This is a genomic window from Erythrobacter donghaensis, from assembly GCF_002155425.1.
Classification (GTDB): domain Bacteria; phylum Pseudomonadota; class Alphaproteobacteria; order Sphingomonadales; family Sphingomonadaceae; genus Erythrobacter; species Erythrobacter donghaensis.
Genome location: NZ_MUYG01000009.1, coordinates 334295 through 391066 on the forward strand (window position 1 = coordinate 334295; position 56772 = coordinate 391066).

A 56772-nucleotide genomic window follows, 5' to 3' on the forward strand; every position below is an offset into this window, starting at 1 on the left:
GTGGGTCGATGAATTGCGCGGCAGGCCTTCCAATTGCATCGCAAGATCGACGAGGCGTTTCACCTCCTTGTTGTCGTCATACTCGCGCTTGAAATCCGCCGCGCCGTTCAATGAGCGCGGCAGCGTCCACGGATCGGTCGGGTGGTTCGGCACCATCTTGCAGAGCCGGTCCACCTGCCCGTAGCTCATCTGCAGAATGCGCCCGCAATCGCGCAGCACCGCGCGGGCCTTGAGCTTGCCGAAGGTGATGATCTGCGCGACGTGGTCGCTGCCGTATTTCTGCTGCACGTAGCGGATCACCTCGCCGCGGCGCGTTTCGCAGAAGTCGATATCGAAGTCGGGCATCGACACGCGTTCGGGATTGAGGAAGCGTTCGAACAGGAGCCCCAGCTTGATCGGGTCGAGATCGGTGATTGTCAGCGCCCAGGCCACCGCCGAGCCCGCGCCCGAACCGCGCCCCGGCCCCACCGGGATGCCATTGTCCTTGGCCCACTTGATAAAGTCGGCCACGATCAGGAAGTAGCCGGGGAAACCCATCTTCACGATCACGTCGATCTCGAATTCGAGGCGGTCGAAATAGACCTTCCGTTCGTCCTCGTTGAGATCGGGGTAGGCCGCGAGCCGCGCCTCGAGCCCTGCGCGCGAATCCTCCGCCAGCATGCGCGCCTCGCCCGCAAGGTCGCCTGCCAAGCTGGGCAGGATCGGCTTGCGATAGGGCGGCGCAAAGGCGCAGCGCTGCGCGATGACGAGGGTGTTGGCGGTCGCCTCGGGGAGGTCGGCGAAGGCCTCCTCCATCATGCTCGCGGACTTGACGAAAGCCTGCGGGTTGGAGCGCGGGCGATCATCCGCGTCGATCTGGGTCGAATTGGCGATGCACAGCATGGCGTCATGCGCCTTGTGCATGTGGGGTTCTGCGAAGTTGGCAGGGTTGGTCGCCACCAGCGGCCAATCGCGGGCATAGGCGAGGTCGATCAGTGCGTCCTCGGCACGCTCGCAGACGGGATCGCCGTTGCGGGCAAGCTCGACATAGAGCCGCCCGGGAAAAAGTGCGGCGAGGCTGTCGGCCAGCCGCTCCGCCGCGTCGTGCTGGCCTTCCGCCAGCAGCCGCGTCAGCCCGCCCTCGCCCGCGCCGGTCAGCGCGATCAGCCCCTCGGTGTGGCCTTCCAGATCGGCGAGCGTGACGTGTGGATCACGCTCCAGCGGCCGGTCGAGGTGCGCGCGGCTGACGAGGTGGCACAGGTTGTCGTAACCCGCGTCATCCTGCGCAAACAGCGCGAGGTAATCGACCACCGTGCGCGTCTCGTCCCGCGCCACGCCGAGCAGCGCACCGATGATCGGCTGCACGCCCTCGCCCTTGCAGGCACCGGCGAAGGCCATGATGCCGTAAAGCCCGTTGCGGTCGCAGATCGCGATCGCGGGATAGCCGCGCTCCTTCGCCAGCTTGGCGATGTCCTTCGGATCGATCGCCCCTTCGAGCATCGAATAGGACGACAGCACGCGCAGCGGAACGAAGGGAGCGAAAGCCATGGCGCCCAATGTAGGATTTTGCGCCGATTCCGGAAGCGCCCCCGCGCGCTAATTCTCCACAGGCGCGGGATAAGTCAGAGCAGCTTCTCGATGTCCTTCGCGATGCTCTCGGGCTTGTCGGTCGGGGCGTAGCGCTTCACCACCCTGCCGTGCCGGTCGATCAGGAACTTGGTGAAGTTCCACTTAACCGCCGTGGTGCCCATCAGGCCCTTCTTTTCAGACTTCATCCAGTCGTAGAGCGGAGAGGCGTCTGGGCCGTTCACGTCGATCTTCGCCATCAGCGGGAAGGTGACGCCGAAATTGACCTTGCAGAACTGGTCGATCTCCTCGGCATTGCCCGGTTCCTGCGCGCCGAACTGGTTGCAGGGGAAGCCCAGCACCTCAAAGCCCTTGTCCTTGTAGGATTGGTAGAGCTTTTCCAGCCCGTCATACTGCGGGGTGAAGCCGCACTTGCTGGCGGTGTTGACCACCAGCAGCACGGTGCCGAGCTTGTCCTTGAGGTCAAGCGGCTGTCCCTTGTTGGTGGTGACGGTGAAATCGGCAATCGTGGTCATGCGGTCTCTGCCCAGCTGATCGTGTCAATCTCCGCCTTGTGCGGGGAAACCGGGGCTGCTGGCAAGCGCCATCGCTTCAGCGGCGGTGTAAACGCGGTCACCGGCCTTACGGATGACATAGTTGCCGCGCTCGGCCTCGGGCATACTCGCGATGTGCCGGATCATTTCGGCAAAGCTGCCGCGCATCAGCGTCGCAGCGCCCGCGTCGGCGGTGACGATCGACGCGCGGTCGTCCCACGCCTGCTCGCCCGAGCGCAGGGTGTCGCCGTTGAAGGTGCTCGGATGGTCGGTCATGGGAAATCTCCTTTCCCCTACCAAGCCGGAAAGCCGGGCTAAGGTTCCGTCGCCCTAGACCAGAACGCCTTCCTTCAGCCGCACCACGCGGTCCATCCGCGCGGCGAGCCGCTCGTTATGGGTCGCGATCAGCGCTGCGCTGCCCTCACCCCGCACCAGCGCGAGGAATTGTTCGAGCACGGCGTCGGCGGTCTTCTCGTCGAGATTGCCGGTCGGCTCGTCGGCCAGCACCAGCGTCGGCCGGTTGGCGAGCGCGCGGGCCACGGCGACACGCTGCTGCTCCCCGCCCGAAAGCTGGCTCGGCCGGTGCGAGAGCCGGTGGCCGAGGCCGAGGCTGGTCAGCAGGCTGTCGGCCCGCGCCACCGCATCGGCGCGCGGAGTGCCCAGGATCATCTGCGGCATCACCACATTCTCGCGCGCGTCGAAATCGGGCAGCAGGTGGTGGAACTGGTAGACGAACCCCAGATGCTCGCGCCGCAGCGCGGTGCGCCCGTCGCCCGAAAGCTGCTCGGCGCGGCTCCCGCCGATCGTGATCGAGCCCTCGAACCCGCCTTCCAGCAGGCCGACGGCTTGCAGCATGGTCGACTTGCCCGATCCCGAGGGGCCGAGCAGCGCGACAATCTCACCCGGCTGGATGTCAAGATCGACCCCGCGCAGCACCTCGATGCGCGTGTCCCCCTGTTCGAATGTGCGGCGCAGTCCCTTGAGGCTGACGATGGGTGTGGTCTCACTCATAACGCAGCACCTGCACCGGATCGGTATTGGCCGCCTTGAAGGCGGGGTAAAGCGTGGCGAGGAAGCTCATGCCCAGCGCCAGCAGCACGATTCCCAGCACCTCCCATGGATCGGTGCGCGACGGCAGGGTCGACAGGAAGCGCACTTCCGGGTCCCAGATCTGCTGCCCGGTGACGAAGGCGATGAAGCTGACGATCGGCTCCCGGAAGAAAAGGATCACCGCGCCCAGCATCAGCCCCGTCACCGTGCCGATCGCGCCGACGGTGCTGCCGGTGGTGACGAAGATCTTCAGCATCGAGCGCCGCGTCGCGCCCATCGTGCGCATGATCGCGATGTCGCGGGTCTTGGCGCGCACCAGCATGACGAGGCTGGAGAGGATGTTGAACGAGGCAACCAGCACCATGAAGCTGAGCGCGAAGAACATCGCCACGCGTTCGACCTGCAGGGCCTCGAACAGCGCCGAGTTCATCGCCTTCCAGTCGGCGATAATCGCCTTGCCGGTGAGGCGGGCGGCGAGCGGGGAGAGGATTTCGCCGACCTTGTCGGGATCGGTGACGGTCACTTCGATCTGCGCAACGGAATCGCCCATCAGCAGCAGAGTCTGCGCCTCCTTCAGCGGGAGCATCACGAACTTCTCGTCGAAGGTATAGATGCCCACCTCGAAGATCGCGCCGACTTCATAGCCGACCTGGCGGATCGAGGTGCCGAAGGGCGTGGTGCGCCCCTGCGGATTGATGATGGTGATCGTGTCGCCGACCCGGATGCCGAGGTTCTGCGCCAGCCGGCTGCCGATTGCGACCTTGCCCGATCCGCCCGACACGCTGCGGATGTCGCCCATCAGCACCTTGTCGCCAAGTTCCGTCAGGTCCGCATCGGTCTGCCCGCGCAGGAAGATCGCCTCGACGCGCCCGCCGAAGCTGGTGAGCAAGGGCCGCTCGATCATCGGCGAGGCGGAGGTGACGCCCGGCGTCGCCTCGATCTCAGCCATCAGGCGCTGCCAGTCGCTGATCTTGCCGTCGTAGCCCTGCACCACCGCATGGCCGTTCAGCCCGGTGATCTTGTCGAGCAATTCGCCGCGAAAGCCGTTCATGACGCTCATCACGACGACCAGCAGCGCAACCGACAGCGCGACCACGCCGACCGAGATTCCGGCCACAAGCGCAATGAAAGCCTCCCCCCGGCCGGGCCAGAGGTAACGCTTCGCGATCATCCATTCGAAGGGAGAGAGCATGGGTGGTGTCAGGTGCCCGTTATTGGCTGAACGCTGCCTGTAGAGGCCTCGGCGGCTGGCGGCAATGGCGTGTTGCGCCGTGGCCGCGCCGGGGAGGCTGTCACACGCCAGTCAGCAAAAAGGCAGGGCGGCGGGGTGTGCTTTGACTTGTAATTGATCCGTCACATCGCCATTGGAGCGGTGCGCCGCGGCGGCCGGGTCCGCGGATAGCTCTGGTGATGCCGATGACGCCCCTCAATGTGACTCACCCCTTCTGCGATGCCGATGGCGACAAGCTGCGCGAGGAGTGCGGGATTTTCGGTGCCATCCGCGCCAATGATGCCGCCGCGACCACCGCGCTCGGCCTCCATGCGCTGCAGCACCGCGGGCAGGAAGCCGCCGGGATCGTCAGCTATGACGGCAAGGAATTCTACGCCAGCCGCGGGCTTGGCCATGTGGCCGAGAATTTCTCCTCTTCCGAAGCCATCGCCGCCCTGCCCGGCCATATGGCAGCAGGCCATGTGCGCTATTCCACCACCGGCGGATCGGGGCTCCGCAACGTCCAGCCGCTTTATGCCGAGCTTGCCAGCGGCGGCTTTGCGGTGGCGCATAACGGCAATATCTCCAACGCCATGAGCCTGCGCACCGATCTGGTGAACAAGGGTTCGATCTTCCAGTCGACCTCGGACACCGAGGTGATCATCCACCTCGTCGCCACCAGCCGCTATCCCACTATTGCCGACCGGCTGGTGGACGCGTTGCGACTGGTCGAGGGCGCCTATGCGCTGATCGTGATGACGCCCGAGGGCATGATCGCGTGCCGCGACCCGCTCGGCATCCGGCCGCTGGTGATGGGGCGGATGGGGGATTCGATCCTGTTCGCCTCCGAAACCGTCGCCTTCGACGTGGTCGGGGCCGAGGTGATCCGCGAAGTCGAACCGGGAGAGCTGGTGCTGGTCGACTTCGCCGGAGAGATCCGTTCGGTCCGCCCCTTCGGCAGCCCGGCGGCGCGGCCCTGCATCTTCGAGCATGTTTATTTCAGCCGTCCGGACTCGGTTTTCGCCGGGCGCTCGGTCTACGAAGCGCGCAAGGCGATCGGCATGGAGCTGGCGCAGGAAGCCCCGTGCGAGGCCGATCTGGTTGTGCCGGTGCCCGACAGCGGCGTGCCTGCGGCGATCGGCTTTGCGATGCAATCGGGCCTGCCCTTCGAACTCGGCATCATCCGCTCGCACTATGTCGGGCGCACCTTCATCCAGCCGTCCGACGGCGCGCGCCATTCGAGCGTGAAGCGCAAGCACAACGCCAACCGCGCGCTGGTCGAAGGCAAGCGCATCGTGCTGATCGACGATTCGATCGTGCGCGGCACGACCAGCCTTAAAATCGTCGAGATGATGCGCGAGGCGGGTGCCAAGGAAGTCCATTTCCGCGTCGCCAGCCCGCCCACCGCGCATTCCTGCTTCTACGGGGTCGACACGCCCGAACGCTCCAAGCTGCTCGCCGCGCGGATGGAGCTGGAGCCGATGCGCGAATTCATCAAGGCCGACAGCCTCGCCTTCATCTCGATCGACGGGCTCTACCGCGCCGTGGGCAAGGAAAAGCGCGACAAGGCCTGCCCGCAGTTCTGCGACGCCTGCTTCACCGGCGACTACCCCACCAGCCTCACCGACCTTGCCATCGCCGAGGCCAAGAACGCCGAACTTCCCTTTGCCGATCCGAAAGCTGCCTGATCCCATGACCGATACGACGAAGCCGCTTTCCGGCAAGACCGCGCTTGTCACCGGCGCGAGCCGCGGGATCGGCGCTGCCACCGCGATCGCACTGGCGGGCGCGGGCGCGCACGTCATCCTCGTCGCACGCAAGGTGAAGGCGCTGGAGGCGGTGGAGGACACGATCCATGGCCTCGGCGGCACGTCGACCATCGCCCCTGTCGACCTGACCGAGCCCGATGCCGTCACCCGGCTCGCCGCCGCGATCGGCGGACGCTGGCCGACGCTCGACATCATGGTGCTGGCCGCGGCCTATCTGCCCGAGCTGACCCCGGCTTCGCAGATGGAGCCCAAGCAGTTCAATCAGGCGCTGCTGACCAACGTGGTCGCCACCCAGGCGCTGCTCGCCGGGTTCGATCCGCTGCTGCGCCGTGCCGAGGCGGGGCGGATCATCGGCCTGACCAGCAGCGTCGGCAGCAACCCCCGGCCCTATTGGGGTGGCTACAGCGCCACCAAGGCCGCCTTCGAGAACCTGCTCGCCACCTATGCCGCCGAGGTCGAGCGCCTCAGCCCCCTGCGCGTGGCGATCGTCGATCCCGGCGCGACCCGCACCGAAATGCGCGCCCGCGCCTATCCGGGCGAGAACCCCGAAACGGTCAAGCCCCCCGAAGTCGTAGCCGAGCGGCTGGTGGCGCTGCTGGCCGAAGGGTTCGAAACCCTCCACCGTGAACGGATCGACTGACGCGGGAACATCCCTACCCGCGCATTAACCATTTGCTGCAAGCCTCCCTTAACGAAATGAGTCGCATTTCGCGGGGTGGACCAAACCACCGCGAGACCGCAGCACAGGGTTAACCAACATGCCGTCAGGTTCAGACATCTATCGTGCCGCAGCGCAGGAAGATCGCTGCGGCCCGCGCACGCGTCTGACAATCCCCGCCACCTTGCGCGCCTCCGGCGGGCGGGCGTTCCAGAGCGTGGTGCACGATCTTTCGATCTCGGGCTTTTCCGCCGCATCGATCAACCGGATGCACGAAGGCCAGATGTGCTGGCTGACGCTGCCGGGGCTCGAGTCGCTGCAGGCCGAAGTCGTGTGGTGGGACAATTGCATCGTCGGCTGCGCGTTCAGCGAGCTGCTTAGCCCGATCGTGCACGACAACATCCTGCAGCGTTACAGCAACCTCGGCGCCTATCGCCCGTGATCCGGCGGCGGCGGGGTGCCGCCGTGCGCCTCAGCGGACCTCGGCTGCGACCTTGCGGCTGAGGTCGAGGATTTCGCCCCGCGTCGCCCCGCCGCTCGCCTGCATCCAGTTGCCGAAATAGGCGAACACCACCCGCTTGTCGGGGAACAGGGTGATCCCTTGCCCGAAGATCCCCTGCGCGCCAAAGGTGCCCTGCGGATAGGTCCACCACTGGTAGCCGTAGCCAAAACCGCTGTCGCCGAAATCGACCTGACTGTCGGTCGCTTCGGCGAACCAGCCCTCGGGCACCGCGCCCTTCCCGCCTTCAAGCACGAACTGCCCCATGCGCGCATAGTCGCCGAGCGTGATCGACAGGCAGCACCCGCCGATATTGCCGCCGCGCGGATCGACCATCCAGAACAGGCCGCCTGCGAACCCAGCCGGGTCGATGATCTTGGTCTTGGCATATTCCGCCAACGGCTGTCCGACCGCATTTTCGACCAGCACGCCGATCAGATTGGTCTCCCCGGTCTTGTAGACCCACTTCGTCCCCGGCTCGGCCTCCCGCGGGAGCGCCTTCATCTGGGCGACCATGGCATCGGGGCCATATTCGGAGACGAACCGCGCCATCTGCGCGACATCGGAATTGGGGTCGGTGTAGTTCTCGTCCCACTTGACCCCGCTCGTCATGGTGGCGAGCTGGCGCACGGTGACGCCTTCGTAGGCGCTGCCGGCAAGGCCAGGGATATACTGCGTCACCGGATCATCGAGGCTGGTGATGAATCCATCCTTGACCGCCGCGCCGAGCAGGGTCGAGGTGAAGCTCTTGGCGACCGAGAAGCTGGTCCAGCGATCCTGCGGGCCCATGCCGAGGCCATAGGCTTCATAGGCGACCTTGCCGTCGACCAGCACCATAATCCCGGCCGTGCCGGTTGCGGCCATCGCCGCCTGCAATTCGGCCTGCAATTCGGCGCTGAGCGGCGCGCCCTTCTCGAGCGGGCGCGGCCTTGCGGCAGCGGGGACTTCGTGGCCGGCAAACCACTGCTCCATTGCGCGGAAGCGCTCGCTGCGCTGTTCATCGCTCCAGAACAGCACCTGCAGATCGGACGGATCGCGCGCGGGCGGCTGAACGAGGCGCGCGGCAGGCGTCGCCGGGCCTTGGGTCGCGGCCTCGGCGGCCGGTTGCGCTGCGGCTTGCGGCTCCGCGCTGGCAGGCGCTCCGGACAGCAGCGCCGCCAGCACCAGCCCCGAAACCGCGCCTCTGATATTGCCGAGGTTCATGGCCATTGTCTCACCCTCTCCCGATCCTGTGTGAGGGGCTTAGGCGGGCACGGGGGCAATCGGCAAGCCCTGTCAGCCGTCCTTCATTTCCTTGAGCGCCGCCAGCGCCCGCTCGCGCGCGGCCTTGTGAGCGATGATCTTGCGCGGATAGCCCGAAGGCCTGCGCCCGAATTCCTCCGGGTCGTGGACGTAAGGCTCCTCCAGCCCCTTCAGCTCGGGCAGATAGGTGCGGAGATAGCGCGCCGCGTCGAACTTCTCCGACTGAGTCAGCGGGGCCATGATCCGGCTGAACATGTTGCTGTCCACCCCGGTGCCCGCGGTCCATTGCCAGTTGGTGGCGTTGGAGGCGTAGTCGGCGTCGCACAGCGTGTCCCAGAACCACTTCTCCCCCTCGCGCCAGTCGATCAGCAGGTGCTTGATGAGGAAGCTCGCGGTGATCATCCGCACGCGGTTGTGCATCCACCCGGTCTGCCACAGCTGGCGCATCCCGGCATCGACGATCGGATAGCCGGTGCGGCCTTGCTGCCAGGCCTTGAGATCGCTGGCGGCTTTCTCGTCGGTATTGGGATCGCGCCAGCCGAACCGGTCGAAATCCTCGCGGTAGTTCTGCGTGGCATAGCCGGGGAATTGCAGGATGGCGTTCTGCGAATAGTCGCGCCAGATCAGCTCGCCCTCGAAAGTGCGCCAGCCATCCGATCGCTTGTGCTTGAAGCGGTGCCAGATCTGGATCGGCGAAATCTCGCCGAAGTGGAGGTGCGGGGAAAGGCGCGAGACCTTGTCGACGCTGGGGAAATTTCGCTTGTCGTCATAGTCGTCGAGATCGGCTTCCCATGCTTCGAGGCGCTCGTGCGCCGCGTCTTCGCCCACCTGCCAGAAGTCGCGCATTCCGCCCGCCCAGTCGGGCTTGGTGGGGAGGAGGTTCCAGTCGGCCAGGTCGTCGCTCGCGGGCCAGCTGTCCGGCGAGGACAGCGTCTCGGGTGCAGGCAGTTCGTCGCGCGGGGGGAAGACGGCGCGCATCGCGCGGGAGAAGGGCGTGTAGATTTTGTAGGGATCGCCGCTGCCCGTGGTGACGCTGCCCGGCCGCATCAGGAAATTGCCGTCGTAGAGTTGCAGATCGTGGCTTTCGGCGAGCTTCTTCTGCGCTTTCCGCCACCAAGGCTCGTAATGGCGGTTGGCATGGATGGCGGTCGCGCCGGTCTGCTTGGCGACCTTGGCCAGTTCCTCAACCGCATCTCCGCGGCGCAGGATCAGCTTCGCGTGCCTTTGGGCGAGGCTGTTCGACAGGTTTTCGAGCGAATGATGCAGCCACCAGCGCGAGGCCCCGCCATAGGCGTGGTGCTTCGGGCTCTCGTCATCGAGCACATAGACGCACACCACCGGCCCGGCCTTGGCGGCATGGTAGAGCGCGGGATTGTCGGCGAGGCGCAGGTCGCGGCGGAGCCATACGATTTGGGTTTGGGGCATCGGTTACTCTGGTTTCTGGTTTCCTCACCCAACGCCGTCATGCTGAACTAGTTTCAGCCGCTACCCTCATTTCCAATCCCGTCATGCTGAACTCGTTTCAGCATCCATGGTGCCCCCCGAGCGGACATTGGCGGAGGAAGAATGGATCCTGAAACGAGTTCAGGATGACGAACTAGGGAAGTTCCTCACACCGCACATCCGGCAGCGCCACCGAGAACCGGTCCCGCGAGAGCGGATCGTAGGAACGGGCGTCGTAGAGGATCACCGAGCCGTCGTCGGCGCGGGTTGCAAAGGGCGCGCGCGACCAGAACAGGAAGGCGCCAAGCCGACTGTTATCCCCTGAGGCTTCGGTAAATGGGCGCACCTTGCACTGCACAGCCTTGGAATTGGCATAGCCATAGCCAAACGCGGCTCCATCCCAGTCGCTCGAAATCCAGCGCCCGTCCCCAAGCTCCGCAATCTGCTCGCGCCGCCAGAATTCGAACGGCACGGGTGCCGCGATGTGGGCGAGCGGATAGGGTTCGGTCCTTGTGCCGCGCGTTTCATAGTTGAGCCAGGTAATCGCCCCGTTCACCCCGATATAGGCCAGCATCGCCGCCACGCCCAGCCGCCCCGCGCGCGACCAATCAGCCCCCGTCTTCTCCCGCCGCCGCGACACCCAGATCGCCGCGATCAACATCGCCCACAACCACGGGTCGATGATGAACAGCGTATCGCCGTAGAACCATTCCGAGGAGAACGGCTCCAGCAGCCGGATGCCGTAGACGTTGAGCCAGTCGAAGAACGGGTGGCTGAGGCAGCCGATGAAGGCCATCGCATAGAGCCAGCCGAAGCGCATCGGCAGCCGTCCCTCGGGCCGGGTGCCGCGCTTGGTCTGCCAGCGGTCGAAGGTCCACAAGATCCCCGCCAGCACCAGCGGGAGCAGCACCAGCGCGGGCGGGCCGTGGGTGATCCCGCGGCGGAACGCGAGATGCTCGGTGCCCTCGAGCCAGAATAAGCACGCCGCGTCCACGTCCGGCAGGTTCGCGCCGATGATCAGCGCGGGCATGGCGAGTCCGGTGGTCTTCTTCAGCCCCGCCTGCCCCAGCACCGCGCCGACGAGGCTATGTGTCAGATTGTCCATCGGAAGAATGGCTAGCGCGCCGCCGCCAATCTAGCGAGTGGAAATGCGCCGAAGCAGCGCCTATCGCACCGGCAAAGACACCGGAGAGAACCTCGATGACCGACACCCCTTACATCCGCCCCGACATGAAGGCCTTCCTCGACATGATGGCGCAGGTGAACGGGCCCAAGCTTGTCGACATGACGCTGGAGGAAGCACGCGCGTCCTATCAGGCGCTGCACAACCTCGCCGACCGTCCGGCGCGTGCACTGCCGGTGATCCGCGACCTTGCCTGCCCCGGCCCCAATGGCGAGATTCCGCTGCGCCTCTACGACGCCCGCGAGAGCCGCGAAGGGCCGACGCCGGTGATCGTCTTCTACCACGGCGGCGGCTTCGTGATCGGCGACCTCGACTCGCACCATGCGCTCTGCACCGAGATCGCCGCCCTGGCCGATCTGCCGCTGGTCGCGGTGCACTATGCACGCGCGCCCGAAGCCCCCTTCCCCGCCGCGATCCTCGATTGCGAGGCGACGACGCGCTGGGTGGCCGCTGGGCCCGAGGCGCTGGGCCTCACCCCCAGCGGAATCGTCACCACCGGCGATTCCGCGGGCGGCAACGCCACCGTGGTGGTCGGCCAGCTGCTCGCCGCCGATCCCGCGCACACGCCCGTGCTGTTGCAGGTGCCGATCTTCCCGCTGGTGGCCGACGCCAACGGCTCGGACAGCATGGCAGCCTTCAGCGAAGGCTTCGTCCTTACCGCGGAAAGCATGGGCTTCTTCGACACCGCCTACGCCGCCGACCGCGCCGATCCGCGCGGCTTCCCCATCCTCGGGCGGCACGACGACGCCCCGCCAACCATCGTCGTCACCGCCAGCCTCGATCCGATCCGCGATTCGGGCCGCGCCTATGCAAAGGCGCTGGTCGATGCCGGGCGCGATTGCCTGTTCATCGAAATGCGCGGGGTGACGCACAGCTTCACCAACTTGCGCGCAGCCGTGCCGAGCACGCAGGGCGATCTCGAACGCATTGTCGCCGCGATGCGCTTCATGCTGGAGAACCCGGCATGAGCTTCGACCACCTCCCCTATCGCCCCTGCGCGGGCTTCATGCTGGTGAACCGCGCAGGGCTGGTCTTCGTCGGCGAGCGGATCGACCCCTCCGCGCACGGCTACTGGCAGATGCCGCAAGGCGGAATCGACAAGGGCGAGGACGTGCGCGCCGCCGCGCTGCGCGAGCTCGAAGAAGAAATCGGCGTCGGCCCCGACAAGGTCGAGGTGATCGCCCCCGCCTCACGCCCGATCCGCTACGATCTGCCGCCCGAACTGGTCGGCAAGGTGTGGAAGGGCAAGTATCGCGGGCAGGAACAGCACTGGTTCCTGGGGCGCTTTCTGGGCGAGGACACCGACATCGACCTCGAAGCGCACGACCCGCCCGAATTCCACGCCTGGCGCTGGATCGCGCCGGAGGACCTGCCTGCGCTGATCATCCCGTTCAAACGGGCGGTTTACGAGGAAGTGCTGGCGGAATTCCGCAGCCTGATTTGAGGGCTTAATTCGCCGTGGCGGCGTCCGCGCTGCTCTCCACCGCCAATTTGGGCGAGGGGCCGCGCGCGATGCTTGATTGCAGCGCGACCGTTTCGGGGCATTCGTCACCGCACAGCGATTGCAGCTTGGCGAGGTTGCGCTTGGCTTTCTCAAGCGCGCCCTTTTCCACCAGCGCCGCGCCTTCGCCCGAGATCGCGGCGAAATTGCCCGGATCGCGCTCCAGCGCCTCACGGTAGTAACGGATCGCCTTGCCTTGCAGGCCCTGCTGGCGTGCGGCTTCGGCGAGGTCGATGAAGATCGGCGTATAGGCGGGATCGACCGCCAGCGCGGCTTCGAAGGCGTCGATCGCGGCTTGCGAGTCTCCCGCAGCCAGCGCCGCCTGCCCCTGCCCGATCAGCACCCCCGCGCGCGGATCGGGGTCGCCGATCTCCGCGCTCGAAATGCTCGCCGTCATGGCCAGACACAGGGACAGAGCGGCGGCAGGGGGCGCGAAACGCATCAGAAGCTCCTTCAGTGCATGGGACCGGGAACCGGAAAAGGTGTCCATAACATGCGAGGCTATCACGGTGAACGCAAGCAGGCGATGAAAAAACCATCCGTGCCGTCGTGGAGCGGATCGAGACGGATTCCCGCCCCGCGCGGGCGGCCGAGCGGGAGCGTCAGCGGCTCGCTGTGCCAGCCGGGATGGCGAGCGAGGAAGGCGGTGATACGGTCCGGCCCCTCGGCATCGAGCACCGAGCAGGTGACAAAGGCAATGCTGCCGCCAGGGCGGGTCAATTGCGCGGCGAGATCGAGCACGTGGTCCTGAAGAAGGTTCAGCCGCCCAAGCTCGACTCTATCGAGCCGCCAGCGCCCCTCGGGACTGCGCCGCCATGTCCCGCTGCCCGAGCACGGCGCATCGACCAGCACGTGATCGGCCTCGCCCGCCCAGGGGGCAAGCGCTCGCATTTCCTGACCCGGATCGAGCAGCACGGTGTGATCCACCGCCGCCCCCGCGCGCGCCGCGCGCGGCGCGAGGTTGCCGAGGCGGCGCTTGTCGGTGTCTGCAGCAACGAGGCTCGCGGCATTTCCGAGCCTTGCCGCGAGCGCGAGGGTCTTGCCCCCGCCGCCTGCGCACAGGTCGATCACCGTGTCGCCGGGGCCGACGGGCAGCGCCTCGACGATCAGCTGGCTGCCGCAATCCTGCACCTCGATCTGCCCGTCCGCATAGGCCTCCCACTGCTCGACCGGCGTGCCCGAGGCAAAGCGCAGCCCCTGCGCCGAAGGCAGCGGCTCGCCCGGTTCGGGCAGCGCGATGGTGCTGCGGTCGGCCTTCAGCGCATTGACCCGGATATCAAGCGGCGCGCGGCCCAGCAGCGCGGCAATCTCGCGCCCGCCGAGGTCCGAAGCGCGCAAGCTTGCGGCGAGCCACTTGGGGGCAAGGCCGGTGTTGGCGGGTTCTTCGCCCGCGCCGATCGGGGCGGGGCCGTGGGGGGAGCCGTCGAACAGCGCTCTCACCGCCTCGTCCTGCCCCGCCACCGCCAGCATCGCCGCGCGGCCACTGGCGGGCACGGGGCCGCACAGGCGGATCGCGCGATAGACGAGATCGCGCACCGCGCGCCGGTCTTTCGATCCGGCATAACGGCGCGCGCGGAAATAGTCGGCGATGATCCGGTCCGCAGGCGCACCTTTGGCGCGGGCGGAGGTGATAACGGTATCGAGCAGCTCGATCGCCGCCTGTATTCTAGCGGCGGGGGTCATGGTGTGTCCTCAGCGTGTGGGATAATTCGGCGCCTCGCGGGTGATCGCGACGTCGTGGACGTGGCTTTCCGAAAGACCCGCATTGGTGATGCGCACGAATTGCGCGCGGCTCTGGAGATCGGTGATCGTGCGCGAGCCGGTATAGCCCATCGCCGCCTTGATCCCGCCGACCAGCTGGTGGACGACGTCCGCCGCCGGGCCCTTGAACGGCACCTGCCCTTCGATCCCCTCGGGCACCAGCTTTATCGCGGAAACGTCCTGCTGGAAATAGCGGTCGGCCGAGCCCCGCGCCATCGCGCCGACCGAGCCCATGCCGCGGTAGGCCTTATAGGAGCGCCCCTGATAGAGGAACACCTCGCCCGGGCTTTCAGTGGTGCCCGCCAGCATCGAGCCGATCATGACGCTCGACGCGCCTGCCGCCAGCGCCTTGGCGGCATCGCCCGAGGTGCGCAGGCCGCCATCGGCGATCACCGGCACGCCCGACTTGGCGGCCTCGGCAGCGCTTTCCATGATCGCGGTCAGCTGCGGCACGCCCACGCCTGCAACGACGCGGGTGGTGCAGATCGAGCCCGGCCCGATCCCGACCTTCACGGCGTCCGCCCCCGCATCGACCAGCGCGCGGGTCGCCTCGGCAGTGGCGACATTGCCGGCGATCACCTGCACCCGGTTGGAGAGCTTCTTCACCCGCTCGACCGCACGGGCGACTTCGATATTGTGGCCGTGCGCGGTGTCGATCACGATCACGTCAACCTCGGCATCGACCAGCGCCTCGGTGCGTGCGAAGCCGGCATCGCCCACCGTGGTCGCCGCCGCCGCGCGCAGGCGGCCAGTGCTGTCCTTGGTGGCGTGGGGGTAGTTCACGGCCTTTTCGATATCCTTCACCGTGATGAGGCCGATGCAGCGGAAGGCATCGTCGACCACCAACAGCTTCTCGATCCGGCGGGCGTGCAGGAGCCGGCGCGCCTCTTCCTGCCCGGTGCCGAGCGGCACGGTGGCAAGGTTTTCGGTGGTCATCAGTTCGCGCACGGGCTGCATCGGGTTCTCGGCGAAGCGCACGTCTCGGTTGGTGAGGATGCCGACCAGCTTGCCGCCCGAGTCCACCACGGGAATCCCGCTGATCCGGTTAGCCTGCATCAGCGCCTGCGCCTCTCCGAGGGTCGCGTCGGGGTGGATCGTGATCGGATTGACCACCATCCCGCTTTCATAGCGCTTCACGGCGCGCACCGCGGCGCATTGCGCGTCGATATCGAGATTGCGGTGCAGAACGCCTATCCCGCCCAGCTGCGCCATCGCGATCGCCATGTCAGCCTCGGTCACGGTGTCCATCGCCGAGGACAACACGGGAATGTTGAGCGCGATCTCGCGCGTCAGGCGGGTCGAGGTATCGGCCATGCTCGGCAAGACGCTCGATTCCGCCGGGCGGAGCAGAACGTCATCGAAGGTAAGACCGAGCGGGATATCCATGTGCGCCACTTTCTGATGGTCGAGAGAGGGTTCTCCTCCAGCGGGAGAATCGTGGCGGCCCATGTAACCGCACAAGCGCCAAAGCGCTAGGGCTGCGCGGCGGCGGGCGCGGGAAAGCGCGCAGGGTCGGCCACCACGCGGATCACGTCCTCGTGCAGCAGCAGATCCTCGATCGCCCCGCCAAGCTCGACGGCCGAGGTCTCGTCCGAGGGGCGGTGATAGCGCGAGGCGATGAAGGGATCGAGCACCGCGCGGCTGCCATAGGTGCTCGACAGCAGCACGGTCGGCACCCCGGCCTGGATCAGCGCCCAGCCATCCTGACGCTGGAGATAGCTGTCGGCAAGGCTCTGATCGCCCACCCCCCGGCCCTGCTGCACGATCGCCTCGCCGAGCACCGCATCGAGCGCCGGGTTGCGCCCTGCGCCGATGATCCCGAGCGGACTGCCTGCGGGCGCCACCGCCATCATGTCGAAATTGAACGCTGCCACGATGCTCTCGAGCGGCAGCGGCGGCGCTTTGACGAAGGCGCGGGTGCCGAGCAGCCCGTCCTCCTCGGCGCTGACGGCGAGAACATAGATGTCGCGCGCCAGCGGCGGCCCGGCCTTCAGCCGCCGGGCGAGTTCCAGCATCATCGCCACCCCGCTAGCGTTGTCCGCCGCGCCGTTGCAGATCCGGTCGCCTGCATAGGGTGCGCCGCATTCGCCCAGATGGTCCCAATGCGCCAGCAGCAGCACGGCGCCCGATCCGGGCTCGCTGCCGGGGATCTTGCCAATCACGTTCTGGGTGGGGTATTCGCGCCTGTCGGCGGTCGCCTCGATGGTCATGGCGAGATTGAGTTCGAGCGGGGCGAAATCGGGTTTACCTGCCTCGGCCTTGTACCGCTGCCAGCGCCGCGCGCCCACCACCTTCGCCACTGCGGCATCGGTCATATAGGCCGAAAGCGTGTCGAGCTGCTCGCTGGCAAGCGCCACGCGCGCGCGGCCTTCGCGGCGGCGAACCTCGGCCAGCGCTTCGGCGTCGGGCACGACGGTGACGACTGCGGTCGCGCGCTGACGGAACAGCGCCTCGCGCCGCGCCGCATCCTGCCCCGGATCGGCCAGCATCAGCGCCGCCGCACCCGCCAGCGCATCGCCCAGCACCGAGCCATCCCCCAGCCCGACGAACACCACCGGAACCCCCGTCCCCGGCCCGCCCGCCGCCAGCGCGCGGCGGCGCGGCGTGAAGACGGCGGCCTCGGTATCGGACAAGGTCACGGCCTTGCGCCCCTGCCCCAGCGTCAGCTTGCCGGTCAGCGGTTCGACCTGCACCAGATCGACCGGCATCAGCCAGTAGGAGCCCGGATCATTGGTGCCCGAAACCAGCCCGACCTCGCCAAACCGCTTTTCGAGATAATCCTGCGTCGCCCGCCCGCCCGGCGTGCCCGGCTTGCGCCCGGCGAATTCGTCGCTGGCGAGCACGGCGATGTCGGCGCGCAGCCGCTCGGCAATGTCGCTCTGCGCTAGGCCGGGCGCGGCAACGGGCGGGGCCTTGGCACAGGCTGCAAGCGCGAGGCTCGCCAGCGCCAGTGCCAGCAGGCGGATGCGCGCCCGCATCATTCGGCCGTCCAGCCCCCGTCGAGCGCATAGTTCGCGCCGGTGATATTGCGCGCCGCATCCCCGCATAGGAACACTGCGAGTGCGGCGACATCCTCAGGCGTGACGAAGCTCTTGGTCGGCTGCTTGGCGAGCAGGATGTCGTTCATCACCTCTTCGCGCGTCATCCCGCGCGCGGCCATGGTGTCGGGAATCTGGTTTTCGACCAGCGGCGTCCAGACATAGCCGGGCGAAATGCAGTTGGCGGTGATGCCGCAGGTGGCGAGTTCAAGCGCGATGGTCTTGGTAAAGCCCGCAAGGCCATGCTTGGCCGCGACATAGGCGCTCTTGAAGGGCGAGGCGACCAGCGAATGGGCGCTGGCCGTGTTGATGATCCGCCCCCATCCCTTCGCCTTCATCCCCGGCACGGCGGCCCGCGTGGTGTGGAACGCCGCCGAAAGGTTGAGCGCCATAATAGCGTCCCACTTTTCCGGCGGGAAATCCTCGACCGGGGCGACGTGCTGCATCCCGGCATTGTTGACGAGAATGTCGATGGGGCCAATCGCGTCCATCATCGCGGCGATGGCGGACGCGTCCATCAGATCGGCGCCGTGATGGGCCGCGCCCAGTTCCGCGCACAGCTTCGCGATCTCGCCTGCGTCGCCAAAGCCATTGAGAACCACCTCGGCGCCTTCGGCCGCCAGCGCGCGCGCCACGGCGAGGCCAATCCCCGAGGTCGATCCGGTGACAAGGGCACGCTTGTCCTTGAGCATTCGGAACATCTCCTGCACGTTCGGATTACAGGTCTTCGCTTTTGCCGCAGGACGTGCGCCTGTCCAGCAAATTGCTGAGCCCGTGGGGGAAGGAAAGGATTACGCCGATGCGGTTGGGGCCATTCGATACATCACGGATCAACGTCCGCTCGTCGGACGGTGGCGGCGGCGGAGGCATGGGCCGCGCGGGCGGACTGGGCTGCGGCACGCTGGCGATCGCGCTGATCGGCGCGCTGGTGTTCGGGCTCGATCCGTCACAGACCATCGGGCTGATTGAGGGCGTGCAGCAGCAAACCGCGCCTGCCGGGCAAGGCGCGGGCGGTGGCGGGCAGCAGCTGAGCGAGGCGGAAGTCTGCACGCAAAGCGAATATGCGACCGAGGCCTGCAATGCGCTCACCAGCCTCGACGCAACGTGGTCAGCCGCTTTCACCCGCGCGGGCCTGCCGTTCGAACAGCCGGTGCTCGATCTCTATCGCGGCGGCCGGGTCAACACCCAAGGCTGCGGCAGCGCGACCTCGGCGGTGGGGCCGTTCTACTGCCCCTCCGACAAGGGGATCTATATCGACACCGGCTTCTACGATCAGCTCGCGCAGATGAGCGGCACCGGCGGCGATTTTGCGCGGCTCTATGTGATCGCGCATGAATATGGCCACCACATCCAGAACATCACCGGCCTCGCCGGGCAGGTGCGCGCCGCCCAGCAGCGCAATCCGCGTGCGGCGAACCAGCTTCAGGTGGCAATGGAGTTGCAGGCGGACTGTTATGCGGGCATGTGGGCCGGCAAGAACCGCAACCTGATCGAACCGGGCGATCTGGAAGAGGGCCTGAAGGCCGCCAGCGCGATCGGTGACGACACCCTGCAGCGCAACGCAGGACAGCGGATCAACCCCGAAGGCTTCACTCACGGCACCAGCCGCCAGCGCATGGATGCGCTGCGGCGCGGGCTTGAGGCGCGCAATGATGCCGCCTGCGACGTATTTTTCGAAGGAAACTGAACGCATGAACACCACCCGCATCCTCGCCGCTGCGCTCGCCCTCGGCCTCGGCAGCGCTGCCCATGCGCAGGCCATGCCCGAGCCTGACGCCACCGAGGTTGCAAAGACCCCGCTGCGCGATCTCAACATCGACGCGCGCGACATTCCCGAGGTGCTGCAAGTGGCGGTGCGCGATCCCTATGCGACGCAGGGGATGGACAAGTGCGACGCGCTGGTCACCGAAATCGCCGCGCTCGATATGGTGCTGGGTGCTGATTACGACATCGCCCTCGACGATGGCGGCGACCGGTTCAGCGAGGGGCGGATCGGCCAGAACGTGGTCGGCTCGATCCTCCCGTTCCGCGGGATCCTGCGCGAAGTGACGGGCGCGGCCAGCAACGACCGCGCCCTGCGCGCCGCGTACACTGCGGGGATGGTACGCCGCGCGTTTCTGAAAGGCTGGGGCTATGGCCGGGGTTGCGCCTACCCGGCCCGCCCGAAGGCGACGGAGCAGTAGGGCTCAGCCCTCCTTGTCGCTCCAGCGCGCGATCTGCTGATCGAGCGTGCGCAGCACCTGCTTGCGGGTTTCTTCCGGAATGTCCCTGTCGGCGGCGATCTCGGCGCGGGCTTCCTCCAGCCCCTTGCGGGCCGAAGCGAAGATGCGGCTCTGACAGATGCTGACGATCTGCACGCCATCCTTGGTGGTGGTTTCGGAGACTTCCTCGCTGCCGGGCTTGCATTCCTGCCGGACGACCACGTGCTGGCTGATGCTTCTGGCCTGTTCGCTGGCGGCAAAGGCCTGTTCGAGAATGTGCGGCAATTCGGCCCGCACGCGCTCGGCTTCGGCGAGACCTTCGCGCAAGGCGGCGAGCATTTCCTCGCGTTCGGCACCCTGAGCGGCGCGCATCCCATCAAGCTGGCGGGCCAGCATCGCGCCGTCGGGCGCGGCGCGGAACACGAAGCGCGTGCGGTGCTGCTTGCCGTCCTTGTCGGTCCAGGCGTGTTCGGTCACTTCGGTGTCGCCTGCGACCTCCGCACCATCCTCGTCGATCATGACGACCACCGGCGGCGCGGGCGGTTGCGGAGCGACAGGGCCCTCGGGCGGCTGCGGCGCGTCGGGAGCGGCGGGCGGCGCGGTCGGGGACGGCGGTGCGGGCGGTTCGGGCGCAGCAGGCGCCTCGGGCACGGCCTCGCTCGCGGCGTAGGAGATAGAGGCAGTCAGCGGCAGTGCCAGCAGGCCCGCGCCCAGCAGCGCGCGGCCCGCCAGACGGCGGCGGGGGGACAAGTCGGACATGGCAAGGCTCCTCAGGCGGTGGATGATCGACGTCTCGCCCAGCACCGGACAGGCCATCGGGGCGGTGAGCGCGGCGTGGTGGGTCCCGCCGGGCGCGGCGGCAAAGCGGGCGATCAGCGCGGCATAGGCGGCGCGTTCGTGGGCCGAGCGGTGCGCCATCACACGCGCATCGCAGGCCGCTTCCTGATCGCGGCGCAGCGCCAGCCAGCCATAGCGGCCGAGCGGATTGAACCAGTGCAGCGCGAACAGCGGCTGGACGAGGATGTTGACCAGCAGGTCGCCCGCACGGTGATGCGCGAGCTCGTGCGCCAGCGCGAGATCGCGCGCAGGCCGATCGTGCAGCGCCATGAAGCCGGGCGGCAGCGCGATCACGGGATCGATCACGCCAAAGGCGAGCGGCGCGGTGGTCGCAGGGGTCTCGACCAGACGGATCGTGCCGATGAGCCCGCCCAGAGCGCCGGGCGCGCGGCCCATCTCGCGGCCCTCGGCCAGCAGCGCGTCACGCAGGTCGAAATAGGCACCGAAGCGCCGCCACAGCGTGACCGCCGCCCCGCCCAGCCAGACGGCGAGCAGGATTTCGGCGAGCGGAAGCGCATCGAGCCACGCCATCAGATCGAAGCCTGCCGAGACGGGATCGGCGGCGGGCGCTGAGACGCTGACGGCAAGCGGCGCGGGCGCATCGCCTGCGGGATGCCACACAGCGGCATCGAGCGGCGCGGCAATCAACGGCTCGCTTGCCGCAACCGGCGCGGGTGCGGCCGTCTCGGGCGCCATCCACGCGGGCAAGGTCAGCGGCGGCAGCACCAGCCGCGCGGCGGGCAGCGCCCACAGGGCATAGGCCACCTGCGGCCCGAACATCCGCGTCACCGGGCGGCGCAGCAGCAGCACTGCGGCGATCAGCACGCCGGTCCACACCAGCGTATGCAAAAGGCTGAGGGTCATGGCCGCAGCTCCTTCAGCAGAGCCTCGATCTGGGCGAAATCGGCCTCGCTCAGCGCCTCGCTCTCAGCCAGATGCGCGACCAGCGAGGCCGCACTTCCGCCGAACAGCCGATCAACCAACCGCCGCGATTCGCCGCCGAGATAGGCCGCGCGGGCGATCAGCGGGGTGTAGAGGAAGCGCCGCCCATCGGGCTCGGCAGCGAGCGCGCCTTTCTGGACAAGGCGCGAGAGCAGGGTCTTGACTGTCGCGAGGCTCCAGCCTTTCTTCGCGCAGACCTCCGCGCACACCTCGGCAGCGGTCTGGCGCGGGCGATCCCACAGCACTTCCATAACCGCGTATTCGGCCTCGGTGATGCGATCTGCGGTCGGGGTATCGGACGGGTCTTCGGGGGGCCTCACAGCGCATCTCCCTTGCTCTGATTACACCTGTAGTCATGATGACTACAGGTGTAAACCTTGCGCGCGGATGAATGAGGGCCTTCCCACCTTGCGCTTCGTTCAAGCGGCGATACACCCGGACGAATGACATTAATGCGCGCCCTCACCGCCCTTAGCGCCCTCGCGCTGACCCACCCCGCCGCCGCGCAGGAGGAATTCTTCCCGCTCACCAACCCGGTCGAACTCGCCCCCGGCGAGACCGACACCGCGGTGGGCGAGCTGATCTTCCGCGGCGGGGTGGAGATCACGCCCGACATCGCCACAATCGGCGGGCTCTCGGGGCTCGAATGGCACGACGGGCGGCTCTACGCGGTCGCCGATGACGGGCGCCGGGTGGTGATGACGCCCGAGGATCTGGGCGCGCGGCTGGTCGATGTCTCGTCGATCGGGCTTGCGCCGCTGCTCGACGCCAAGGGCGGCAAGCTGACCGCCAAAACGCGCGGCGATGCCGAGGCGATCACGCGGCTGCCCTCAGGCGAGTGGCTCGTCAGCTTCGAGCAGGACCACCGCATCTGGCGCTATGCCGACCTCGCCGGCCCCGCCACCGGCTTGGAAGAACGCGCCGCCGCGCTCATCGCCGGGGCCGAGGCCAATGCCGGGATCGAGACGCTCGCGGGCTTCACCGGCGGGCTGCTGGCCTGCGGCGAATGGGTCGATCCTGCGCGCCCCAACTGCCTGCGCATCGCCGAAAGCGGCGCGGCCCCCTTCCACCTCGCCGCGCCCGAGGGAATAGCGGCGGCAGGCGGCGTTCCGACCGATGCGGCCTGCAAGACCGATGGCACCTGCTTTGTCCTGTTCCGCAGCTACAACGCGAGCGAAGGCAACCGCGCCGCGATCGTCGCGCTTGCGCCTGATAACACCCCCACCACCCTCGCCGTGCTCGCCGCGCCGCTGATGCTCGACAATTTCGAGGGACTGGCGGTGCGCGAGGAGCCGGGGAAGACCTTCCTTTACCTCGTTTCGGACGACAATTTCCGCAACTGCGAGGATGGCGACAAAGCAGGCTGCCAGCGCACGCTGCTGATGAAGTTCGAGCTCGCCCCGCCGCCCGAGGGCCCCGCCCCGCTCACGCCGGAGGATTTCGCAGGCTCACCCGCCGCCCGCCCGGCGCAGCGCCCCTTCCCCGAAGCCGCCTTCGTCAGCGTGGTGCTGGAGACCAGCCTCGGCCCTGTGACCATCGCGCTCGAGACCGAACGCGCGCCCGTCACCGCAGGCAATTTCCTGCGCTATGTCGACGAGGGCCGCTTCGACGGGGCAACCTTCTACCGCGCGATGGATCTGATGGGTGAGCGCCTGCCCTCGGGCATCGTGCAGGGCGGCGCTCGGAACGACCCCGCCCGCGTGTTGCCTGCAATCGCCCATGAGCCGACCACCGCCACCGGCCTCTCGCACGTCCACGGCGCGCTGGCCATGGCGCGCGGCGCACCGGGCACCGCCGACGGCGATTTCTTCGTGATGATCGAGGATCAGACCGGCTTCAACGCCGATCCCGCCGCCGCCGATCCGGCCTGGCGCGATGGCTTTGCGGTGTTTGGCCACGTCACCGACGGCATGGCAGTGATCGCCAGCATTCACGCCGCCGCGCGCGACCCCGAGGCTGGCGAGGGCGTGATGAAGGGGCAGATGCTGGCCGCCCCGGTCACGATCATTGCGGCGCGGCGGGCGGCGCCTTCTTCGCCCGCGCCGTAGCCAGAACCGTCTCGTCGAAGGCCGGACGGCCGACGGGCGCGCTGGCGATACGCGGCTTGCCGGCTTCCAGCGCCGGGAGCCAGGTGCCCACCTCACCCCCGATGCTGACCTGCGGCAGTGAGGCGAGAAAGCGCGCTTTCGCTTCCCAGTCGGCAACCGCGCGACCCGCTTCCCTCGCGGCCTCTTCGAGGCTGACGGGCTGACGCAGCGCGCGGTTGATCAGCGCGTCGCCAAAGAACGTCCAGTCGTTCTCGGCAACGCAGCCGAAGGAGGAGCGCGTGGCTGCGGCGGCGGTCAGGATTGCGGTGTCGGGGCTGGCAAGCGCCGGTACGAAAACGCCCGAATAGCAGGCGCTGAGGATCAGCACCCGCCGCCGGATTCCGGCCTCCTCCAGCGCGCGCTTGAGGCTGACGGGCGAGAGGATGCCATAGCCGCTGTCGCCATAGTGGTAGGCCAGCCCGATATCCGCCCCGTGGCTGGTGGTGTAGAGCACCAGCACATCCTCGCCCCCGTCCATCACGCTGCCGAGGTGGCTAATCGCCAGCAGCAGCGCGGAGATCGAGCCGTGCGGCGCATCATCTCGGGTGCCGTCCGGCCCGGCAAGCGTCAGCGTGCGGCCCTCGGCACCATAGCGCGCAGCCAGCACCCGCGACGCCTCGCGCGCCTCGCGGGCGAAGACGGGATCGCTGTCGAGCGCGACGGTGAGGACATAGGCCTCCGCCACGCCTGCGCGCTGGGGCTGGAGCGCAGCGAGCGCGGCATCGAGCCGCCGCCGCTGCTCGCGCACCTCGGCCGGGCGGGCGCCGCGCTGCAATTCGGGGCTGAGTTCGAAGGACTTGCGGCGCTCCGCCCGGCTCTCCCCGCTACCGAGATCAGGCCAAGGGGCAGTGTGCGGCGGAGGCTGAACGGGGGTTGGCGCGGAAGATTGGGACAGGGCAGGCGCGGCGAGCAATGCCGCGACGATCCCCAAGATGATCCTGCCCCTGTTCATCTAGGAGGAAGGTGACCCGCGGCGGTCCTTGCCGTCAAGACAAAGTTTATGCGTCGCCCTGCGCAGCGGCCCATCGGGCTCAGTTATACATGCCCGAATAGGTTCGGCCCGGCCCGATCAGATCCGCAACCTTGAAGCTCTTGGGACGCGACCTGATGATCTCCCACTGCGGAATTCCCGAACCGGCGGGATAGTCATCAACGCCCAATGGGCCTGCATGAGGGACCACCTTGCACAGCCGATCCGGCCCTTGATAGACGAAAGTTTCCCGGCAGATTTTTTCCTTGAGACGGCGCAGTTCAAACCCGTCTTGCACCAGGCGCTGTTCAGCTGTTGGCCCGTTGGCGAAAGCTGGCAGATGGCCGCGTTCAATGCCGCCGCTCATCTGGGTATATCCTCTGAATTCGAAGTCCTCAGGCGTCAGGACATCTATCAGGAACAGTAGCTTGTAACCGTCAGTCAGACGACCGTTCCGGAAACCCAGTCGTCGCTCAAGCTCGCTGGCCGATTGCATCCGCACATATTTGGCCTGCGTGATATATCCTGCGGCCTTTTCCACCGTTCCGATCGTCATGACAAACCCCCCTGCCAAACATGGCGCAAGGTATAGCACCGCGCCGCGGCAAGAGCATCAGATTTGTCGGGCGCTGGAGCACCATGAACAAGGCCCGGTCGCTCGCGCAACCGGGCCTCGTTGTCGTCAGCAGATGTAGACGATCAATATACCCGCGCCTTGGGCTCGATATACTTGATATCGTCGGTCAGCGTGTATTCGTGCACCGGGCGATAATCGATCCGGCTGTTCGAGCCGCGCCCGCCCCAGCCGTCGAACCAGGCGATGGTGTGCTTCATCCACTCGGCATCGTTGCGATCGGGGAAGTCCTCGTGCGCGTGGGCGCCGCGGCTTTCCTTGCGGTTCGCTGCCGAGGCCATCGTCACGTTGGCCTGCGCCATCAGGTTGTCGAGCTCGAGCGTTTCGATCAGATCGCTGTTCCAGATCAGCGACTTGTCGGTGACGTGGATGTCCTCCATCCGCTTGTTCTGCTCGGCAAGCTTGGCAACGCCCTCGTCCATCAGCTTCTGGTCGCGGAACACGGCGCAGTGCTTCTGCATCGCCTTCTGCATCTCCGCACGGATCTGCGCGGTGGGCGAGCCGCCCTCGGCATAGCGGAAGTGATCCAGACGGGTCAGCGCGAAGTCCGCGCTGTCGGCGGGCAGTTCGGGCTGCTTGGCCTTGGGCTTGAGATTGTCGCGCAGGTGATGCCCGGTCGCGCGGCCGAATACCACGAGATCGATCAGCGAGTTCGAGCCGAGGCGGTTCGCCCCATGCACCGAAACGCAGGCCGCCTCGCCCACGGCATAGAGGCCGGGGATGACGGTGTCCGGGTTGCCGTCCGGCCCGAGGGTAACGACCTGCCCGTGATAGTTACACGGGATGCCGCCCATGTTGTAATGCACCGTCGGGGTGACAGGCAGCGGCTCGCGGGTCAGATCGACGCCGGCGAAGATCTTGCCGCTTTCGGTGATCCCCGGCAGGCGCTGGGCCAGCACATTGGGATCGATGTGATCGAGGTGGAGGTAGATGTGATCTCCCTCCGGCCCGACACCGCGCCCTTCACGCATTTCGAGCGCCATCGAACGGCTCACCACATCGCGCGAGGCGAGGTCCTTCGCAGAGGGCGCGTAACGCTCCATGAAGCGCTCGCCTTCGGAGTTGGTGAGGTAGCCGCCCTCCCCGCGCGCGCCTTCGGTGATGAGCACGCCCGCGCCGTAGATGCCGGTCGGGTGGAACTGCACAAACTCCATGTCCTGCAAGGGCAGGCCAGCGCGCAGCACCATCCCGCCGCCGTCGCCGGTGCAGGTATGGGCCGAGGTCGCGGTGTAGTAGCAACGCCCGTAGCCGCCGGTCGCCAGCACCACGGACTGTGCGCGGAAGCGGTGGATCGTGCCGTCATCGAGGCACATGGCGATCACGCCGACGCACTGCTTCACCCCGTCACGCTCGTCCATGATGAGGTCGAGCGCGAAATATTCGATGAAGAAGTCCGCGTCATACTTCAGGCTCTGCTGATACAGCGCGTGAAGCATCGCGTGGCCGGTGCGGTCGGCGGCGGCGCAGGTGCGCTGCACCGGCGGGCCGGCGCCCATGTTCTGCATGTGGCCGCCAAAGGGCCGCTGATAGATCGTGCCATCGGCATTCCGGCTGAAGGGCACGCCCGCATGCTCCAGCTCATAGACCGCCGCCGGGGCCTCGCGCGCGAGGTATTCGATCGCGTCCTGATCGCCCAGCCAGTCCGACCCCTTGACGGTGTCGTACATGTGCCAGGTCCAGTGATCGGGGCTGTTGTTGCCGAGCGAGGCGGCGATCCCGCCCTGCGCCGCCACGGTGTGGCTTCGTGTGGGGAACACCTTGGAGATGTTCGCGGTGCGCAGACCCGCTTCGGCCGCGCCCATCGTCGCGCGCAGGCCGCTGCCGCCCGCGCCGACCACCACCACGTCATAGGTATGGTCGATGATCGAATAGGCGCCCTTCAGATGCGCGCCTCCCACATCATTGGCCGTTCCCTTGGGTGCTGCGGTTGCCATCAGGCGTTACCTCCGAATGCGAGCGCGGCAACGCTGAAAATCCCGAAGGCGCCGCCGCCGATGGTTGCAAGATTGAGCGCGGCGATGACCGCGAACTTGGTGCCGGCTTCGTGGACATAGTCCTCGATCAGCACCTGAAGACCCAACCGGGCGTGCCAGAACAGGCTCACCACCAGCAGGATCATTGCCGTCGCCGACAGCGGCTGCGAGAGCCACTTGGCAACATTGGCATGGCTGTAATCGCCCAGCAGCGCGAGGCTGACGAGCAGCCAGCTCATCAGCACCACATTGCCGATCGCGGTGAAGCGCTGCACCAGCCAGTGATGCGCCCCGTGATGCGCCGCGCCAAGCCCGCGCACGCGTCCGATGGAGGTTCCGTTACCCATGTTCTTGGCTCCTCAGCGCAGCATGATCACGGCCCAGAAGGCCGCGGTGAGAATGACAGCGATGATCGGCGAAAGCATCGACCACATGCGATTGGTATCAAGCTCGTAGCCCGCACCGATATCCAGCACGAAGTGGCGAAGCCCGCTCATCATGTGGGTGAAGAAGGCCCAGCTGAGGCCTACCAGCACAATCATGCCGGGGATCGATCCCATCACGGCCTGAAAGGTGGAATAGGCCTCGGGCCCGCTGGCGAGCGCGCCGAGCCACCACAGCAGCACCGCCAGCCCCACCAGCGCCAGCCCGTCGCCGGTCGCGCGGTGGAGGATCGATACGAGCATGTGCGGCCCCCAGCGCCAGATCTGGAGATGGGGCGAAAGCGGTCTTTGGTTCATCGTGATCCCGTCTGGTGCCTGTTTGGTGCGTCCCACTTAGCGTTCCTGCCACGCGAGGCAAGCGGGGAGCAGTGGACACAGCTTGCAAAGTTTCGGATAGGCGATTGCATGGGACACATTCTTGTAACCGGATCAAGCCGCGGAATTGGCAGAGCGGCACTGGCAGCACTGGCCTCGCGAGGGGCCAAGGTGATCGGCCACGCCTCGAGTCCGCAAGCCGCACAAGATAGCGGCGTGCCGATCATCGCCGCCGATTTCGGCGATCCGCTGAGCGTTCAGGCGCTGTGGGATCAGGCGCTCGACATTGCGGGCGGAGAGATCGACGCGGTGGTCAACAATGCCGGGCGGTTCGAGGCGAACCGGCTCGACCGGTCGGACATCGAGTGGCTCGATGCGTGGGAGGATACGCTGCGCGTCAACCTCACCAGCGCGGCGCAATTGTCGCGCTTTGCGGTGCTGCACTGGCAGAGCCGCGGCTTTGGCGGGCGGCTCGTCCACGTCGCCAGCCGCGCCGCCTATCGCGGGGACAGCCCGGCGCATTGGCACTATGCCGCCGCCAAGAGCGGAATGGTGGGGATGCACAAGACCATCGCCCGAGCCTATGCCGGACAGGGAATTCTGAGTTTCGCGGTCACCCCCGGCTTCACCGACACTGCGATGGCAGGCGATTACCTCGCCTCGCGCGGCGGGCCGGGGCTGCTCGCCGACATCCCGCTGGGCCGGGTCGCCACCCCTGAGGAAATCGCCGCCATCATCGCCTTCTGCGCGCTCGACGCGCCCCCCAGCATGACCGGCGCGGTCATCGACGCCAATGGAGCGAGCTTTGTTCGCTAATACGACGTGGAAGCTCACCGCCCACGCCCCCAAGCCCGTCGTGCAGGCGGCGCTGCTGGCGCATGATCTGATCGACGATTGGGACTACGAACTCGTCATCGCCGGGCGCGAAGTGGCCGAGGACCGGCCCGACGACTGGGTGCTCGAAGGCTGGTATCCGCGCAAACCCGGCAAGGCGGAAAAGCAGGCGCTCGCCGGGCTGTTCGAGGGCAAGGCGCCGCCGATCACCGTCGAGGAACTGCCGCCCGAAGACTGGGTGACGCTGAGCCAGCACAACGCTCCGCCGATCCGTGCGGGGCGGTTTCACGTGCACACGCCGGACTACCCCGCCGATCCCGAACTGATCGACTTCGTGATCCCCGCCAGCCAAGCCTTCGGCACCGGCCAGCACAAAACCACCGCCGGGTGCCTCGAACTGCTGGGCCACATGAAGGCGAGCGGCGTGGTTGCGCGCAATGTCGCCGATATCGGCACGGGCACCGGGCTGCTGGGCTTCGCCGCCCTCGCCCTGTGGCCGCGCGCGTTATGCACGCTCACCGATATCGACCCGGTCTGCACCGGCGTGGTCGAGGAGAACGCGCGGCTCAACAATGTCACGATGGGTGCAGGCGCGGGCGAGGCGGTGATGATTATCGCCGACGGGATGGACGATCCGCTGCTGCAAGTGCGCGGGCCCTACGATCTGTTGATCGCCAACATCCTCGCCGGGCCGCTGGTCAGCCTCGCGCCGGATTTCGCCAAGGCCGTGAGCCCCGGCGGCAGCCTGCTGCTCGCCGGATTGCTGGCGGGCGAGCAGGAAGCGGCGGTCAAGCGCGCGATGCATCTCGCCGGCTTCCGCATGGCGGCCCGGCTCCAGCGCGGCGATTGGGCGATCCTGTGGCTGCGCAGGCGCAATGTCCGGGGACGGCGCTGACGGGTGCTTGCGGCCTAGGCCGCAATCGCGCGTTCGATCCAGTCGCGGGTATCGGGGATCGCCGCCTCAACCTGCGGCAAATCATTGACGCACAGGAACTTGAACTGCGGCTGGAGCGCGCGCGCCAGATAGGCGCGGATATCCGGCAGGGGGTAATCATGCACCGCGCCCGTGCGCAGGTGCAGGTGATCATCAACCTCGTGCAGCACCGCCTCGCCCGCGGCAATGCAGGCATGGTTGTGGAGCCCCTGCGGCAGGAACTGCGACACGCAGCGGAAGCGGTGGCTCATATTGGCGAGAAATTCGTCGCGGTGCCGATCGTAGAGCCGCTCCATGACCGAGCGGCGCAGCGGATGAACGACGTGCGCAGCGTGGAACAGTCGCTCCGCGCCAAATCCGGTCAGCGCGGCGGCGTTGATCTGCGTCAGCGGGTTGAGCAGCGCGGGATCGGAGCAACTGCCGGGATCGGCGGCGATGGCGCGGGCATCGACCCAGCCGCCGCGCAGCACCGGCCTGTCGCCACAAAACAGATCGCCCGGCGCCAGCGGCCCGGTGAGAAACACATCGTCATTGAAATAGACGAAATGCTCCGCCAGCCCCGGAATGCGCCACAACAGCGTTTCGATCGCCAGCGAATTGAAGGTCGGCAGCACCTCTTCGTGACCCGCGAAGACGGTGAGATGGTCGACAATCGTGATCCGGTCGGTCAGCTCGCGCGGCAGGCCGGAAAGATCGGGGCTTTGCGCATCGGTGACAATCCAGATCCGCCCGATCCACGGCGCATGATTGGCAATCGAGCGCAGGCAATAGCTCAGCTCGTCATTGCACGCCCAGCGGTGCGGATTGATCGCATTGGCGTTGCGCGGAGCAAGGGGCTGGAATTGCTGGCGCTTGGCATGGTGCAGCGGATCGCCGCCGTCCACCCAGGTGATCACCGCGTCAATGCGCGCAGTGTTGTCAGTAATTGGCATGATACCCGTTCAGGCAAGTGTATGGTCTGCCACAATAGAACAGGACGCGAGCGCCTTTGGCGGCGGGCACGGCGCAAGTCAATGATGCACCCCGCGCGCAGGGCGTCAGCGCAAGCTATTCGGCAGGCTCCGCCCCGCCGCCCTCGTCCAGCTTCTTGCCGGTGCGCGTCCAGGGGTAGAGGAACTGCCCGCCATAGCCCTTGGGCACGTCCTCGGGGATGCCATAATCCTTCGGCCAGCGCCCCTCGGGCAGGTGGAAGGTGCCGAACAGCTTGTCGATCCAGGGGAAATGGATCGCGAAATTGACGTCGAAGGCCTCGCGCTCCAACCCGTGGTGCCAGTGGTGGAAGCGCGGGGTGGCGATCCAGTGGCCGAGCCGGTTGAAATCGCCCCCGACATTGGCGTGCAGCAGCGACGACCACACATAGATGAAGCCGATATAGGCCTGCATCACCGAAGCGCCGAACCCCAGCGTGAACAGCGGCAGCGAGGTCACCGCGCGCAGCAGGATCACCTCGACAATATGCATCCGCGATCCCGCCAGCCAGTCCATCGACTTGGCGCTGTGGTGCACCGCATGAAAGCCCCACAGAAACGGCACCTGATGGAACAGGCGGTGATACCAGTATTGCAGCATGTCCGAGGCGACGAGCACGATGACGAACTGCACCACCCACGGCAGGCTGGCGACACCGGCGCGGAACGCCTCCCAATGGCTCGTATTGGCATTGATGATCTGCGAGGGCGCCAGCGACAGGAAGGCGAGCACCTGCACGAACATCGAGCTGACGAGGAAGTAGAACAGATCCTCGCGCCATTCCTGGCGGAACAGGCGTTGTTCCCGCCGGTGCGGCACAAAGCGTTCAAGCGGGGCGTACATGAAGCCGGTCGCCAGCAGATTGACAATGAAGAAATCGAGCCCGAAGAACATGCCCCAGCCGCGCGCATTGTCGGCCTCAACCGTCGCGCCGCCGAGCAGCGCCGCGCCCAGCCCAATCGCCAGCGCGGTCATCCCCAGCACCTTCCGCGGGCGCAGCAGCAGGCTCAGCAGCGCCAGCGCATAGCTCGCCAACAGGATCAGGTGGATCGCGCTGCGGAACCCCGGCCAATCGCGCACGATCTGCAATTCGGGTGTGGTGAACCACGCGGGGAATTTCAGCGCGATCACCATCGCAAAGCCGCTCACTGCGAACAGTATCGCGAAGAAGCCCGCAAACCACCCCGATCCGAAGCGCCGCACCGCGACCGGCGATTCCAGATCGCGCATCAGTTTTTTGAAATAGCCTGCCATGGCGCCCCATATGCCCCTGTTCTGACAGCGGTATATCACAAGAGCGGTTACCGAACAGCTATCGGCCCGAAACTCTCCCCACGCGCGGCGGGCCGCAGCAGAGGTGAGATGGTGGATGGAACCCTCGGCCCGCGCACCGCTTGGTTGAAGGGAACCCTCTCAAGCAATCCTCACAAGGAGTTTCCCCATGTCCCGCACTCTGCTCATCACTGGCGCATCTTCCGGCATCGGCGCCGCCACCGCGCGCGCCACCGCCCAAAAGGGTTGGAACGTCGCGCTGCTCGCGCGCTCGGAAGAAAAGCTCGCCGATCTCGTCGGCGAACTTGGCGACGCTGCGCTGGCGCTCCCCTGCGACGTCACCGACCGCCAGGCGCTCAACGAGGCGATCGACACAGCCGCTAGCCATTTCGGCGGGCTCGACGCGGTCTTCGCCAATGCCGGCAAGGGCACCGACAAGCCGGGGATCGAAAAGGGTGATCCCGACGACTGGCATGACATGATCCACCTCAACATCCTCGCCGTGCTCAACACCGCCCACGCCGCGATGCCGCACCTGCGCAAGACCAAGGGGCACTTCGTCGTCACCGGCTCCAAGGCCGGGCGCGATCACATGAAGGGATCGGTCTATTCGGCGACCAAGTGGTTCATCCACGGGCTATCGGAAAACATCGCCGAGGAAATGCGCGAATGGGGCGGCCGCGCCACCGTGATCGCGCCGGGGATGGTCAACACCGCCTTCTTCGACGAGCCCAAGCCCGACAAGCTCCAGCCCGAGGATGTCGCCGCCGCGGTGGTCTTCGCGCTGGAGCAGCCGAGGACGTCGGCAGTGCGCGAAATCTACCTGATGCCCAATGACTAGCCGCTGACGAGCGTCTCCTCCAGCAGCGCCAGCGCGTTGCGGGTAAAGGCGGCCATGTTGGCGATCCGGTCATCGAAAGCGGTGTCGAGGGGGCGCGTGAATTCGCCCCCCGGCCCCGCCAGCGCGGCCACGCTGCGCCCGGCGGGTGCGCCGCTCGGGTGGGTCGATCCGCCCACCGAGCCGCTCTCTGCCAGCCCCCATGCCGCGCCGAAATTGTCGCGGATCGCGCGGGCCTGAAGCAGGGCGTAATCCTCCGACGCGCCGCGCATCCCGGCATAGGCCTCGCGCGGCAAGGCGAACAGAATTTCTCGGGCGCGGAAGGAATAGACCACACCCCCGCCGACGAAGAAATCGAGCGCCCCCGGCACCGTCAGCAGGCTCGCCGCGATCAGGCCGCCGGTCGCCCCATCGGCCACCGCGACCTTCTCTCCGCGCGCGCGAAGCAAGGCGGCAATCCGCTCCGCCTGCGGGTGCAACTCACGCAGAAGATCGCTCACGGAGCCACCCGCGTGATCGTGATGATCTCGCCATTTGTCTTGGAGCCCGTCGGCATGGCCGCAGTCGTGGACCGCGTGATGCGCGCGGTGACCGGAAGGCCGGTGACGGGATCGATGTTGATGCCGAGCCGGTCGGTGATGCTGAGCGCGCTGATTTCCTCTGCCAGTGCGGCAACGCCCTTCGTCGTGGCCTTCGATTTGATCCGCTCGATCAGCGAGAGCATGACCATGCGCAGCGCCTCGTCATCGACCTTTGCATCCTGCACCAGATAGATCTGGCCATCACGCATCCGCACCACGACGACCTGCAATGTCGCTGGGATCGGGTCGGGCCACAGCGGCGTGTCGATCTCCGTATCGCCCTCAAGCGTGGCGCCCGAGACGAATTCCAGCCCGCCATAGCCGAGCAAGGCAGGCCAGCCGCGGATCATCAGCGCCGGGGCCTGTTCGGCGGAGGCGTTGATGAAGGGATCGAGCGCGCTGCGCACCGCCGCCAGCGCGCCCTCGTCCACCGGCTCGCCCGAAAGCTTCGCCATCGCCTCGGGCATGGTGCGCAGGCTGTCCTGCAACGCAGGCCAATCCTGCATCCGCACCATGTCGCCAGCGGAATCGAGTTCGACCACCATCGGCAGGAGATAGACACGAAGAGCAGTCGGCACCTGGCCAAGCACCTCCGGATCGCCGAGATCGAAGTGTTGCCCCTCGCTGCTGAGAGACAGCGCTTTGAGCGTCAGATCATAGCCGGTCTCGGTCTTCGCGAAGGTCAGCCGCTGGTCGAATTCGACCACGCTGTCCCCGCTCGCCCGCTTGCGTTCGAACCGCAGGCGGTAGGTGAGCGGTGTGTCGAGCGGAGGCGCAAAGGGGATGGTGAGGCGCTCGGCCGTCATCGTGAAAGTGGGCGGAACAGGCGGGCTGTCGGCGGGTGCTTCCTGCGCCATCGTCGGGGCACCGAGCCCGAGGCACAGGGCGGCCAGCAGCATGGCTTTGCGTTTGATGGCGATCATCGCACTTCCCTGCCGCCCCGCCTCACCCGGCCTCGGCGACAATCGCCGCCCAGCCCGCCTCGTCGACCACTTCGATGCCGAGTTCGGCGGCCTTCTTGAGCTTCGACCCCGCCCCCGGCCCGGCGACCAGCAGGTCGGTCTTGGCGCTGACCGAGCCCGCCGCCTTCGCGCCGAGGCGTTCGGCCTGCGCCTTGGCCTCGTCGCGGCTCATGGTTTCGAGCTTGCCGGTGAAAACAACGGTCTTGCCCGCCACCCGGCTGGCAACGGTCTTGACCTCGAAACGCGGCGGGGTGACTTCAGAGAGAATATCCTCCCACACCGCGACGTTGTGCGGTTCGTGAAAGAAATCGCCCAGCGCCTCGACCACGCTGGGGCCGATACCGTCGATCGCGGTGATTTCGCTCACGGCGTCCGCGTCACCTTCATGGGCGCGCTCGGCCAACGTTCGCAACGCGGGCAATTCGTGCAGGTGCTTCATCAGATCGCGCGCGGTCACCTCGCCGACATGGCGGATGCCGAGGCCAAACAGCAGCCGCGCCGCATCAGGCGCGCGCTTGGCCTCGATTGCGGCAAGGAGATTGTCGATCGACTTCTCCTGCCAACCTTCCAGCGCAAGGATATCGCTGCGCCGCTTGCGCAGGCGGTAGATGTCGGCGGGGCTTTCGAGCCAGCCCAGCGCGAAGAATTGCGCGATGGTCTTCTCGCCCAGCCCCTCGATATCGAGCGCCTTGCGGCTGACGAAATGTTCGAGCCGCTGGGTGCGCTGCGCCGGGCAGATCAGACCGCCGGTGCAGCGGACATCGACTTCGCCATCTTCCGCCACCGCCTCTGACCCGCATTCGGGGCAGTGATCGGGGAAGGCGAAGGCGGGACGGTCTTCCTCACGAGTCAGGTTTTCGACCACCTGCGGGATCACATCGCCCGCCCGCTGGATCACCACGCGGTCGCCGACGCGAAGTCCAAGCCGCGCGATCTCGTCACGATTGTGGAGCGTCACGTTGGTGACGGTGACGCCGCCCACCAACACCGGCGCCAGCCTGCCCACCGGGGTCAGCTTGCCAGTGCGACCGACCTGAATATCAATGCCCTGCACCACAGTCTCGGCGCGCTCGGCCGGGAACTTGTGCGCCAGCGCCCAGCGCGGGGCCTTGGCGACGAAGCCCAACCGCTCCTGCCAGTCGAGCCGGTCGAGCTTGTAAACCACGCCGTCGATATCATAGGGCAGATCAGGCCGCGCCTTCCCGATGGCATCGAACCGCGCGACCAATGCCTCCGCCGCGCCCTCGACCCGCGCGAACAGCGGGGAGACAGGGAAGCCCCAGGCCTTGAGCGTCTCGACCACCTCGGTCTGGGTCGCGCCCGGCACCGCCGATGCCGCGCCCCAGCCATGCGCCCAGAACCGCAGCGGACGCTTGGCGGTAACGCTCGCATCCTTCTGCCTCAGGCTTCCGGCAGCCGCATTGCGCGGGTTGGCAAAGAGCTTTCCGCCCGCTTCATGCTGCGCAGCATTGAGTGCGGTAAAGGCCTGTTTTTCCATATAGACCTCCCCGCGCACCTCGAACACCTCGGGGACGCCTGCGGGCAGGCTTTGCGGGATGTCGCGGATGTAAGCGACATTGGCGGTCACGTCCTCACCCACCTGCCCGTCCCCGCGCGTCGCGGCCCGCACCAGCTTACCGTTCTCGTAACGCAGCGAGCAGGAGAGGCCGTCGATCTTGTCCTCGGTGGTGACGGCCAGCGGCTCGCCTTCGGGAAGGTTAAGGAAGCGCCGCATCCGCGCCAGCCACTCCGCGACTTCCTCGGGGCTGAAGGCATTGTCGAGGCTCATCATGCGAACCTCGTGGGTCACCTTGCCCAGCGGCGAGGCGGCGATGGCGTGGCCCACCTTGCGCGAGGGGCTATCGGCGCGCACCAGATGCGGAAAGGCCGCCTCCAGCTCGGCATTGCGGCGCACCAGCGCGTCATACTCCGCGTCGGAAATCTCGGGCGAGTCTTCCGCGTGATACAGCCGGTCGTGATGCGCGATCTGGCGGGCCAGCCGCATCAATTCATTGGCAGCCTCCGCTTCGGAGAGATTTGTCGCGTCGGTCATCGGTCAATCACACCCGTCAGCACCAGCAGCATCTCAAGTTCGTTGGCGGCATAGACCGGGTCTCCGGGGGTGATGATCGCGAAGTGGCTCGCGCCCGGGTTCTCGCGGATGGTCAGGGTCTCCGCACCTTGCGCGAGGCTGGCTTGCGTTGCGGCAGAGGGCGCGGGGAGCTTTGCCTGCACGAACAGCACCCGCTCGAGCCGGGGCGCAATGGTGGCGGGCGCAATCGCCGTGTAGCGTTCGGGGAAGCGCTGGGGCTCGCCGCCCATGAAGGGATCGACCGCCGAGAACTGGCACAGCGCGTCGAAGGCGGGGCGCTCGGCCCCGACATCGCCGGGCCCGTCGAGCACGATCGCCCCCGCCACCGGCACCGCCGCGCGCACGCCGACGGGGCCGTCCGCCCCGTTCCCGCGCGCCAGCCACAGCGCGGGAAGTCCGCCTGCCGAGTGGCCGACCAGCGTCACCCGCGCCCGGTCGATCGGATAGCGCGCGGCGACCTCGTCGATCAGCTTGGCTGAAGCCGCCCAGTCCGCGAAAGACCCCGGCCAGCCGCCGCCATCGCCGACCTCGCGGTAATCGACATTGAGCGTGGCGATGCCTTGGCTCTGCCAGCGCGTGGCGAGCGGGGCCATGTAGGCTTGGCTGGCGATGCCGGTCTTCCAGCACCCGCCATGATAGATCACCGCCAGCGGAAACGGGCCGTCTCCCTCGGGCAAGCGCAATTCGGCAAAGCCGCGCGGGTGGTCGGCATAGCGCAGCACCGCGTCGGGCTGCGATGCGACGAGGTTGGCGTCGGTGCCATAGGTGGCGTTGTTGGGCTGCACGGCGGCGGGAGCCTCCTCGGGCGAAGGGGTGGCGGGGGTGCAGGCGGCGAGCAACATTGCACTGGCGCTCCACCACCCCCATCCCCCTCCTCTAAAGAGGAGGGGAGTATCGCGGCACCGCGTCACGTCTCCCCCTCCTCTTTAGAGGAGGAGGAGACGTGACGCGGTGCCGCCTGCGCGTCCCGTTCAATCTCGATCGGGATCCCGGTCGGCATGACCTCTTCGGGGCGGTCCCGGTTCGCGATCCAGCCGGACGCCATCACCACAAGTAATCCGGCGAGCGGCAGTCCGAAACCCCACAGCACCGCGCGCCCCGTTGCAGCGCCGATGATCTTGAAAAAGACCGCCATCAACGACCCGACAATGAACACTAGGCCGAGGCCCGCGAGGATGAAGATTGCTGCAATGCCATCGCCAATCCCGCCGACAAACATCACACCCCCTCCAGCAGCCGGTCCGCCTGAGCGCGTGCCTCGGGAGTCACTTCCGCCCCCGACAGCATCCGCGCGATCTCCTCCTGCCGTCCGGCAGAATCGAGCAGCACTACGCTCGTCTTCGTCACCGTGCCGCTTGAGGCCTTGGCGATGAAATAGTGCTGCACACCGCGCGCAGCGACCTGGGGCGAGTGCGTCACCGCCAGCAATTGGCCTTCGCGCGAGGCCAGCCGCGCGAGCCGCTCGCCGATCGCGCTCGCCACCGCGCCGCCCACGCCGCGGTCGATTTCGTCGAAGATGATCGTCGCCGCCCCGCCCTGCTCGGCCAGTGCGACCTTGAGAGCGAGGATGAAGCGCGAGAGTTCGCCCCCCGAAGCGATCTTGTTCAGCGGCGCGAAGTCCGCGCCTGGGTTGGTGGAGATCAGGAACTCCACGCTGTCCATGCCCGAAGCGCTCCAGCGGTCTTCCGGCAACACGGTGACTGCGGTGCGGAACCTTGCGGCATCGAGCTTGAGCGGGGCCAACTCACCCGCGACCGCTTCATCGAGCCGCCCTGCCCCCGCGACCCGCGCGGCGTGCGCGGCTTCGGCCAGCGCGACATAGGCAGTGCGCGCCTCCTTGGCGGCAGCTTCGAGCGCATCCAGCTGCGCCTCCCCGCCCTCGATCGCGTCGAGCCGCGCGCGCATGGTGCGCATCAGTTCGGGCAGATCGTCGACCTCGCAGCGATGCTTGCGGGCGGCGGCGCGCAGTTCGAACAGGCGCGTTTCGGCGCGTTCCAATTCGTGCGGATCGTGCACCAGTGCCTCGGCGGCGAGGCGCAGCTTGTCCTCGGCCTCGGTCGCTTCGATCACCGCACGATCGAGCGCGGCGAGCGCTTCGGTCAGCAGCGCGTGCTGATCGGCGATCCGGTCAAGCTTGCGCGCCGCGACCCTCAAGGAAGCGAGTGGCGAATCCGACCCGTCCCACACATGGCGCAGGGCCTCCAACTCGCCCGAGAGCTTCTCGCCCTTCTGCATGTCGGCACGAGTCAGCGCGAGGCGGTTTTCCTCGCCCGCGACCGGCTCCAGCTCGGTCAATTCGGCCAGATGGGCGATCAGCAGATCCTGATCAGCCTTGGCCTGTTCGACCGCATCGCGCGCCTCGGCCAGCTGCGCCTCGGCCCGCGCCCAGTCGGCATAGGCGCGCTCAAGCCCGGCGACGTCGGTCCCGGCATAGCGATCAAGCAGCGCCCGGTGCCCGCGCGGGTTGACGAGGCCGCGGTCATCATGCTGGCCGTGGAGTTCAACCAGCGCAGGCGCGAGTTCGCGCAGCAGCGCGACGCTGGCGGGCTGATCATTGATGAAGGCCTTTGACCCGCCGTCAGCGCGCACCTGCCGCCGCACCATCAGCGGCTCGCCCGGTTCGATGGCGATATCGGCATCGTCGAGCGCGGCGGCGATTGCGGGCGGGAGCGCTGCGAATTCAAAGCTGGCGGTAACGCTCGCCTTGTCCTCGCCCGCGCGCACCAGAGCGCTGTCCGCACGGTCGCCCAGCACCAGCCCCAGCGCATCGAGCAGGATCGACTTGCCCGCCCCCGTCTCCCCGGTGAGCACGCCAAGCCCGCGCGCGAAATCGAGATCGAGCGCTTCGATGAGGACGATGTTGCGGATCGACAGGCGGGTCAGCATGGGCGTGAGAACAGATAGCGCACAGACTGGCGCGCGTCACCTGAAGAACGCGCGCCAATCCCCAAGCGCAAGCGCCTATTCCCCGGCGGCGGGAACGGGCGCGTTCTTCACGTGGGTGTCGAACCAGTCGATCATCTCGGCCAGCGTGTGCAGCACCGACTCGCGCCCGCGATAGCCGTGGTCCTCGTGCGGCAGCATCACCAGCCGCGCGGTGCCGCCGGTGCCCTTGACCGCCGCGAACATGCGTTCGGACTGTTCGGGGAAGGTGCCGGGGTTGCTGTCGTTCTGGCCGTGGATGAACAGGATCGGCTCGTTGATCTTGTCGGCCGCCATGAAGGGGCTGAGGCGGTAATAGGTCTCCGGCGTATCCCAGAACACGCGCCGTTCAGACTGGAAGCCGAAGGGGGTGAGCGTGCGGTTATAGGCGCCCGAGCGTGCGATCCCGGCGCGGAACAGATCGCTGTGCGCCAGCAGGTGCCCGGTCATGAAGGCGCCATAGCTGTGTCCGCCCACGCCCACCCGCACGCCGTCGCCAAAGCCGCGTTCGACGGTGAAATCCACCGCCGCCTGCGCGCTCGCCACAACCTGTTCGATGAAGCTGTCGTTGACCGTTTCCGGGTCCGCGCCCACCACCGGCATCGCCGCCCGGTCGAGGACGGCATAGCCCTGCGTCAGGAAGAACAGCGGCGAATAGCCGCCGATGCGGGTGAACAGCCATGGGGAATCGCGGTTCTGCCCGGCGGTCGCCGCGTCGTTGTATTCAAGCGGATAGGCCCAGATCACCACCGGCAGCTTGTCACCCTGCTTGTAGCTGGCGGGCAGGTAGAGCGTGGCGGTGAGATCGACCCCGTCGGCGCGCTTGTAGGTCACCAGCTCGCGCTTGATCCCGGTGAGTTCGGGATGCGGATCGGGGAAGTTGGTCAGGAACCGCGCGGTGCCGCCATCGTGCAGGCGGACATTGCCGGGGTTGGTCGGGCTTTCGTAGGAGGTGACGAAGGTGCTGCCATCACGGCTGAGCACATCGACCACGGTCTCGAACTCCTCGCCCGCATTGCGCCACAGCTCCTCGGTTTCCAGCGTGGCAAGGTCGAAGCGGCGCAGGAAGGGGCGGTAGCCTTCGGGCGTCGCGCCGAGGCCTGAAAGCAGCAGCTTGCCGTCCACCATCCGCGCCACGCGGGTGCCGCGGTCGCTGGTGGTGAACAGCGGATTGCCCGGATCGGCATAGGCGTCCTGCGCATTGCGGATGCTCAATTGGCGCGGGGCATTGCTGCCGGTGACATCCACGAGCGTCTGGCGAATCTCGCGCGTGTCGCGGTCGTAATCATAGGCGACGATGTCGTCGCTGCCCTCGATCCCGAAGGCGCCCGAGGCACGGTCCTCCATCCGGGCGAGCACCCGTCCCTCGCCCTTGAAGGGGGCGGCTAGCGCAAACAGATTGTCGCGGTTGTCGGTCTTCACCCGCGGATCGCCGCCATCCTGCGCTTCGGTCCAGAGCAGCAGCGCATCCTCGGTCGGATGCCACTGGATGCTGCGCCGTCCGGTGACGACGCCCTGAACGGGAAGCGCATCGGCGAGCGGCTGCTTGGCGATGGTCTCCACCAGCTTGCCGTCCATCGTGTAGACCGCGCTGGTGGTGGGGAAGCGCGACCACGGCACCTGATAGGAGAACGGCGGCTCCAGCCATTCCATCAGCAGATATTTGCCATCCGGCGACGGCGCGACCGAGGTGTAGATGCGCGCAGGCCCCACCGTGCGCTTGCGGGTTCCGTCTGCCGCCATGATGACCGGCTGCGAGGTCGTCATCCAGGTGAACATCGCCTCGTCATGCGGGTTTTCGAGCAGGTCCTGCCAGGTGCGGTTCTGCGCCTGCTTGCCGCCGCTGGCGGTCTGGATCGCCGGCCCGCGCGGGGTGAGGGATTCGACCGGCATGGGGCCGCGCCCCTCGGGGATGGTGAGAACCAGCAGCGACCCGTCGGCGAGCCATTCGGGCGACTGGAAAATCGGGTTGAGCCCGCCCGTCATCACCTTGCGCGCGGCGGCGGTGGCGGTGTCGAGCACGTAGAGATCGACCGCGTCGGGGCGCGTGTTGGCGAACACCACCTTGCCCCCATCCGGCGTCCAGGCAAAGCGCGACAGGTCGGCATCGGCGGGCAAGGTGACCGTGCGGGTCTGACCGCTGGCGATGGTCTGCAAGCTGAGGCCTACCGCCGAGCGGGTGCGGTGGCGATCATTTGTCGCCGCATCGAGCCTGAGCCCGGCGAGCTTTTCCATCGGCTTGGCGAGATCGGCGACCGGCGGCAGCGCCTCACGCTCGATCAGCAGCAGCTGGTCACCGCCGGGCGAGACCGAAACGCTTGGCGCCGGGGCGCGGGTGACGATGTCGGCAACGGCAGCAGGCGGCAGGCGATAGCCATCCTCCTGCGCCGCCGCCATCGCGGGGATGCTGACACAAAGCCCGAAGGCGGCGGCAAAGCGGATGGTTCTGGAAATGGCTGTTCTCCCCTGATCACAGGACTTTGACCAAGCCCGTCAGGCTGGTCAAGACCCGCGCAAATGCAGCGGAGAGATTGGAAAAGAGGGCAGTCACACGGCTGCATAGCAGCCGCATTGCCGACTGGCCTCAAGCAGCGGAGCGATAGGCCACGAAGAACACCCGCCCGCAGCGGGCGCGGCTTTGCCGCGCGTCTAGCGAGGACGTGCGCCCGGACGGGCGCACCCAAACCTAAGACGCGGTCACGCCCTCGGCATGACGGTTCACCAGCTTGAAGGCGCGCTCGTACCATTCGTTACCCGGGTAATTGGCGCCCAGCACCGCGGCATACTTCACCGCTTCCTGCGGCACTCCAAGCGCAAGGCTGCTCTCGCACAGGCGGTAGAGCGCTTCGGGCGTGTGGCTGGTGGTGTCGAACTTTTCCACGACATTGCGGAACCGCATGTCGGCGGCGAGCCACAGGCCCATGCGCTGATAGTGGCGGCCGATCTCCATTTCCTTGCCCGCAAGGTGATCGGCCACAAGGTCGAGCTTCAGACGCGCGTCAGCCGCATATTCGGTCTGCGGGAAGCGCCGGTTGACCTCGCGCAGCGCGGTCTGCGCCTGCTCGGTGATCTTCTGGTCGCGGTTCACATCGCTGATCTGCTCGTAATAGGAGAGCGCGATCAGGTAATAGGCGTAAGGCGCATCCTTGTTGCCCGGGTGGATCGACAGGAAGCGCTGCGCGTTCTGGATCGCCTTGTTGTAATCGCGCGCGGTGTAATAGCTGAAGGCGCTCATCAGCTGCGCGCGGCGGGCCCAGGGCGAATAGGGGTGCTGGCGCTCGACCTCGTCGAACAGCGCCGCAGCCTGCAGCGTATTGCCCCGATTGAGCCGCCGCTGCGCCTCGGCATAGAGCGATTCGACGTCGCGCGCGACATAGGCAACGTCCTTGCCCTCGGTCCCGCCGGCACAGGCGGACAGGGAGGCGAGCGTAAAGGCGGCGAGAGCAGCGCCTAGAACAGAGCGGGGCGCGAGGCGGATGGTGAGCTTCGATTGCATGCCGCGCGGTATAACGAGGGGTAGCGTGAATGGGAAGTGAAGGTGTGGGGGTTCTAGCGCGGCGGCCATTGCCCCGCAGCCTTCATCGCCAGCACCTCATCCGGCCCCGGCGGCGGCCAGGGGTGGCCGCGATCTTTTAGCACCTGAATGAGACGGTCACGGGCGCGGCCCTTTTCGGAGGTGGGGTCCAATCGGACGAATCCAAGCCAAAAACCAATAGTCACGCCCGACTTGTCCGACGCAAATGGCGACGCTCCGCGCGAAAGAAGGTAGTGCGCAAGCTCGAACTCGCCCGATTGCACTGCATTACTCAAAGGCGTGTCGCCGTTGGCATCGGCTGCGTCGATACTTGCACCTGCATCGAGCAACATTTCGGCAACATCACGCCGCCCACCTGACGCAGCACGCCAGATCGCACTCTGCGATCCGACAATACCATTCGGGCTTGCGCCTGCCTCCAGCAGATATTGCACAATCCTGAAATCCGCACCGCTTGCAGCGATGGCGATAGGAGCGCGTTCGGCAGGAACATTCGGATTGGCGCCGCGGCGCAAGATTTCGCGAACAGCCTCGACCTTGTTGCCCTGCACTGACAATGTCAGCAGTGTATCATTTTGCGGGCCAGCAAAATCAAGTTTGCCTGCTGCTGCGGCCCGCGCGATTTCGTTTGCCCCGCCACCATCGACAATCGCCTGAGCTGCTTGATGCACAACGGGATCGGGGAACGCAGCGTCGGGAACTTGAGTCATTGAATCACCATCTCCACCCCGACAGCTTGCTAGTAAAATCGCAAGCGGCAAAGTCGCCGCCTTTGCTATCGCCGCTGTCAGACGAAAGCCAATGCCGCAAGTTTTCACTGGCAGCCCAATTGCTTCTGTTGCATTTCGATTCCGTCGAGAAGGAGCCCAACGCCATGTCCTTCTAATACGCCTGGCGGTTCCTTGCTTGGCGGTAGCGGCAGTGGACGGCGAGTCCCGTAAGCCTGCGGGAGTACTGGAGTTCCTGTGACTTCGTTCTTGGCGATCCAGAGCTTGAGCGGGATCTTGAGAATGCCCCCCACTTTGGGGATCGCTCCGACGGCGGAGGTCAAGCCCTTGAGCACAGGTTTGCGGTTATCTTGCAGCGCATTGAGCGGATCTGCCGCGTTGAAGTAGGCATTGACCGGCCCGGCAAATGATGCTGGCCGACCGGTTACTGTATGCATGTTCAGACCGGCTGCGTTGTAGGTCGATGCGCCATAGCCCGAAACATACGCAGCCGCAGATGCCATCCCTCCGCCGAGAGAGTGTCCGGTGAACGAAACCGCAGCTGGCTTTTGCCCTTGCATCTGTGCGCGCCAATCAGCGAGCCTGATTTTCTCAGCGATTTTCATGGCGTTGTTATAGTGGGGCGTTTCGAAGCCGGAACCTTGTTGGACATTGGATAGCCAGTCCCCCCCCGTTTGGGTTCCGCGAAATGATACAACAAACTCGTCCGTTCCGTCTGCCTTTATGCGCTTGTACACGCGCGCTCGGAATGTTTCTCCATCAGGTTCAAGCAATTCTTTTGGATTCTCGACACCCATGAATTTCTTGAGAGCAACGGCATCTTGTGGGTCATTGGGATTAAGAGCCGACCATCCGGAGCTTGCCATGTGATCCTCAAGCCGTTTTTTGCGCTTGGGATCGTCATCCTTGCCTTGGTTCATATAGGAATGATCAGCAAGAACTGCCTTGTCTTTGGCCTCAGCCAAGCGGGTGCATTCGGCCTTCTTGAAAGGACATTCCTGCGTGGGGCATCCGGCAACTTCCTGACTTAGGTTTTCATGTGCAGTGCCGTATGCATTCTTGATCTGTTGTTCGCGTGCACTGATTGATTTTGCGCGAATGGCGTCCTTTGCCGCGACTGCCCCTGCAACGGCAGCATCCTTGGCAGCCACCGCTCCGGCCACGGCGGCATCCTTCGCCGCTACAGCCCCCGCAACAGCCTGATCCTTGGCCCAGACAGCCGCATCTTTGGTCGCAATCGCGCCCGCAACAGCCTTGTCCTTGGCCCAGATTGCAGCATCCTTGGTCGCCTCGGCAGCGTCGGCGATCTTGTCCTCTACGTAATTGACCGCCCTGTAGGTGTTATACGCGGCCTTGGCCGTCACCGAAGCGACTTTGAAGGCAACCTTGAAAGCGGTGCCCCAGCCCATTTACTGCTCCAGAATCCGGAACAATTTGACGGTGAATTCCTCCAGCAATTCGGCCTTGCGGAACTCGTCCTCATGGCTGGTGAGAATGCCTTTGGCGGCCGGGTTCTGCTCGACGAAATCAGTCCCCAGCAGCCCTGCGGTGATGGCAAAGGCACCGATCGTCTGCTCGGTGGTGAGGCCGTAGGACCGCGCTTCCTCCACCAGCAGGCGGACCTGCGCGGAAAAGGCGGGCTCAGGCTCGGAGGCAAGATCGGGCACGGCTTCGCGCAGCACCTTGCCGAGCTTCGCGATGAAGCGCGCCTCAGCGTCATGCTCGAATGCGGCGAAGACCTCGGGCCCAAGCTTCTGCATTATTTACCCCCAATGCCGTGCCTTCGTATCACAGGATCCATGCGATGAAAACGCACAGCGTCGTCAGCCCCCTAAGGCAACTGCCTCCGCTTGAACCGCCGCGCGCTCGCCGCGTCGCTGTCGTCCTCGATGAAGGTGGCGAGGTTGCCGAGGTCGATGCTCAGAGGGTCGTTGTCGCCGTCCATCTCGGACATAGCGATGCGGTCGGAGGCGGAGACCACGCGATAGCGGATTATGGCGAGGCCCTACGTGCGGCGCACGTCGATCATGCTGCCTTGCATTAATAGAGCGCCAACAACCCCACATCGCAACGCGCTTGCCATTGAGGCAAACCCATTTCACATTGTGTCTTCAACACTTTGCAAGGAAGCCGGACATCGAACGCGCGCGCGCAGGACCCAGCGTAGCCAATCTCTTCGCACGCGGCGCCATCAGCCTGGCTCTCGCAGGCTGTGTCTGCAGCTGCCAGCCAACCACCTCACAGAACACTGTGGCCAGCAAATTCGAATGGTACGCCACCGAAAGCGCGCCGAAGGAATATCCCGTCTATTTGCTGACGTCGTTTTTCCGTCTGCGCGATGGCGCAATCGAAGGGCTGCCCAGCGACCGGGTGGTCAGCACCGGCTGGGGGGAACCGGGCTCGGTCCAGCTGATCGGTGACCCGTTCAAGGCTCCGCCCCAATTGCTCGACATCAGGTGGTACGATCTGATCGCGCGACAAGGCTATGGCGGCGAAATCGCGGTGGACAGCGATGCCATCGAAGACCGGATGCGCGCGGGCCTGCGCAACGAGGATGGCGGTGAGGCGCACCGGGTCGAAGCTGTGCTCGTCGGCATGGCCCCCGGCGGCGATCTCGGCCTGTGGGTCACCGGCGGGCGCGTGACCCATCTGGTGTCGATGCACCGCCTGCCGCTGATCGACATCCCGATCGCAGACATGTCCAACGATCCGGCCGACACTCACGCGACCTTCGCCGACCGCTACCTCGATCTGCTGCTGCCCGGGAAAGCCGCCGGGGCCGACCGCATCCCGCCGCCCGAGGGCCAGTGGCAGGCCTATGCCCGGCGGACCGATTACCGCCCCATCGTGACCGGCGAGTTCAAGGGCGATCTGTTGTGGATCACCTTCCGCAACGGGGAGACCGACTGGTTCGATCTCTCCGGCGCGCGGGCCCAGCCAAGCTCGGTCGAAGCGGCGGGGCTGGCGCTCCCGGTCAAGGCCGACTTTACGTGGAGCGGCCCCACGGGGCGCAAATTCGTGGCTCTGGTGGAATTCGATCCGGCCGAGGTTGAGCAGGCCTTCACATCGCTCGCCGAGCGGAGCGATGCGCGCCCGCTGGTGATCGAGTTCGAGCCGGTCGAGAGCACGCTGACGGTGGACGTGTTCCTGCGCGCGGGCAACCAGTTCTACCGGTTCGAGAAAGCCAAAACGGTCGTCTTCGCCCCCTGACGCCGCGGCCGGATCGGACTTTCCTACTCGGGCGAAATATGGTGCGCTTGCCCCCATGACCCGCCGCAAAGACCCCCGCTCCGCCCGCTCCCCCGTCCCCGCCGGAGAGCTGCCCCCCTTCACCCCCGTCCCGCGCCTGTGCAACCGGCACGACGGCTGGACGCCCGAACGCCAGCTCGGCTTCATCGAGGCGCTCGCCGACACCGGCAGTGTCGAGGCCGCTTGCAAGGCCGTCGACATGAGCACCGTCGGTGCCTACCACCTGCGCCGCCAGCCCGGCGCCGAAAGCTTCCGCAAAGCGTGGGAGACCGCGCTCCAGCTCGGCGTGCAGCGGGTCGAGGATGTGACGATGGACCGCGCGCTCAATGGCGTGGAGGAACCGCTCTACTCATACGGCAAGCTCATCGGCACCCGCCGCAAGTACAACGACCGGCTGCTGATGTTCATCCTGCGCAACCGCGCGCCCGAGCGCTTTGCCGCAGGCGGCGGGCCGCGCGGCCTCAACGCGGTCAGCCAGATGCAGCTCGACAGGCTCAAGAAGCAGTGGCGCAAGGAATGGGAGGCCGAACAATGCCATGTCTCCCCCGCCGATGTGCGCGCCAGCATCGACCGCAAGATCGAGGACCTCCGCCGCCGCATCGAACGCGAGCGTCCCAACCGCTACGCCGCGCTCAGCGACGAAACCCGCGCCGCCTTCGCCCACTTCTGCGCCCTGCGCGACCGCGACCTCGCCGCGATGGACGCAGACGAAAACACGCGACGCATGGTGGAGGCGCGGCTCGACACCCCCGCAACCCACTTCGACCCGCCGGAGGTTCCGCTGCTGCCGGAACCGAAGCGTGCTGCGGAGGAGGACGGCGGCGTCCCCAAGGCGCCCGAGTGGGTTCGCAACCGGCGGAAGAAGGCACCGCCTCCGCCGCCTCGGACGGAGTGGACGCTTAAGGATGAGGGGTTTGATCCGTAGGGGCGAGGCGGCGCTGAACCTCCATTCGGAGAGGGGGGACCATTGTAGCCCGTGAAGAGGCGCGCAAAAACGATGCGAAGACAGGAAGCGCATAGAGTTGAAATTAACGTGGCACTCTGTGAGCCCCTCGCCCGAACGAGTTCAACGAACCCACATTTTTGACTGCGCAAGATGGCTCCGTTGACAAATCAGTACTGTCAACCAACGTTCATTTGGCGACTTGCAGGGACATTTCCGCAACCCTGCATCGGAACGATCGCTGCAGCAATCTCTGATAATCCCCTACTTTTCCACCGCGAAAGTTCAAATGTCTCAGGATTATGATATTCCTTCGGCCTTAGCCGACGCTAAAAATTCTGCGGGGCGAACAGCGATTAACCATATCCAAAAGTAAGGCAGCTCAAATGCGAATTGACTCTATAGAAGTTCAAAACTTCAGAGGGATAAGAGAAATTGCTCTTCATGACCTTAAAAGTACAGTCGTAATCGCGGGAGCAAATGGCTCGGGGAAATCATGCATATTTGATGCAATTCGCCTCCTTAAATCTGCATACGGCGGCTACCAACAAAACGAATGGCATCATTGGATGTCAGAATTTCAAATAAATTTTACCAGTAATTCAGACGCTTTTCGATCTTTCTTTCAGGATCAAAATAAGAAACTGTCGATAAGATGCGAATTCAGATTAAATCCAAGCGAACGGAAATATCTGGAATTGCATGGTGAAGAACTGGTTCGCAATTCTGTCTGGAGATTAATAGCTCCAGAAATGTATGGTTGGTCATCCTATCGAGCGGCACCTATGGCTGCACAATATAGGGACCGCGAACCTGAGGTGACGGAGAGAACTCTACAACAACTCGAAATCTTGATGAAGGAATTAGCTCAGGAAACAGTCGTTGGTCATTTATGGGCTGATTCAGGTTCCGACATTCACTTTTCTCCCTCGAAGGCACTGGAAATTATCTTCAGTAGCTTTCTCCCGGGAGAGCTTGGACTGATTGATTATCATGGCCCTCAACGAATGTATAATCGCGAACTCCTTCAAAACGTGAATCTCGATTTAACGTCACAAGATCAACATAGCAAGCAACACGCTCTTTATAATTATAATAATAAATACAATACAGTCAAAACGGAAATGGCTAGTAGCTACATAAAGGAGCTTTTGGCGAAGGAGGCCGGTGTTCCTTTTTCTGAGCAAAATGCGATTGCGACCACCCTAAAAGAATTATTCGCGACATTTTTTCCCGACAAATTTTTCGTCGGACTAAAGCCGACAGCAGATGGCGGCTTAGAATTCCCTGTTCGCACCGCATCGGGCGCAATTCACGACCTCAACGAATTGAGCGCCGGCGAAAAAGAGGTTCTTTTCGGGTATCTTCGGATCAGAAACTCCGCACCTTGTTACTCAATTATTCTGCTAGACGAGCCTGAGCTTCACCTAAACCCGAGGCTAATTCAGGGATTGCCTCAATTCTACCATCAACATCTAGGGGTAGCATTAGAGAACCAGATCTGGCTCGTCACCCATTCAGACACCTTGCTACGCGAAGTAGTGGGGCGTCCTGAGTACTCGGTCTTCCACATGACCGGCGCGTCAGTCGACACCAAAACACCCCAAATTTCCCAGCTCACCTTAGCTGAGGATGCAGAAAGGGCATTGATCAGTCTTGTTGGCGACATCGCCGCTTACCGGCCGGGCAAAAAGGTTGTTCTCTTCGAAGGTGGGGGGGACTCAGAATTTGATGTTACATTTACGACCCGATTATTTCCTGAGCTTTCACAGAAAGCAAATGTCATATCAGGCGGAAATAAATTACGAGTCAGAGAACTTCACGACGTCCTCGATCAAGCCTCAAAGACAGGGTCAATACCCTTTAATGTTTACTCAATAACTGATCAAGATAGCGAAACGAAGGAAGTTATATCCTCACCTCGCTTTCAGTGGGATGTGTACCATATTGAGAACTATCTACTTGAAGTGAAATTCCTAAAATCTGCATTGACTGAGCTTGGCGAAAAGATCGCGAACGAGTCGGATGAAAAGATTTATGACTGCCTACGCATGGCCGCAGCCGGTTCGCTCAATAGCCTATTAAGCCACGAAATTTCGTCTCATGTTCGAGCCAAGATGCGACGGCTGTTACAGTTAGGCTTCGATCCTCAACGACCTGACATTGGCACAGCCGTCCATGAAGCATTCGTTCGATCATCTGAAAGTATCGCAGCCCTTCGGGATGGGGAACTAAAGAAGTCGTCAATATTGGCGCTAGAGGCACGGCTTCGCAAAAAATTTGAAAGACAGCTTGGCACTGACACGTGGCGAAAAACATTTCGCGGCCGCGATATCTTGAGGCAATTCGCGCACCAGAATTGCAGAGCGTCGTACGAAATACTTAGGAACGTAATTATCTCACGTATGGCGGACGCCTCATACAAGCCCGCAGGTATGCGCAAGATTATCGACGTTATTCTCAATGATTAGGACTTTTACCGACGTGATAATCACTCCTCCCCCATCCGCAGCGCCGCAATAAACGCCTCCTGCGGAATGCTCACATTCCCGTACTCTCTCATTCTGGCCTTCCCCTTCTTCTGCTTGTCCAGCAGCTTCTTCTTCCGGGAAATGTCGCCGCCATAGCACTTGGCGGTCACGTCCTTACGCAGCGCGGCGATGGTTTCGCGGGCGATCACCTTGCCGCCGATCGCGGCCTGGATCGGGATCTTGAACAGGTGACGGGGAATCAGGTCTTTCAGGCGCTCGCACATGCCGCGTCCCCGCTCCTCCGCGTTGGCGCGGTGGACGATCAGGGACAAAGCATCCACGGGTTCGTTATTGACGAGGATGTTCATCTTCACGAGGTCGCCCTCGCGCGTGCCGATCTGTTCGTAGTCGAAACTGGCATAGCCTCGCGAAATCGACTTCAGCCGGTCGTAGAAATCGAACACCACTTCGTTGAGCGGCAGTTCGTAACTCACCTGCGCTCGGCCGCCCACGTAGGTCAGCTCGGTCTGGATGCCGCGGCGGTCCTGGCACAGTTTCAGGATCGCGCCGAGGTATTCGTCGGGGGTGTAGATCACCGCCTTGATCCACGGCTCCTCGATCGCGTCGATGCGGTTCTCGTCCGGCCAGTCGGCGGGGTTGTGGATGTCGATCACCTTGGCATCCTCGTAGCGCGAATGGCCGAGGTGGATGCGGTAGACCACGCTTGGCGCGGTGGTGATGAGGTCGAGATCGTATTCGCGGCTGAGGCGTTCCTGGATGATCTCCAGATGCAGCAGGCCGAGGAAGCCGCAGCGGAAGCCGAAGCCCAGCGCGGCGGAGCTTTCCATCTCGTAAGAGAAGCTGGCGTCGTTGAGGCGCAGCTTGCCGATACTTTCGCGCAGCTTTTCGAAGTCGGCGGCGTCAACGGGGAAGAGGCCGCAGAACACCACGGGCTGCACTTCCTTGTAGCCCGGCAGTGCCTCGGTCGCCCCGCCCTTCACCGTGGTGATGGTGTCGCCGACGCGGGCCTGTTCGACTTCCTTGATCTGCGCGGTGATGAAGCCGATCTCGCCCGGGCCGAGCTCGGCAAGGTCGGTGCGCTTGGGGGTGAAGCAGCCGACGCGGTCGACGAGGTGCTGCGTGCCGCCCTGCATGAACTTGATGTTGAGGCCCTTGGTGAGCTTCCCGTCGATCACGCGCACGAGGATGACGACGCCGAGGTACGGGTCGTACCACGAGTCCACGAGGCTGGCGGTGAGCGGGGCGTCGATCCGGCCCTTGGGCGCAGGAATGCGTTCGACCACGGCCTCGAGCACTTCCTCGATCCCGATGCCCGATTTGGCGCTGGCGAGGACGGCGTTGGATGCGTCGAGCCCGATAATGTCCTCGATCTCCGCCTTGACCTTCTCGGGCTCGGCGGCGGGCAGGTCGATCTTGTTGATGACGGGGACGATCTCGTGATCGTGCTCGATCGACTGGTAGACGTTGGCGAGGGTCTGCGCTTCCACGCCCTGTGCGGCGTCGACGACCAGCAGCGCGCCCTCGCACGCGGCGAGGGAGCGGGAGACCTCATAGGCGAAGTCGACGTGGCCGGGGGTGTCCATCAGGTTGAGCTGATAGGTCTCGCCGTTCTTCGCGGTGTAGTTGAGGCGCACGGTCTGCGCCTTGATGGTGATCCCGCGCTCCTTCTCGATGTCCATGTTATCAAGGACTTGCTCGGACATCTCACGCGCGGTCAGACCCCCGGTGAACTGGATCAGCCGGTCGGCGAGCGTCGACTTGCCATGGTCGATATGGGCAATGATCGAGAAATTGCGGATCTTGGAAAGGTCAGTCATCAACCCGCGACTTAGCCGCGACTTGGGCCGATGTCATTCGCCAAAAACGCAACACCTAGGCGGGTTGTTTCGCATAGCCGAATTTGGGAATGGCGCCGCCCTTTTCGATGGCGAGAAATGCGCCGGGCGACAGCGCCGCCAGCGGGGCTCCAGCGGCGGCGAGTGCGTAGGGGGAAACGCGGCTGCGGGTGCATAAGCCGCCCGATCCGTCCTCGATCAGAGATTGCTCGAACTCCAGCCCCTGCACGTCGCCATTGGAGCGCGTCACGGTTGCCACCGCCAGCTGGCCGCCACCCAGATCGACCACGAACTGCGTGCCCTTGGGCACATCGGCAAGGCCCTCGATCAGCGCGCCGGTCTTCGAGAGGTTGCGCAGCGTAACCTCGTAGGCATAGTCGTCGTGGATCACCTGGATCTTGCGGAACACCGTCCGCCTGCGCGCGCGGCGGGTGCGTTCGGCTGAGGGCTCGATCTTCCACGTCCCGCCCGCCAGCTCCTGCGCCAGCGTTGCAGCATCGACCGGTTCGCTGAAGATCGGGCCTTCGAGAAAGCGCACGCCGCCCGTGGTGAGTGCAGCGAGCAGGCCTGCGCTCTCGATGCCGCCCGCCATGGTATCCATCTGCAAGGCCCCCGCCAGCGCCACGATCGCGCGCACCAGTCCGAGCTCGCGGCTATCCTGGCGTTCGGCATCGGCCACCAGCTTCTGGTCGATCTTGATCGCATCGAAGGGCGCGCGGCGAAGATAGGCGAGCGAGGAATAGCCGCTCCCGAACTCGTCGAGCGTCAGACGCACACCCAGCTTGAACAGCGCGGCGAGCGTGCGGTCAACGACGCTTGCATCGCCGAAGAACACCGCCTCGCTGATTTCCAGCTCCAGCCGCGCAGGCGTGAGTCCGGTCGCGGTGATCGCATCGCCGATGCGGCTGACGAAATCCTCGGCCAGAAACAGCGCGACCGGCACATTGACCGCCACCCGCACGCTTTCGGGCCAGAGCGCGGCCTGTTCGCAGGCCGCCGCAATCGCCCAGCGCCCGACATCGCCGAGCATTGCTGAGCCTTCGACAATCTGCGCGAATTCCTCTTCGTCGATGATCCCGCGCTGCGCATGGTTCCAGCACACATGCGCCTCCAGCGAGGCGACCGCGCCGCTGGCGGCCTCGACGATGGGTTCGAACCGCAGGAACAATTGCTCCTCGCTCAGAGCCGTGCCCAGTTCCTGTTCAAGCCGGCGGCGGAAGATCGTCTCGTTCTCGAGCTCGCCCGAGAAAAACCGATACTGCCCACGCCCGCCATTCTTGGAGGCATAGAGCGCAAGGTCGGCCGCACGCACGATCTCCTCGCGGCTCACGCCGTCATGCGGAGCGATGGCGATGCCGACCGATGCGCCGATGACGCAGCGCCCCTCTTCGAGGCTGTAGGGCTGGCGCAGCATGGTGATGATCTTCATCGCCAGCTCGCCCAGCACCCCGCGATCGTCGCAATCGGGGATCATCACCTGGAATTCGTCGCCGCCCAGCCGGCCGATCTCGCAGTCACGGTCAATCGCGCGGGTGAGGCGCGCGGCAACCTGCTTGAGCAATTCGTCGCCCGCCGCATGGCCGAGCGTGTCGTTGACGTGCTTGAAGCGGTCGAGGTCGAGCATCATCACCGCACAGCTGCGCTTCGCGGTTCTGAAAGCGGTCAGCGTGGTTTCGATCTGATGCGCCATCCGGTGGCGGTTGCTGAGCCCGGTGAGCGAATCGTAGCGCGCCAGCCGCGCGGTCTCCTCTTCGCGGTGATATTCCTCGCTGATGTCGGTGCCGGTGCCACGAAACCCGGCAAAGCTGCCGCCCGCCGCCTGCACAGGCTGGCCCGACAGGCGCAGCACCGCGCCCTCGGGGCGGCGCGCGGCGCGCACCGCGATCCCGGAAAAGCCCTTGTGCGCCCCCAGCATCAGCGCCAGCGACTTGCCGCGCTCTTCGCGGTCGGCGGCGCAGAAGATCGCACTGAGCGGCTGGCCGACAAGATCTTCCAGCGGCACATTCAGCCGCGCGGCAATCGCGCCCGAAAGATAGGTCAGCCGCCCTTGCGCATCGCTGGCCCAGAACCAGCCCAGCCCGGACTGTTCGAGCTCGTCGAGCATGGCAAGGCGCTCGCGATCCGACAAAGCGGTGGCCGCAGGCGCGGCAAGCGGCGCACCGCGGGCAGCGGCGGGGTTGCGGGACGACAAGAGACCCTTGAGGGACATGCCGTGTATTCATCCTCCTGAGCGCGACGTGCCCATGACCGTCGGGGTGATCGGTCAGGGCCTCGTCTCCAAGGAGTAAAGTCCGATGGTTATTTTTGTCCTAAGATCCGGGCCCGGCGTTGCCCCAAGTTCACCTCATCAGGCTGGCGCCAGCCTCTCCAGGCGGGCCCTTGAGCACAGCGATGGCACCATCGGCGCGCCGGCGGAGGGGCTGGTGGAATTCCACCCCGACCCGGTTATCGCGCGCCCAGCGCACTTGGGCGGTCACCGACGTGTCGGCGGAAAATTCGATCCGCATCGCGCTGCCCGGCGGCATGTTCCACAGGCCTTCGATCATCGCCCCGCCCTCTGAGATATTGCGCAGCGTGGCGTTGATGCGGTTGCCGCCATGCACCACCACGACTTTGCGCAGAAGGTTCTGGCGCGGCGCGCGGGCGCATTGCGGGCCGTCGGCCTCCGCCACCAGATCGCCCGAGACCAGCGCGGTCGCCTCGGCAGCGGTCATCGGCGCGAAGTAGATGAAGCCCTGGATATGGCTGCACCCGAGCAGGCGGACGAGTTCGAGTTCGTCGAGCGTCTCCACGCCCTCGGCGGTGGTGTCCATGTGCAGCGCCTGCGCGAGCGAAGTGATCGAGGCGATGATCGCGCCGTTGCGGCTGCCTTCCTCGGTCGCGCCCTGCACAAAGCTGCGGTCGATCTTGATCTTGTCGAAGGGCGCCTTCTTCAGATAGCCCAGCGAGGAATAGCCCGTGCCGAAATCGTCGAGCGCAAGCCGCACGCCGACGCGCTTCAGCGCCCGGAACATCGCTTCCGTGCCCGAGCTGTCGCCCATGAACACGCTTTCGGTGATCTCCAGCTCGAGCCGCGAGGGCGCGACCCCGCTATGGGCCAGCGCATTGGCGACGATGGCCGGCAGATCGGGATTGGCAAATTGCAGCGCCGACACGTTCACCGCACAGCGGATCGAACGCGGCCAGCGCGCCAGATCGGCGCAGGCGGTGCGCAGCGCCCATTGGCCGATGCGGTCGATCAGGCCCGCGTCCTCGGCGATCGGGATGAACTTCACCGGGCTGATCGGTCCACGCTTGGGGTGGTTCCAGCGCATCAATGCTTCGAACCCGACGATCTTCTCATCCGATGAATGGACCACCGGCTGATAGTGCAGCTCAAGCTGGCCCTTGGCGATCGCATCGCGCAAATCCTGCTCCAGCTCGGCGCGCTCTTCGGCGGCAGCGTGCAGGTCTTCGGCGTAGAAGCGGTAGCAGCCGCGCCCGGCATCCTTGGCGGCATAAAGCGCAAGGTCGACATTGCGGATCAGATCGTCACTCGATGCGCCATGTTCTGGCGCGAGCGCGATCCCGACCGACGCGCCGATCACCACGCTCTGGCCCTCGATCGAATAGGGCTGCGACAAGGAATTGATGATTTCCTGCGCCAGCTGGCCCAGCATCGCCCGATCCCGGTGGCCGGGGATGATGACCTTGAATTCGTCGCCGCCCAACCGGCCGCAGCGCCCGCCGGTGCCGATGGTTCGTTCGAGCCGCTGAGCAACCTGCCGCAGCAGCGCATCCCCCGCCGGGTGGCCGAGGGTGTCGTTGACCTGCTTGAAGCGGTCGAGATCGAGCATCAGCACCGCACATTCACGCTCGCGCCCGCTGGGTGCGGCGAGGATCTGCTCCAGCGCCTGGCTCATCTGCACACGGTTGGCGAGGCCGGTCAGGGAATCGTAGTGCGCAAGGCGCGAGACCTGCTGTTCGGACCGGCGCTTTTCAGTGAGGTCGGTGCCGTGGCCGCGGAAGCCGCAGAAATTCTTGTAGCTGTCATAGACTGGCCGGCCGGTGAGCGCCCACCAGCGTTCGTCCGCACTGGTGGCGGCGCGCACTTCGACATCGTGGAACGCCGAGCGGGCCGAAAGGTGGAAGCCGAGCGTGCGCTCGGCATCCTCGGCACCCTGGCTGGGATCGACGATGTCGCCAAGCGGGCTGCCGATCACCGCTTCGCTGGTCTTGCCCAGCACCAGAGCCGCCTTGGGCGAGATATAGGTGATGAGCCCGCGCCGGTCGGTTTCCCAGAACCAGCCCTGCCCGGTCTCCTCGAAACTTCGCAGGATATCCTCGGCGCGCGCAGCCACCCGTTCGCGCGCTTCGCGGGCAACGCGGCGGCTTTCGGCGGCCTTCCATTCGAGCCGCGCGATCAGCGACAGGGTGATCGCCGCTGCGACCACAGCGGCATAGGTGAGCAGGCCCGGAACCAGCACCGCAAAACCGGTCCAGCTGGCGATGTTGGCGCTGAACAGCGAGATGATCCGCGTGCCGAACAGCGCAGCGGCTGCGGCGTTGATGCAGATCAGCGTGGCGATTGCCCATTGCCAGGGCAGGCCTTCACCCACCCAGAGCGCAAGAGCAAAGCCCGCGCAGGCCATCGGCAGCACGATGCCCACCAGCATCACCGCGTAGCGCACCGACCCCACGCCCTCGGCGCGGCGTTCGATTGCGGCAAGCAGCGCACCGCAGGCGAACGGC

General features: G+C 65.6%; 51 protein-coding genes (2 of these 51 only partly in view). 14 read left to right on the top strand and 37 right to left on the bottom strand.

Annotation, left to right across the window (positions count from 1 at the left end):
- The 5 genes from dnaE to BZF59_RS07915 form a co-directional block, all read right to left on the bottom strand.
- Window positions 1–1527: the beginning of a DNA polymerase III subunit alpha gene (gene dnaE, locus BZF59_RS07895; RefSeq protein WP_086607701.1), read on the bottom strand. It extends 1974 nt beyond the left edge of the window; the window shows 1527 of its 3501 coding nt (coding positions 1–1527); its start codon is at window positions 1525–1527; the stop codon falls past the left edge of the window.
- Between the two features lie 74 nt (window positions 1528–1601).
- Window positions 1602–2081, bottom strand: coding sequence for a glutathione peroxidase (locus BZF59_RS07900; RefSeq protein ID WP_086607702.1), 480 nt, complete (start codon window positions 2079–2081; stop codon window positions 1602–1604).
- 24 nt (window positions 2082–2105) lie between these two features.
- Entirely contained in the window at window positions 2106–2375 is a 270-nt protein-coding gene (locus BZF59_RS07905; RefSeq protein ID WP_086607703.1) for a hypothetical protein, read from the bottom strand.
- 54 nt (window positions 2376–2429) lie between these two features.
- Window positions 2430–3110, bottom strand: a complete 681-nt coding sequence (locus BZF59_RS07910) for an ABC transporter ATP-binding protein (RefSeq protein ID WP_086607704.1) — start codon at window positions 3108–3110, stop codon at window positions 2430–2432.
- The gene (locus BZF59_RS07915; RefSeq protein WP_086607705.1) at window positions 3103–4341 is read right to left on the bottom strand and encodes a lipoprotein-releasing ABC transporter permease subunit; all 1239 of its coding nucleotides are present in this window, start codon (window positions 4339–4341) and stop codon (window positions 3103–3105) included. The genes BZF59_RS07910 and BZF59_RS07915 overlap by 8 nt, the downstream gene beginning before the upstream one ends.
- 218 nt (window positions 4342–4559) lie before the next feature.
- Between BZF59_RS07915 and purF the strand changes: the two genes are divergently transcribed.
- From purF to BZF59_RS07930, 3 genes are all read left to right on the top strand, one after another.
- Window positions 4560–6047, top strand: coding sequence for an amidophosphoribosyltransferase (gene purF, locus BZF59_RS07920; protein ID WP_086607706.1), 1488 nt, complete (start codon window positions 4560–4562; stop codon window positions 6045–6047).
- A gap of 4 nt (window positions 6048–6051) precedes the next feature.
- Entirely contained in the window at window positions 6052–6768 is a 717-nt protein-coding gene (locus BZF59_RS07925; protein WP_086607707.1) for an SDR family NAD(P)-dependent oxidoreductase, read from the top strand.
- Window positions 6769–6886: 118 nt separating this feature from the next.
- Window positions 6887–7228: a PilZ domain-containing protein gene (locus tag BZF59_RS07930; RefSeq protein WP_086607708.1), complete on the top strand. Its 342-nt coding sequence runs from the start codon at window positions 6887–6889 to the stop codon at window positions 7226–7228.
- A gap of 30 nt (window positions 7229–7258) precedes the next feature.
- On the opposite strand, the gene BZF59_RS07935 is transcribed toward BZF59_RS07930, so the two are convergent.
- The 3 genes from BZF59_RS07935 to BZF59_RS07945 form a co-directional block, all read right to left on the bottom strand.
- Entirely contained in the window at window positions 7259–8494 is a 1236-nt protein-coding gene (locus tag BZF59_RS07935) for a serine hydrolase domain-containing protein (protein ID WP_086607709.1), read from the bottom strand.
- 66 nt (window positions 8495–8560) lie between these two features.
- Complete coding sequence (locus BZF59_RS07940; RefSeq protein WP_086607710.1) at window positions 8561–9952, bottom strand: cryptochrome/photolyase family protein; 1392 nt, start codon at window positions 9950–9952, stop codon at window positions 8561–8563.
- Window positions 9953–10124: 172 nt separating this feature from the next.
- The gene (locus BZF59_RS07945) at window positions 10125–11075 is read right to left on the bottom strand and encodes a metal-dependent hydrolase (protein ID WP_086607711.1); all 951 of its coding nucleotides are present in this window, start codon (window positions 11073–11075) and stop codon (window positions 10125–10127) included.
- Between the two features lie 95 nt (window positions 11076–11170).
- Here BZF59_RS07945 and BZF59_RS07950 point away from each other — a divergent pair, with 95 nt between their 5' ends.
- Together BZF59_RS07950 and BZF59_RS07955 are read left to right on the top strand one after the other, a co-directional pair.
- Window positions 11171–12121, top strand: coding sequence for an alpha/beta hydrolase (locus tag BZF59_RS07950; protein WP_086607712.1), 951 nt, complete (start codon window positions 11171–11173; stop codon window positions 12119–12121).
- Window positions 12118–12597 carry an RNA pyrophosphohydrolase gene (locus tag BZF59_RS07955; RefSeq protein ID WP_086607713.1) on the top strand — a complete coding sequence of 160 codons (480 nt, stop codon included), beginning with the start codon at window positions 12118–12120 and terminating at the stop codon, window positions 12595–12597. Before BZF59_RS07950 ends, BZF59_RS07955 begins: the two co-directional genes overlap by 4 nt.
- Window positions 12598–12601: 4 nt before the next feature.
- Here BZF59_RS07955 and BZF59_RS07960 read toward each other — a convergent pair whose 3' ends face one another.
- The 5 genes from BZF59_RS07960 to BZF59_RS07980 form a co-directional block, all read right to left on the bottom strand.
- Window positions 12602–13096 (bottom strand): tetratricopeptide repeat protein, encoded by a 495-nt coding sequence (locus BZF59_RS07960; protein ID WP_211277373.1) that lies wholly within the window; start codon window positions 13094–13096, stop codon window positions 12602–12604.
- A 62-nt stretch (window positions 13097–13158) separates the two neighbouring features.
- Window positions 13159–14337 (bottom strand): RsmB/NOP family class I SAM-dependent RNA methyltransferase, encoded by a 1179-nt coding sequence (locus BZF59_RS07965; protein ID WP_086607715.1) that lies wholly within the window; start codon window positions 14335–14337, stop codon window positions 13159–13161.
- Window positions 14338–14346: 9 nt separating this feature from the next.
- Entirely contained in the window at window positions 14347–15801 is a 1455-nt protein-coding gene (gene guaB, locus BZF59_RS07970; RefSeq protein WP_086607716.1) for an IMP dehydrogenase, read from the bottom strand.
- A gap of 86 nt (window positions 15802–15887) precedes the next feature.
- Window positions 15888–17396 carry a M20/M25/M40 family metallo-hydrolase gene (locus BZF59_RS07975; protein ID WP_086607717.1) on the bottom strand — a complete coding sequence of 503 codons (1509 nt, stop codon included), beginning with the start codon at window positions 17394–17396 and terminating at the stop codon, window positions 15888–15890.
- Window positions 17393–18145 carry a 3-hydroxybutyrate dehydrogenase gene (locus BZF59_RS07980; RefSeq protein ID WP_425429566.1) on the bottom strand — a complete coding sequence of 251 codons (753 nt, stop codon included), beginning with the start codon at window positions 18143–18145 and terminating at the stop codon, window positions 17393–17395. Before BZF59_RS07980 ends, BZF59_RS07975 begins: the two co-directional genes overlap by 4 nt.
- A 107-nt stretch (window positions 18146–18252) precedes the next feature.
- On the opposite strand from BZF59_RS07980, the gene ypfJ reads away from it, so the two are divergent.
- Together ypfJ and BZF59_RS07990 are read left to right on the top strand one after the other, a co-directional pair.
- Window positions 18253–19140 (top strand): KPN_02809 family neutral zinc metallopeptidase, encoded by an 888-nt coding sequence (gene ypfJ, locus BZF59_RS07985; RefSeq protein WP_086607719.1) that lies wholly within the window; start codon window positions 18253–18255, stop codon window positions 19138–19140.
- Window positions 19141–19144: 4 nt separating this feature from the next.
- Window positions 19145–19636 (top strand): hypothetical protein, encoded by a 492-nt coding sequence (locus BZF59_RS07990; RefSeq protein ID WP_086607720.1) that lies wholly within the window; start codon window positions 19145–19147, stop codon window positions 19634–19636.
- Window positions 19637–19639: 3 nt separating this feature from the next.
- Here BZF59_RS07990 and BZF59_RS07995 read toward each other — a convergent pair whose 3' ends face one another.
- Window positions 19640–21355 (bottom strand): M56 family metallopeptidase, encoded by a 1716-nt coding sequence (locus BZF59_RS07995; protein WP_086607721.1) that lies wholly within the window; start codon window positions 21353–21355, stop codon window positions 19640–19642.
- Window positions 21352–21753 (bottom strand): BlaI/MecI/CopY family transcriptional regulator, encoded by a 402-nt coding sequence (locus tag BZF59_RS08000; RefSeq protein ID WP_086607722.1) that lies wholly within the window; start codon window positions 21751–21753, stop codon window positions 21352–21354. The genes BZF59_RS07995 and BZF59_RS08000 overlap by 4 nt, the downstream gene beginning before the upstream one ends.
- A 123-nt stretch (window positions 21754–21876) precedes the next feature.
- Between BZF59_RS08000 and BZF59_RS08005 the strand changes: the two genes are divergently transcribed.
- Window positions 21877–23481, top strand: coding sequence for an esterase-like activity of phytase family protein (locus BZF59_RS08005; RefSeq protein ID WP_086607723.1), 1605 nt, complete (start codon window positions 21877–21879; stop codon window positions 23479–23481).
- On the opposite strand, the gene BZF59_RS08010 is transcribed toward BZF59_RS08005, so the two are convergent.
- The 5 genes from BZF59_RS08010 to sdhC form a co-directional block, all read right to left on the bottom strand.
- Complete coding sequence (locus tag BZF59_RS08010; RefSeq protein ID WP_086607724.1) at window positions 23438–24472, bottom strand: C13 family peptidase; 1035 nt, start codon at window positions 24470–24472, stop codon at window positions 23438–23440. The two genes, BZF59_RS08005 and BZF59_RS08010, sit on opposite strands and share 44 nt — an antisense overlap.
- 79 nt (window positions 24473–24551) lie before the next feature.
- Window positions 24552–25046 carry a hypothetical protein gene (locus BZF59_RS08015; RefSeq protein ID WP_086607725.1) on the bottom strand — a complete coding sequence of 165 codons (495 nt, stop codon included), beginning with the start codon at window positions 25044–25046 and terminating at the stop codon, window positions 24552–24554.
- A 143-nt stretch (window positions 25047–25189) separates the two neighbouring features.
- Window positions 25190–27058, bottom strand: coding sequence for a succinate dehydrogenase flavoprotein subunit (gene sdhA / locus BZF59_RS08020; RefSeq protein ID WP_086607726.1), 1869 nt, complete (start codon window positions 27056–27058; stop codon window positions 25190–25192).
- The gene (sdhD, locus tag BZF59_RS08025; RefSeq protein ID WP_086607727.1) at window positions 27058–27444 is read right to left on the bottom strand and encodes a succinate dehydrogenase, hydrophobic membrane anchor protein; all 387 of its coding nucleotides are present in this window, start codon (window positions 27442–27444) and stop codon (window positions 27058–27060) included. Before sdhD ends, sdhA begins: the two co-directional genes overlap by 1 nt.
- Before the next feature lie 12 nt (window positions 27445–27456).
- Window positions 27457–27837 (bottom strand): succinate dehydrogenase, cytochrome b556 subunit, encoded by a 381-nt coding sequence (gene sdhC / locus BZF59_RS08030; RefSeq protein WP_086607841.1) that lies wholly within the window; start codon window positions 27835–27837, stop codon window positions 27457–27459.
- Window positions 27838–27945: 108 nt separating this feature from the next.
- Here sdhC and BZF59_RS08035 point away from each other — a divergent pair, with 108 nt between their 5' ends.
- Both BZF59_RS08035 and BZF59_RS08040 read left to right on the top strand, forming a co-directional pair.
- Complete coding sequence (locus BZF59_RS08035; protein ID WP_086607728.1) at window positions 27946–28671, top strand: SDR family NAD(P)-dependent oxidoreductase; 726 nt, start codon at window positions 27946–27948, stop codon at window positions 28669–28671.
- On the top strand, window positions 28661–29584 hold the full coding sequence (locus BZF59_RS08040) for a 50S ribosomal protein L11 methyltransferase (RefSeq protein ID WP_245806069.1): 924 nt from the start codon (window positions 28661–28663) through the stop codon (window positions 29582–29584). Before BZF59_RS08035 ends, BZF59_RS08040 begins: the two co-directional genes overlap by 11 nt.
- 14 nt (window positions 29585–29598) lie before the next feature.
- Here the strand turns inward: BZF59_RS08040 and BZF59_RS08045 are convergent, their stop codons facing one another.
- On the bottom strand, window positions 29599–30555 hold the full coding sequence (locus BZF59_RS08045; RefSeq protein WP_086607730.1) for a Stealth CR1 domain-containing protein: 957 nt from the start codon (window positions 30553–30555) through the stop codon (window positions 29599–29601).
- 115 nt (window positions 30556–30670) lie between these two features.
- A complete protein-coding gene (locus BZF59_RS08050; protein ID WP_086607731.1) occupies window positions 30671–31846 on the bottom strand; it encodes a sterol desaturase family protein in 1176 nt (391 codons plus the stop codon).
- Window positions 31847–32033: 187 nt separating this feature from the next.
- Between BZF59_RS08050 and BZF59_RS08055 the strand changes: the two genes are divergently transcribed.
- The gene (locus BZF59_RS08055) at window positions 32034–32705 is read left to right on the top strand and encodes an SDR family oxidoreductase (protein ID WP_086607732.1); all 672 of its coding nucleotides are present in this window, start codon (window positions 32034–32036) and stop codon (window positions 32703–32705) included.
- Here BZF59_RS08055 and BZF59_RS08060 read toward each other — a convergent pair.
- The 12 genes from BZF59_RS08060 to BZF59_RS16230 form a co-directional block, all read right to left on the bottom strand.
- A complete protein-coding gene (locus BZF59_RS08060) occupies window positions 32702–33202 on the bottom strand; it encodes a CinA family protein (protein ID WP_086607733.1) in 501 nt (166 codons plus the stop codon). The genes BZF59_RS08055 and BZF59_RS08060 overlap by 4 nt on opposite strands.
- Window positions 33199–34206, bottom strand: a complete 1008-nt coding sequence (locus tag BZF59_RS08065; RefSeq protein ID WP_086607734.1) for a hypothetical protein — start codon at window positions 34204–34206, stop codon at window positions 33199–33201. The genes BZF59_RS08060 and BZF59_RS08065 overlap by 4 nt, the downstream gene beginning before the upstream one ends.
- 22 nt (window positions 34207–34228) lie before the next feature.
- Window positions 34229–36298 (bottom strand): NAD-dependent DNA ligase LigA, encoded by a 2070-nt coding sequence (ligA, locus tag BZF59_RS08070; RefSeq protein ID WP_086607735.1) that lies wholly within the window; start codon window positions 36296–36298, stop codon window positions 34229–34231.
- The gene (locus BZF59_RS08075) at window positions 36295–37179 is read right to left on the bottom strand and encodes an alpha/beta hydrolase family protein (RefSeq protein WP_086607736.1); all 885 of its coding nucleotides are present in this window, start codon (window positions 37177–37179) and stop codon (window positions 36295–36297) included. Before BZF59_RS08075 ends, ligA begins: the two co-directional genes overlap by 4 nt.
- 65 nt (window positions 37180–37244) lie before the next feature.
- Window positions 37245–37556 (bottom strand): hypothetical protein, encoded by a 312-nt coding sequence (locus BZF59_RS08080; RefSeq protein ID WP_086607737.1) that lies wholly within the window; start codon window positions 37554–37556, stop codon window positions 37245–37247.
- Window positions 37556–39223, bottom strand: coding sequence for a DNA repair protein RecN (gene recN / locus BZF59_RS08085; RefSeq protein ID WP_086607738.1), 1668 nt, complete (start codon window positions 39221–39223; stop codon window positions 37556–37558). The genes BZF59_RS08080 and recN overlap by 1 nt, the downstream gene beginning before the upstream one ends.
- Before the next feature lie 75 nt (window positions 39224–39298).
- The gene (locus BZF59_RS08090; RefSeq protein ID WP_086607739.1) at window positions 39299–41656 is read right to left on the bottom strand and encodes a S9 family peptidase; all 2358 of its coding nucleotides are present in this window, start codon (window positions 41654–41656) and stop codon (window positions 39299–39301) included.
- A 289-nt stretch (window positions 41657–41945) separates the two neighbouring features.
- Window positions 41946–42755, bottom strand: coding sequence for an outer membrane protein assembly factor BamD (locus BZF59_RS08095; protein WP_086607740.1), 810 nt, complete (start codon window positions 42753–42755; stop codon window positions 41946–41948).
- 53 nt (window positions 42756–42808) lie between these two features.
- The gene (locus BZF59_RS08100) at window positions 42809–43504 is read right to left on the bottom strand and encodes an ankyrin repeat domain-containing protein (protein WP_086607741.1); all 696 of its coding nucleotides are present in this window, start codon (window positions 43502–43504) and stop codon (window positions 42809–42811) included.
- 104 nt (window positions 43505–43608) lie between these two features.
- Window positions 43609–44931 (bottom strand): Tle-like phospholipase domain-containing protein, encoded by a 1323-nt coding sequence (locus BZF59_RS08105; protein ID WP_086607742.1) that lies wholly within the window; start codon window positions 44929–44931, stop codon window positions 43609–43611.
- The gene (locus tag BZF59_RS08110; RefSeq protein WP_086607743.1) at window positions 44932–45282 is read right to left on the bottom strand and encodes a hypothetical protein; all 351 of its coding nucleotides are present in this window, start codon (window positions 45280–45282) and stop codon (window positions 44932–44934) included.
- A 71-nt stretch (window positions 45283–45353) separates the two neighbouring features.
- A complete protein-coding gene (locus tag BZF59_RS16230) occupies window positions 45354–45503 on the bottom strand; it encodes a hypothetical protein (RefSeq protein ID WP_158094290.1) in 150 nt (49 codons plus the stop codon).
- A 269-nt stretch (window positions 45504–45772) separates the two neighbouring features.
- Here BZF59_RS16230 and BZF59_RS08115 point away from each other — a divergent pair, with 269 nt between their 5' ends.
- From BZF59_RS08115 to BZF59_RS08125, 3 genes are all read left to right on the top strand, one after another.
- Window positions 45773–46732, top strand: coding sequence for a DUF2931 family protein (locus BZF59_RS08115; protein WP_245806070.1), 960 nt, complete (start codon window positions 45773–45775; stop codon window positions 46730–46732).
- Window positions 46733–46787: 55 nt separating this feature from the next.
- Entirely contained in the window at window positions 46788–47696 is a 909-nt protein-coding gene (locus tag BZF59_RS08120) for a hypothetical protein (RefSeq protein WP_245806071.1), read from the top strand.
- Window positions 47697–48100: 404 nt separating this feature from the next.
- On the top strand, window positions 48101–50185 hold the full coding sequence (locus tag BZF59_RS08125; protein ID WP_086607745.1) for an AAA family ATPase: 2085 nt from the start codon (window positions 48101–48103) through the stop codon (window positions 50183–50185).
- 20 nt (window positions 50186–50205) lie between these two features.
- Here the strand turns inward: BZF59_RS08125 and lepA are convergent, their stop codons facing one another.
- From lepA to BZF59_RS08140, 3 genes are all read right to left on the bottom strand, one after another.
- Window positions 50206–52023, bottom strand: coding sequence for a translation elongation factor 4 (lepA, locus tag BZF59_RS08130; protein WP_086607746.1), 1818 nt, complete (start codon window positions 52021–52023; stop codon window positions 50206–50208).
- 55 nt (window positions 52024–52078) lie between these two features.
- A complete protein-coding gene (locus tag BZF59_RS08135) occupies window positions 52079–54250 on the bottom strand; it encodes a putative bifunctional diguanylate cyclase/phosphodiesterase (protein ID WP_245806072.1) in 2172 nt (723 codons plus the stop codon).
- Window positions 54251–54380: 130 nt separating this feature from the next.
- Window positions 54381–56772: the 3' portion of an EAL domain-containing protein gene (locus BZF59_RS08140; protein ID WP_245806073.1), read on the bottom strand. The gene runs 311 nt beyond the window's last position; 2392 of the gene's 2703 nt are visible here — the last part of the coding sequence; the start codon falls outside the window, past its right edge; its stop codon occupies window positions 54381–54383.

What these genes read in the sequence shown, in the direction of transcription:
- BZF59_RS08075 (WP_086607736.1), bottom strand. Translation starts at nt 37,179, where the DNA reads ATGTTGCTCGCCGCCTGCACCCCCGCCACCCCTTCGCCCGAGGAGGCT.
- sdhC (WP_086607841.1), bottom strand. Translation starts at nt 27,837, where the DNA reads ATGAACCAAAGACCGCTTTCGCCCCATCTCCAGATCTGGCGCTGGGGG.
- BZF59_RS07980 (WP_425429566.1), bottom strand. Translation starts at nt 18,145, where the DNA reads ATGCTCAAGGACAAGCGTGCCCTTGTCACCGGATCGACCTCGGGGATT.
- ligA (WP_086607735.1), bottom strand. Translation starts at nt 36,298, where the DNA reads ATGACCGACGCGACAAATCTCTCCGAAGCGGAGGCTGCCAATGAATTG.
- BZF59_RS07910 (WP_086607704.1), bottom strand. Translation starts at nt 3,110, where the DNA reads ATGAGTGAGACCACACCCATCGTCAGCCTCAAGGGACTGCGCCGCACA.
- BZF59_RS08135 (WP_245806072.1), bottom strand. Translation starts at nt 54,250, where the DNA reads ATGTCCCTCAAGGGTCTCTTGTCGTCCCGCAACCCCGCCGCTGCCCGC.
- BZF59_RS07965 (WP_086607715.1), bottom strand. Translation starts at nt 14,337, where the DNA reads ATGACCCCCGCCGCTAGAATACAGGCGGCGATCGAGCTGCTCGATACC.
- BZF59_RS07925 (WP_086607707.1), top strand. Translation starts at nt 6,052, where the DNA reads ATGACCGATACGACGAAGCCGCTTTCCGGCAAGACCGCGCTTGTCACC.
- BZF59_RS08015 (WP_086607725.1), bottom strand. Translation starts at nt 25,046, where the DNA reads ATGACGATCGGAACGGTGGAAAAGGCCGCAGGATATATCACGCAGGCC.
- BZF59_RS07915 (WP_086607705.1), bottom strand. Translation starts at nt 4,341, where the DNA reads ATGCTCTCTCCCTTCGAATGGATGATCGCGAAGCGTTACCTCTGGCCC.
- BZF59_RS08010 (WP_086607724.1), bottom strand. Translation starts at nt 24,472, where the DNA reads ATGAACAGGGGCAGGATCATCTTGGGGATCGTCGCGGCATTGCTCGCC.
- sdhD (WP_086607727.1), bottom strand. Translation starts at nt 27,444, where the DNA reads ATGGGTAACGGAACCTCCATCGGACGCGTGCGCGGGCTTGGCGCGGCG.
- guaB (WP_086607716.1), bottom strand. Translation starts at nt 15,801, where the DNA reads ATGGATATCCCGCTCGGTCTTACCTTCGATGACGTTCTGCTCCGCCCG.
- BZF59_RS08005 (WP_086607723.1), top strand. Translation starts at nt 21,877, where the DNA reads ATGACATTAATGCGCGCCCTCACCGCCCTTAGCGCCCTCGCGCTGACC.
- BZF59_RS07930 (WP_086607708.1), top strand. Translation starts at nt 6,887, where the DNA reads ATGCCGTCAGGTTCAGACATCTATCGTGCCGCAGCGCAGGAAGATCGC.
- BZF59_RS08035 (WP_086607728.1), top strand. Translation starts at nt 27,946, where the DNA reads ATGGGACACATTCTTGTAACCGGATCAAGCCGCGGAATTGGCAGAGCG.
- BZF59_RS07960 (WP_211277373.1), bottom strand. Translation starts at nt 13,096, where the DNA reads ATGCGTTTCGCGCCCCCTGCCGCCGCTCTGTCCCTGTGTCTGGCCATG.
- BZF59_RS07955 (WP_086607713.1), top strand. Translation starts at nt 12,118, where the DNA reads ATGAGCTTCGACCACCTCCCCTATCGCCCCTGCGCGGGCTTCATGCTG.
- sdhA (WP_086607726.1), bottom strand. Translation starts at nt 27,058, where the DNA reads ATGGCAACCGCAGCACCCAAGGGAACGGCCAATGATGTGGGAGGCGCG.
- recN (WP_086607738.1), bottom strand. Translation starts at nt 39,223, where the DNA reads ATGCTGACCCGCCTGTCGATCCGCAACATCGTCCTCATCGAAGCGCTC.
- BZF59_RS08055 (WP_086607732.1), top strand. Translation starts at nt 32,034, where the DNA reads ATGTCCCGCACTCTGCTCATCACTGGCGCATCTTCCGGCATCGGCGCC.
- BZF59_RS08110 (WP_086607743.1), bottom strand. Translation starts at nt 45,282, where the DNA reads ATGCAGAAGCTTGGGCCCGAGGTCTTCGCCGCATTCGAGCATGACGCT.
- BZF59_RS07935 (WP_086607709.1), bottom strand. Translation starts at nt 8,494, where the DNA reads ATGGCCATGAACCTCGGCAATATCAGAGGCGCGGTTTCGGGGCTGGTG.
- BZF59_RS07940 (WP_086607710.1), bottom strand. Translation starts at nt 9,952, where the DNA reads ATGCCCCAAACCCAAATCGTATGGCTCCGCCGCGACCTGCGCCTCGCC.
- BZF59_RS08090 (WP_086607739.1), bottom strand. Translation starts at nt 41,656, where the DNA reads ATGGCGGCGGCGCAGGAGGATGGCTATCGCCTGCCGCCTGCTGCCGTT.
- BZF59_RS08080 (WP_086607737.1), bottom strand. Translation starts at nt 37,556, where the DNA reads ATGTTTGTCGGCGGGATTGGCGATGGCATTGCAGCAATCTTCATCCTC.
- BZF59_RS08045 (WP_086607730.1), bottom strand. Translation starts at nt 30,555, where the DNA reads ATGCCAATTACTGACAACACTGCGCGCATTGACGCGGTGATCACCTGG.
- BZF59_RS08120 (WP_245806071.1), top strand. Translation starts at nt 46,788, where the DNA reads ATGACCCGCCGCAAAGACCCCCGCTCCGCCCGCTCCCCCGTCCCCGCC.
- BZF59_RS08065 (WP_086607734.1), bottom strand. Translation starts at nt 34,206, where the DNA reads ATGATCGCCATCAAACGCAAAGCCATGCTGCTGGCCGCCCTGTGCCTC.
- BZF59_RS07995 (WP_086607721.1), bottom strand. Translation starts at nt 21,355, where the DNA reads ATGACCCTCAGCCTTTTGCATACGCTGGTGTGGACCGGCGTGCTGATC.
- BZF59_RS07900 (WP_086607702.1), bottom strand. Translation starts at nt 2,081, where the DNA reads ATGACCACGATTGCCGATTTCACCGTCACCACCAACAAGGGACAGCCG.
- BZF59_RS07990 (WP_086607720.1), top strand. Translation starts at nt 19,145, where the DNA reads ATGAACACCACCCGCATCCTCGCCGCTGCGCTCGCCCTCGGCCTCGGC.
- BZF59_RS07950 (WP_086607712.1), top strand. Translation starts at nt 11,171, where the DNA reads ATGACCGACACCCCTTACATCCGCCCCGACATGAAGGCCTTCCTCGAC.
- BZF59_RS08050 (WP_086607731.1), bottom strand. Translation starts at nt 31,846, where the DNA reads ATGGCAGGCTATTTCAAAAAACTGATGCGCGATCTGGAATCGCCGGTC.
- BZF59_RS07945 (WP_086607711.1), bottom strand. Translation starts at nt 11,075, where the DNA reads ATGGACAATCTGACACATAGCCTCGTCGGCGCGGTGCTGGGGCAGGCG.
- ypfJ (WP_086607719.1), top strand. Translation starts at nt 18,253, where the DNA reads ATGCGGTTGGGGCCATTCGATACATCACGGATCAACGTCCGCTCGTCG.
- BZF59_RS08095 (WP_086607740.1), bottom strand. Translation starts at nt 42,755, where the DNA reads ATGCAATCGAAGCTCACCATCCGCCTCGCGCCCCGCTCTGTTCTAGGC.
- BZF59_RS08105 (WP_086607742.1), bottom strand. Translation starts at nt 44,931, where the DNA reads ATGGGCTGGGGCACCGCTTTCAAGGTTGCCTTCAAAGTCGCTTCGGTG.
- lepA (WP_086607746.1), bottom strand. Translation starts at nt 52,023, where the DNA reads ATGACTGACCTTTCCAAGATCCGCAATTTCTCGATCATTGCCCATATC.
- BZF59_RS08100 (WP_086607741.1), bottom strand. Translation starts at nt 43,504, where the DNA reads ATGACTCAAGTTCCCGACGCTGCGTTCCCCGATCCCGTTGTGCATCAA.
- BZF59_RS08125 (WP_086607745.1), top strand. Translation starts at nt 48,101, where the DNA reads ATGCGAATTGACTCTATAGAAGTTCAAAACTTCAGAGGGATAAGAGAA.
- purF (WP_086607706.1), top strand. Translation starts at nt 4,560, where the DNA reads ATGCCGATGACGCCCCTCAATGTGACTCACCCCTTCTGCGATGCCGAT.
- BZF59_RS07905 (WP_086607703.1), bottom strand. Translation starts at nt 2,375, where the DNA reads ATGACCGACCATCCGAGCACCTTCAACGGCGACACCCTGCGCTCGGGC.
- BZF59_RS07975 (WP_086607717.1), bottom strand. Translation starts at nt 17,396, where the DNA reads ATGATGCGGGCGCGCATCCGCCTGCTGGCACTGGCGCTGGCGAGCCTC.